We start from the raw sequence: 56,432 nt of genomic DNA, 5'->3' as shown, positions 1-56,432 counted from the left end.
TATCAGGGGTGGCAGTGGGCGGTCGTCGTGGCCGCGCACCCCGGCGCCGACCACGCCACGATCAGCGAGGTAGTCCTGGTGCCAGGGCCCACCGCACTCCTTGCGCCGCAATGGGTTCCGTGGCAGGACCGCGTGCAGCCCGGCGATCTGAGCCCGGGTGACCTGCTCGCCACCCCGGCCGACGACCCGCGGCTGGTGCCGGGATACCTGTCCACCGGTGACGACGATCTGGACGAACTCGCCGCCGAGGTGGGGTTCGGCAAACGGCAGGTGCTGAGCCAGTGGGGTCGCATCGAAGCGGCCGAACGGTGGTACGACGGCGACTACGGGCCCGGCGCGGCGATGGCGAGGGCCACCCGCAAGGTGTGCCGCGATTGCGCCTACTACCTGGAGTTGGCCGGTTCGCTGGGCACGCTGTTCGGCGTCTGCGCCAACGAGATGTCCGCCGACGGGCACGTCGTCGCCGGAGAGTACGGCTGCGGCGCGCACTCGGACACCCCGCAGCCCGCCACCATCGGATCCCCGCAGTTCGATCCGTTCGACGACGGCGTCCTCGACCTGACCGAGATGCCCCGGGAGCCCGAGGGTGAGGCGGTGGAGGCTGCGGGCGAGCCTGCTGAACCTGCGGCCGAGGCTGAGGAGCCTGGGGCCGAAGCTGCTGAGCCTGCCGCCGAGACTGCTGAACCTGCGGCTGAGACTGCTGAACCTGCGGCTGAGACTGCTGAACCTGCGGCTGAGACTGCTGAACCTGCCGCTGAGACTGCTGAACCTGCGGCCGAGGCCGACCCGGAGCCCGCCGCCGAGGCCGACCCAGAGCCCACGGCCGAGGCCGTCGAACCCGCCGCCGAGGCCGACCCGGAACCCGTCGTCGAGACCTAGGCTCGCGCGGCCCCCATGCGGTCGCGAGCCGTCACTGCAGCCCCCGTTGCGCTCCTCGCGCACCCCGGCGGACGGCACTGCGCTGCCACAGGAAGATCGACGTGCCGACCACTCCGACGCCGAGTCCGGCCACCGACACCGGTCGCCAATCGTGCAGCGCCGGCACCGCGAAGGCCAACACCGCGGCGACGAGCCAACCCGACGCGATGACGTAGATGACGGGCCACGGCCGCAGGAGGACTTCCGGCAGCGGCGGGGCGACCGGTGGATCGGCAGACGGTGTCGGTGTCGTCGGGTCCATTGCCGACCAACCTAGTGGATTCGCTTCCCGGTGTCGGTACTGTTTGCGTCGTGACGGACCCGGAGGCGCGGCTGGCGAGCGATCTTTCCCTGGCCGTGTTGCGGTTGGCGCGGCAGCTGCGGTTCCGGCGGCCGGACTCGCCGGTGTCGTTGTCTCAGCTGTCGGCACTCTCGACGTTGGACAAGGACGGCCCGATGACGCCGGGCGCGTTGGCAATCCGCGAACGCGTGCGGCCGCCGTCGATGACCCGGGTCATCGCTTCCCTCGCGGAGTTGGGCTTCGTCGACCGCTGTGCGCATCCCGACGACGGACGTCAGGTGCTGGTGTCGGTGTCACCCCAGGGGCACGAGTTGATGGAGGTCGAGCGCCGCGCCAGCCAGGAATGGTTGCAGCAGCGGCTGGCCCAACTCGCCCCGGCCGAACGCAAGACACTGCTCGCGGCCGCCGACCTGATGTTCGCCATCGTGGACGAAGGAACGTGAGCTGAGCCAGGTCATCGACGTCGACGATCCCGGTGACCCTCGGCTCGACGACTTTCGCGATCTCAACAGCATCGACCGCAGGCCGGATCTGCCCAGCGGCAAGGGTCTGGTCATCGCCGAGGGCGTGCTGGTGGTGCAGCGGATGCTGGCGTCGCGGTTCGAGCCGAGGGCGTTCCTCGGCACGGATCGCCGGCTCGGCGAGCTGGGCGCCGATCTCGACGGGTCCGACGCGCCCTTCTATCGGGCGAGTGCGGAGGTGATGGCGGACGTGATCGGCTTTCACCTCAACCGCGGAGTGCTGGCAGCGGCGCCCCGGCCGCCGGAGCTGTCGCTGCCGCAGGTCCTCGACGGTGCACGCACGGTTGCGGTGCTCGAAGGCGTGAACGATCACGAGAACCTCGGCTCGGTGTTCCGCAATGCAGCGGGCCTGGGTGTCGACGGCGTGGTGTTCGGGGTCGGCTGCGCCGATCCGCTCTATCGGCGCGCCGTGCGGGTGTCGATGGGGCACGCATTGCTGGTGCCCTACGCCTGGTCGGCAGACTGGCCGGTAGATCTCGACGTGTTGCGGGACAACGGTTTTCGAGTCCTGGCGATGACGCCGAACCCGGCGGCGCAGACGCTCGCCGCGGCGATGAAAGCCCTCGTCGACGAGCGGGTGGCCATCCTGGTCGGTGCCGAGGGGCCGGGTCTGACGGAGCGGACGATGCGGGCCAGCGACGCGCGGGTGAGGATCCCGATGTCGCGCGGTACGGATTCGCTGAACGTCGCCACCGCCGCGGCGATGGCGTTCTATGAGCGGGTTAGGGTGGCGACGTGAGCGACGAGGAGCCCCTGCGGACGCGAGGTGCAGACGACGTCCTGCGGCCGCGAGGAGAGACGCCCTGGGGGACGGGGCTGACGGTCGCGGCGTTCGTCGCGGCGGTGACGGCCGGCGCGATCGTGGTGCTCAGCTTGGGGTTGACCCGCGTGAACCCGTTGCTCGCCGTCGGGCTGAACCTGGTGGCGGTCGGCGGGCTGGCTCCGACGGTGTGGAGTTGGCGCACTCGGCCGGTGTGGCGGTGGTTCGTCCTCGGCGCCGGCGTCGGAGTGGTGATCGGCTGGCTGGCGCTGGTGGGGATGGTTCTGGAAAGCCTTGCGCGATAACCGATTCGAGATCGGCCGGCACGTCCACACGCCTGGGGTAGCGCCCTAGGGCTGGGTGGCTGAGCGCACTCCGAGCAGGACGTCTTCCCAACCGGGCACCTCGGCCCGCTTCTTCCGCGAGCGGGGCTTGGGCGCTGGTTCCGGGGTCGGCTCGGGTTCGGGAGCCGCCACCGGCGGTTCGGGAATCGCCAGGTCCAATGTCGGCACGGGAGCAACCGAGCGCAGTGGCGGGCGGTCGAAGTTGGGATCGATCAGCTCGGCCGCCGCGTCGTCGAATGCCGTCGCGGTGCCACCGTGCGCACCCGGGGTGAAGCGGAAGTGGGCGACGTTGTCCGAGCGGCCGGCCTTCCACGCCAGCTGCACGGTCCAGCGACCGTCCTCGTTGCGCCAGGCGTCCCACGCCGTCGCGTCGGGGTCGAGACCGCGTGCCACCAGCGCCGTCGTCACCGTCTCGAGCAGCGTGAAGACCGCGGGTCCGTCGGCCAGCATGGGGTGCGCCGCCGTGGCGAGTTCAGCCGCCCGCGAGCGCTCCAGCAGCACGGGATGAGCGAAGCGTTCGACGCGGGCCGCGTCGACGCCCGCCGCGCTCGCCACCTGTTCGACGGATGCGCCCGCGCGGATCCGGGATTGAATCTCCTTGGGCGTCAGCACGTTCGGGACCTCGACATCGACGGGAATGGGGGCGGCTGGGGCGCGTTCACCGCTGAGCGCGGCGCGCAGGCGTTCGCTGGGGAAGAGGATGAACTTGTCGCCTGAATCGGCCGCCTCGCAAATGATGCGTGTGCCGTCGACGTCGAGTCCGACGACCTTCAACTCCCGCATGTGCGACCTCCTAGGGCGGCTCAACGGCCCACCCTACTTCGTCATCACCTCGTGACCGCGCTGACACGCGGGCGATATCCCGCAGACTTCAGAGGCGTTCGACGACCCAGTCCACGCAGGCCGTCAGCGCACTGACGTCGTCGGGTTCCACGGCCGGGAACATCGCCACGCGCAGCTGGTTGCGGCCGAGCTTGCGGTAGGGCTCGGTGTCCACGATGCCGTTCGCTCGAAGAACCTTGGCGACCGCCGCGGCGTCGACCTGCTCGTCGAAGTCGATGGTGCCCACCACCTGCGACCGCAACGCCGCGTCGGCGACGAACGGCGTCGTGTAGCTGGTGGCCTCGGCCCAGGAGTACAGCCGCTGCGAGGAGTCCGCCGTGCGCTTGACCGCCCAGTCGAGGCCGCCGTTGCCGTTGAGCCAGTCCAGCTGAGCGGCCATGAGGACCAGCGTGCCGATCGCCGGGGTGTTGTACGTCTGGTTCTTCAGGCTGTTGTCGATGGCGATGGGCAGCGACAGGAAGTCGGGCACCCAGCGGCCCGCCGTCGCGATCTGCTCGACCCTGGCCAGCGCGGCCGGGCTCATGATCGCCAGCCAGAGCCCGCCGTCGGAGGCGAAGTTCTTCTGCGGCGCGAAGTAGTAGGCGTCGGTGTCGGCGATGTCGACGGGCAGCCCGCCCGCCGCCGACGTGGCGTCGATGACCACCAGCGCATCGCCCGCCGGTCGCTCGACGGGGACGGCGACGCCGGTCGACGTCTCGTTGTGCGCCCACGCCACCACGTCCACCGAGGGATCGGACTGCGGTTGCGGGGCGCTGCCGGGGTCGGCATTGACGATGATGGGGTCCCCGACGAACGGGTTCGCGGCGACGGCCGAGGCGAACTTCGCGCTGAATTCGCCGAAGGTCAGGTGCAGCGAGCGCTGATCGATCAGGCCGAACGCCGCCGCGTCCCAGAACGCCGTCGAGCCACCATTGCCGAGGATGACCTCGTAGCCGTCGGGCACCGAGAACAGCTGCCGCACGCCATCGCGGACGCGACCGACCAGATTCTTCACCGGCGCCTGGCGGTGCGAGGTGCCGAACAGATGCCCCCCGTCGGCCAGAGCCTGCAATTGCTCGGGGCGTACCTTCGACGGGCCGGATCCGAAGCGTCCGTCGGCGGGCTTGAGTTCGGCGGGAATCACGAGGTCGGACATGGTTACTTACCCTAATCCCCGTCGCTCCGCTCGCCTCAGGCCCTCATTCGAGCAGCCAGGAAGCCGCCCGCGCAGACCCTTCACGTGAGCTGAGTCACATGTGACGTAGGCAACCCGGTCAGCCCACATCCAGGAAGAAGTCCTGTTCAATTCGTGGGACCTCCGGTACCGTAGTGGACAGCAAGCCCAGGAATGTAAACCCCACGGGAGGCATCACATGGCTGTCAAGGCACCACGGACGCGCATCATCCGCCGCTGGCGGAAGAACATGGACGTCCTCGACGACACCACCTACGTGAACACGCTGACCACGCTGTCCGAGGGGTCGGTGCGGCGCAACTTCAACCCGTACACCGACATCGACTGGAACTCGCCGGAGTTCGCCGTCGTGCCGAACGACGAGCGGTGGATCCTGCCGGCGACCGACCCGATCGGCCAGCACCCCTGGTACCAGTCGCAGTCGAAGGAACGGCAGATCGAGATCGGCATGTGGCGTCAGGCAAACGTCGCGAAGGTCGGTCTGCACTTCGAGTCCATCCTGATCCGCGGGCTGATGGAGTACGCGTTTTGGACGCCCAACGGCTCACCGGAGTACCGGTACTGCCTGCACGAGGCCGTCGAGGAGTGCAACCACACCCTGATGTTCCAGGAGATGGTCAACCACATCGGCGCCGACGTGCCGGGCATGCCGCGACTGCTGAAGTGGGTCCAGCCGTTCATCCCGCTGGTCGCCGGACCGCTGCCGATTCCGTTCTGGTTCGGCATCCTCGCCGGCGAGGAGCCGATCGACCACACCCAGAAGAACGTGCTGCGCGAGGGCAAGACCCTGCACCCAATCATGGAGCGGGTCATGGCGATTCACGTCGCCGAGGAGGCCAGGCACATCTCGTTCGCGCACGAATACCTACGCAAGCGCGTGCCGAACCTGCCCCGCCGCAAGCGATTCTGGCTGTCGCTCTACGTGCCGGTGGTGATGCGCGTGCTGTGCTCGGCGATCATCGTGCCGCCGCGGGCGTTCTGGAAGGAATTCGACATCCCACGCTCGGTGCGCAAGGAGATCTTCTTCAAGTCTCCGCAGTCGCGCCAGATGCTGCGTGACATGTTCGGAGACGTCCGAATGCTGTGCAAGGACACCGGTTTGATGAACCCGATCGCGAAGCTGATCTGGCGGATCTGCCGCATCGACGGCGAACCCAGCCGCTACCGCAGCGAGCCGCAGCGGCAGCATCTGGTCACGGTCGCGTAAGACCCGATGCCCCATGTGATCACCCAGTCGTGTTGCAGCGACGGGTCCTGTGTCTACGCGTGCCCGGTCAACTGCATCCATCCCTCACCGGATGAGCCGGGCTTCGCGACGGCGGAAATGCTGCACATCGATCCGGTAGCGTGCGTGGATTGCGGCGCGTGCGTGTCGGCGTGTCCGGTCGGGGCGATCGCTCCCGATACGCGACTGGAGCCCAAGCAGTTGCCGTTCGTCGAGCTGAACGCGTCGTTCTATCCCAAGCGCGAGGGCAAGCTGCCGCCGACCTCGAAGCTGGCCCCCGTCCTGGAGGCGCCGAAGGTGAACCCGCGGCCCGGTGGTCCGCTCACCGTGGCGATCGTCGGGTCGGGGCCCGCGGCGATGTACGCGGCCGACGAGCTGTTGACGCAGCGGGGCGTGCGGGTCAACGTCTTCGAAAGACTGCCCACGCCATACGGTTTGGTGCGCGCGGGGGTCGCTCCCGATCACCAGACGACCAAGCGCGTGACGACGCTGTTCGACCGGGTGTCGCGGCAACGGGGTTTCACGTTCTTCCTCAACGTCGAAGTGGGCAAGCACCTCTCGCACGCCGAGCTGGCGCGGCATCACCACGCCGTGCTGTATGCCGTTGGTGCGCCCACGGACAAGCGGCTCGACGTCGAGGGCATGGGCCTCCCGGGCAGCGGTACCGCCACCGAGATGGTGGCGTGGATCAACGGGCATCCCGAATTCACCGATCTCGCCGTCGATCTCGGCTCCGAACGCATCGTCGTCGTCGGCAACGGCAACGTAGCGCTGGACGTCGCGCGGATCCTGACCACCGATCCCGACGTGCTGGCGCGGACCGACGTGTCCGATCACGCGCTCGCGGCGCTGCGCGAGTCCCGCGTCCGGGAGGTCGTGGTCGCCGCCCGGCGGGGACCCGCGGCGTCGGCGTTCACCCTGCCCGAGCTGATCGGGCTGACGGCGACCCACGAGGTGGTGCTGTCCGCCGTGGACCGCGAGCTGGTGCTGCACGACCTCGAACGAGAGTCGGATCCGTTGACCCGCAACAAACTCGAGGTGCTCGCCACGCTGGGTGATGCGGCCGCGCCCGCCACGGCGCCCCGGATCCGGCTCGCCTACCGACTGACTCCGCACCGCCTGCTGGGCACCGATCGCGTTTCCGGCGTCGAGTTCACCGTCACCGGGACCGACGAGGTCGTGCAGATCGATGCGGGGATGGTGCTCACGTCGATCGGCTACCGCGGCAAGCCCATTCGCGATCTGCCGTTCGACGAGGAGAGGGCCGTCGTGCCCAACGAGAACGGACGGGTCGTCGACACGCCGGGCACCTACGTCGCCGGCTGGATCAAGCGCGGTCCCACCGGTTTCATCGGTACCAACAAGTCGTGTGCGGCACAGACCGTGCACCAGCTCGTCGCCGACTACAACGACGGCGTGCTGGCTGATCCGGTCGCCCGCCCGGGCGCACTGGAGAAGTTGGTCAGGGCCCGCCAGCCCGCCCTTGTCGACGCGGCGGGGTGGCGGGCCATCGACCGGGCGGAGATCGAGCGCGGCGGGGACGACCGCCCGCGCGACAAGTTCACCGCGATTCCCGACATGCTCGCGGCCGCGGCGACGGCGCCCGCCCCGTCACTCGGGCAGCGGCTGCTCGCGGGACTGCGCCTCTAGGGCCTGCGTCGAGCGAGCGCTGACAGTCGAATTCGTGGCCCCAAGCGACTGTGGGCGCTATCTGAACGTGTGGGTCAGACGACGGAGAAGGACGGCGGCAGCTGGGTGCGACCGGTGAGCGCCATCAGGACCGTCTCGGCCGTGCCGAGGGCCACGCTGATGCGGGCGGCGAGCACCGTCGCCTCGGCGAGCACTTCGTCGGGGATGGCGACGTCGACGCCGGTGGCGGCAATGAGGTCCAGGCCGTGCACCGCGAGTTCGAAGACCCTGGTGGGCAGGTAGCTGCTCAGCTTGATGCCCAGTCCGCCGATGACCTCGATCAGCGGATCGTCGACGTCGGCGAGTTCGCCGAGCACCCGCTGCACCAGCGCGTCGACGGCGGCTGCGGGATCGGCGCCGAGGTCGCGGCCGGCCTGCCGCCCGCGCTCGGCGACCGCGTCACCACCCATGCCCGCGGCGTAGTCGCGCATCCTGACGTAGTAGTCGACCGCGTCGGGAACGTCCTCGTGGTCGGCGTGGGTCTGCAGGTAGGTGCTGACGGTCGTCAGCGACCGCGACGTGTGCCCGACGAGCGACCGGACGTCCCACACCCCGAGAGCTGGCTGCTCCCAAGCGCTTTCGGGAATTGCGCGCACCAGTTCGGCGAACGCTCCGGCCGCCGACGCGTAGGTCTGGAAGCTCGTCACGATGCGCGGAGCTCGTCCCACCCCTCGACGGACTCCGGACCGCGGGGCCCGGGCCCGACGTAGATGGCGGCGGGGCGGACCAGCTTGCCGAGGCGCTTCTGCTCGAGGATGTGCGCACACCAGCCCGCGGTGCGCCCGCAGGTGAACATCGCCGGCATCATCGTCGGTGGGACGCCGGCGAAGTCGAGGATGACGGCGGCCCAGAACTCGACGTTGGTCTCGATCGCGCGGTCGGGTCGCCGTTCGCGCAATTCGGCCAGCGCGGCCTGCTCGAGGGCGGCGGCCACCTCGTACCGCGGTGCCCCCAACCGCTGGGCGGTCGCCCGCAGGACGCGGGCCCGCGGGTCCTCGGCGCGGTAGACCCGGTGCCCGAAGCCCATGAGTTTGTCCTTGCGGTCGAGGATTCCCTTGACCACGGCGGCGGCGTCCCCGGTGCTCTCGACCTCGTCGATCATCGGCAGCACGCGGGCGGGCGCGCCGCCGTGCAGTGGGCCGCTCATCGCGCCGACCGCACCGGACAGCGACGCGGCGACGTCGGCACCCGTCGAGGCGATCACCCGTGCGGTGAACGTCGAGGCGTTCATGCCGTGCTCGGCGGCGGTCACCCAGTAGGCGTCGATGGCCTCGACGTGCCGCGGATCGGGCTCGCCCTTCCACCGCGTCATGAAACGTTCTGTGACGGTGGCACATTCGTCGATGGTGCGCTGCGAGACCGCGGGCTGGTGGATGCCGCGGGCGGACTGCGCGACGTAGGACAGCGCCATCACCGAGGCGCGGGCGAGCTGATCGCGCGCGGTGTCGTCGTCGATGTCGAGCAACGGTTGGTAACCCCAGATGGGCGCGAGCATGGCCAGGCCGGCCTGCACGTCGACGCGGACGTCACCGGTATGGATGGGCAGCGGAAAGGGTTCCGCGGGTACTAGACCCCGGCCGAACCGACCGTCGACCAGCAGCGCCCACACGTCGCCGAAGGTGACGTGCTGAGCAACCAGATCCTCGATGTCCACGCCGCGGTAGCGCAGCGCGCCGCCATCCTTGTCCGGTTCGGCGATCTGCGTAGTGAAGGCGACCACGCCTTCGAGGCCCTCGACGAATCCCTCGGGAACGGCGGACACGCTAGTCATGGGCCGATTCTCGCACCCGAACCGGCTCGCACCGCTACCGGTCGGCAGGCGGGGCCGGGCCCGGTGGGCGTAGCGTTTCCCGACGTGGTTCGGAACGACGTCGACGATGATCGGGAACACCTGGCGCGCATGCGCGTCGAGTACGGCTCCCCGGAGAAGGACGGCAGTCCCGACCTCGACGTGGACTGGCTCGCCGACGGATGGATCACCCTGTTGCGCAAGTGGTTAGCCGATGCCGAGGACGCCGGAATCGCCGAGGCCAACGCCATCGTCGTCGGCACGGTCGACGCCGAGGGCAGGCCGGCCACCCGCACCGTGCTGTGCAAGGGCGTGGACGAGACCGGCATCACGTTCTATACCAACTACGACTCCGCCAAGGGTGGGCAGCTCGGTGCGACGCCGTACGCGTCGGCCACGTTCCCGTGGTACGCGCTGGGCCGCCAGGTCCACGTCCGCGGGCCGGTGCGCAAGGTCGCGCCGGAGGTGACGGCGGCCTACTGGGCCAAGCGGCCGCGCGGCTCGCAGCTCGGGGCGTGGGCATCGGACCAGTCCCGCCCCATCGGGTCCCGCGCCGATCTGCGCCGCAAACTCGCCGAGGTGACCGAGCGCTTTGCCGACGCCGACCCCGTTCCGGTGCCGGACCACTGGGGCGGCTACGTCATCGCACCCGAGGAGGTCGAGTTCTGGCAGGGCCGGGAGAACCGCCTGCACAACCGGATTCGGGTGACCGGGGCCGTCGTCGAACGACTGCAGCCCTAGGGGTGGCGGGGCTCTTCGCCGACACCACACCGCTGCGGACACCGGACTTCCGCAGGCTGTGGCTCTCGGGCATCGTCACGGTCATCGGCGCAAATCTCACGATCTTCGCCGTTCCCGTTCAGCTGTACGCGCTGACGCAGAATTCGGCCTACGTCGGGCTGTCGGGCATCTTCGCGCTGGTGCCGCTGGTGGTGTTCGGCCTGTGGGGCGGCGCGTGGGCCGATGCGATGGACCGCAGGCTGTTGCTGGTCATCGCGTCGATCGGGTTGGCCGTGTCGTCGGTGCTGCTGTGGCTGCAGGCGGCGCTGGGGCTCGACGACGTGTGGGTGGTGCTGGGTCTGCTGTCGGTGCAGCAGGCGTTCTTCGCGATCAACCAGCCGACGCGGTCGGCCTCCATCCCGCGCATGCTGCCGCTCGACCAGCTACCCGCGGCGAACTCGCTGAACATGACCGTCATGCAGTTCGGCGCCATCGTCGGACCGCTGCTGGCCGGTGTGCTGCTGCACTTCGTCGACCTCTCCACGCTGTACGCCATCGACGCGCTGACGTGCCTCGCCCCGATCTGGGCGACGCTGCGGCTGGCCAAGATGCCGCCGACCGAGATCGTCGAGGGGGCGTCGCGCTGGGGCTTCGGGGCGGTGTTCGACGGCTTTCGCTATCTGGCGGGCAACCGCGTCGTGCTGATGTCGTTCGTCGTGGACCTCATCGCGATGATCTTCGGCATGCCGCGGGCGCTCTTCCCGCAGATGGCCCACCAGAGTTTCGGCGGGCCGGTCGAGGGCGGTACCACCATGGCGTTGCTGTCGTCGGCCATCGCGGTGGGCGCCGTCGCGGGCGGGGTGTTCTCTGGTTGGTTGCCCCGGATTCATCGGCAGGGGCTCGTCGTCGTCGTCTCCATCGTCGTGTGGGGTGCGGCGATGTGTGGTTTCGGTCTCGCCGCCGGGCTGGCCGGCGGGCGGGTCAACGCGTTGCTGTGGGCCGCGCTGGCGTTCTTGGCGATCGGGGGAGCGGCCGACATGGTGTCGTCGGCCTTCCGCAACACGATCCTGCAGCAGGCGGCCTCCGACGAGTTGCGGGGTCGACTGCAGGGCGTGTTCACCGTGGTCGTCGCGGGTGGGCCGCGTCTCGCCGACGCCGTGCACGGCGCGTCGGCGGCAATCGTCGGGACGACGGTGACCGCGGCGGGCGGAGGTGCCCTCGTCGTCGTCGGCGTCGTGCTCGCTGCGTTGCTGGTGCCCGCCTTCGTCCGCTACCGGGTGTAGACCTGCGTTCCCCGTTTCGCATGTAGAAGCGGGTTAACATCGTCTCGTGGCCGAGGGAGCGAACGCATCGGGACTTCGCGACCGCGAGGAGATTCCGACGCGAACCGTTCTGGCGTCCCACCCGAAGTGTCCACCGTCGGGGGCCGACTACGAGCGGGTGTATGGCTGACGCACCATTTGGCCTGAGGGAACGCAAGAAGCTCCGGACCCGCGCCACGCTGATCGAGGCGGCGGCCGAGCTGTGTCTCAAGCAGGGCTACGACAACACCACCGTCGAGCAGATCGCTGCGGCGGCCGACGTCTCACCGCGGACCTTCAGCCGGTACTTCCCTACGAAGGAGTCCGTCGTCGCGGCGATGACCGGTGACATGGACGAGTACCTCGCCGCCGCCCTGGACCGGCAGCCCACCGACATCACCGAGTACGAGGCGCTGCTGCGCTCGCATCTGGAGGTGTTCGCTCCCGAGCGGGGGCACCACACCCCGGGCTTCAAGCGGATGGCCGTCCTCATCCAGATCATCAACAACGCCGAGTCGCTGCGATCGTCGGCCTTCCTGCATCAGCGGTCGGTAGAGGTGCGCACCGCCTTCGTCGTCATGGGCCGGCGGCTCGGCGTGCCCGCCACCGATCCCGCCGTGCGGATGATCGGCGACGCGTGGACGGTGCTGTTCGCCAACGCCTTCGCCGGCTTGGGTCTGCCCGGGCACGACCCACTCGAACCGCAGGTGCTGTGCGACCGCCTCCGGGCCCAGTACGAGCTGTTTCGGCGGACCTGGACGCCGATGGCGAGCGGGGGAACGTGCGAGGGCCAACCCCCCGCAAGCGCACCAAACCGATAGCGACTACCTTCCACTAGTGACGGACAGCTTCGTTCCGGTCGACGACACCGTAGAAGGGGTTAACGTGCCCGAAGACTCCAGTCCCCGCTCTGATTCGGACGAGGTGGCCACCCTCCACTACCCGGGGGGCGAGATCGACCTGGAGATCGTGAAGGCGACCGAGGGAGCCGACGGGATCGCACTGGGCTCGCTGTTGGCCAAGACCGGATACACCACGTTCGACGGCGGCTTCGTCAACACGTCCTCGACGAAGAGCTCGATTTGCTACATCGACGGCGACGCCGGCATCCTGCGCTACCGCGGCTACCCCATCGAGCAGCTGGCGGAGAAGTCCACGTTCATCGAGGTCAGCTACCTCCTCATCTACGGTGAACTGCCGACGGCCGACGAGTTGGAGAAGTTCACCACCCAGATTCAGCGGCACACCCTGCTGCACGAGGACCTCAAGCGCTTCTTCGACGGGTTCCCGCGCAACGCGCACCCGATGCCCGTGCTGTCCAGCGCGGTAAACGCCCTCTCGGCCTACTACCCGGACTCGGTGGACCCGCTGGACAAGGAGCAGGTCGAGCTGTCGACGATCCGGCTGCTCGCGAAGCTCCCGACGATTGCGGCGTATGCCTACAAGAAGTCGGTCGGGCAGCCGTTCCTGTACCCGGACAATTCGTTGACGCTGGTCGAGAACTTCCTGCGGATGACGTTCGGCTTCCCCGCCGAGCCCTACGAGGTCGACCCCGAGATCGTCCGCGCGCTGGACCTGCTGCTGATCCTGCACGCCGACCACGAGCAGAACTGCTCGACGTCGACGGTGCGTCTAGTCGGGTCGTCGCAAGCCAACCTGTTCACGTCGATCTCCGGCGGCATCAACGCGCTGTGGGGTCCGCTGCACGGCGGCGCCAACCAGGCCGTGCTGGAGATGCTCGAGAAGATCCGCTCCGGTGACGACGACGTGGCGACCTTCGTCAAGAAGGTGAAGAACCGCGAAGAGGGCGTGAAGCTGATGGGCTTCGGGCACCGCGTCTACAAGAACTACGATCCGCGGGCCCGCATCGTCAAGGAGCAGGCGGACAAGATCCTCGGCAAGCTCGGCGTCAACGACGAGTTGCTCGACATCGCCAAGCAACTGGAGGAGTTCGCGCTGACCGACGACTTCTTCGTCGAGCGCAAGCTCTACCCCAACGTCGACTTCTACACCGGGGTGATCTACCGCGCGATGGGCTTCCCGACGCGGATGTTCACGGTGCTCTTCGCCCTCGGCCGGCTGCCCGGCTGGATCGCGCACTGGCGTGAGATGCACGAGTCGCCGAGCAAGATCGGGCGCCCGCGCCAGATCTACACCGGCTACACCGAGCGGGACTACTCCGACATGGGCAGCCGCTAACCCTTTCTCCGCGAGCGGACGTAAACGGCCCTCGATCGGGCGGATTCAGGGCCGTTTGTGTCTGCTGGGCCACAGGTGGTTGTGCCGCGGATACTTGTAAGTCGACAATAGTTGTGTGAATACAAGCATCGACACGCTGACGCCTCGGCGTAAGGCCATCATCCTGGTGTCCTGCTGTCTGAGTCTGCTGATCGTGTCGATGGACGCCACGATCGTCAACGTCGCGATTCCCAGCATCCGCACCGATCTGCATGCATCGCCGTCGCAACTGCAGTGGGTGGTCGACGTCTACACGCTGGTGTTGGCGTCGCTGCTCATGCTGTCGGGCGCGACGGGGGACCGGTTCGGGAGACGGCGGGTGTTCCAGATCGGCCTCGTCGTGTTCGCCGTCGGCTCGCTGATGTGCAGCCTGGCGCCCAACATCGAGACGCTGATCATGGCACGGCTCTTGCAGGCCATCGGCGGTTCGATGCTGAATCCCGTTGCACTGTCGATCATTTCGCAGGTCTTCACCGAACGCGTCGAGCGCGCCCGGGCCCTCGGATTCTGGGGCGCGGTGGTGGGCATCTCGATGGCGCTCGGACCCGTCGTCGGGGGTTTCCACATCGAGCTGATCAGCTGGCGCGCGGTGTTCTGGATCAACCTGCCAATCTGTGCGGCCGCGGTCGTCCTCACCGCGATCTTCGTGCCCGAGACGAAGTCGGCGACGATGCGCAACATCGACCCGATCGGCCAGGGCCTGGCGGTGCTCTTCCTCTTCGGCGTCGTCTTCACCCTCATCGAGGGCCCCGGCTACGGCTGGAGCAACCCGCGCGTCGTCGCGGTGGCGGTGGTCGCGCTGATCTCCTTCGCCGCCTTCCTGCGGTACGAGGCCAGGCGCCACGACCCGTTCATCGATCTGCGCTTCTTCCGCAGCATCCCGTTCGCCGGCGCCACCGTCACCGCGATCTGCGCGTTCTCGGCGTGGGGTGCGTTCCTGTTCATGATGTCGCTGTACCTGCAGTCCGAGCGCGGGTACTCGGCCATGCACACCGGCCTCATCTACGCGCCGATAGCCGTTGGCGCCCTGGTGTTCTCGCCCATCTCCGGCCGGATGGTCGGGCGGTTCGGCGCCCGTCCCTCGCTGCTGACGGCCGGCGTCCTGATCACCACCGCATCGGTCCTGCTGACCTTCCTGACCAAGGACACCCCGGTGTGGGGCCTCCTGGTGATCTTCGCCGTGTTCGGCAGCGGGTTCTCCATGGTGAACGCCCCGATCACCAACGCGGCGGTCAGCGGGATGCCGCTGGACCGCGCCGGTGCGGCCTCGGCGGTGACGTCGACCAGCCGCCAGATCGGCGTGAGCATCGGTGTGGCGCTGTGCGGTTCTATCGCGGGGTCGGCGATCGCGCACACGGGGGCCGACTTCGCGGCGTCCGCGCGGCCGCTGTGGTTCGTCTTCGTCGCGATCGGCGTCGTCATCACCGTGCTCGGGTTCCTCTCGACGACGCCGCGGGCGTTCCAATCGGCGGAACGCCTCGCGCCGTTGATCTCCGGCACGGCCGCCCCCAAGGTCGGCGTCCATGCCGGCTGACACCACCGCCGATCATCGGCTCGCCGACGAGGTCTGGCGGACGATGGCCGCGGTGGTCTTCGACAACCGCGACGCGTGGAAGCGCGACGTCATCGACACCACCGGGCTGCCGTTCAGCAGGGTCAGGGTGTTGCGCCGGCTCGCCAAGCGCGCGATGACGGCCACCGAGATCGCGGAGGCCGCAACGATGGATGCGCCGGCCACCAGCGTGGCGGTCAACGATCTCGAGGACCGCGGCCTCGTCGTGCGGACGGCGCATCCGACGAACCGACGGTGCAAGGTGATCTCGCTGACCGACGCTGGTCGTCGCGTCGTGGCCACGATCGAGGGGATCGACGACCCGGCGCCCGAGCCGTTCACCGCGCTGAGCGCCTCCGAACTGGAGACGCTTCGAACGATCCTGGCGAAACTGACTGGGAACTAACCGCTTTCGAGTACCGCCATGGCGGCATTGTGGCCGCCGACGCCCGACACCGCGCCGCCGCGTCGAGACCCGGAACCGCAGAGCAGGATGCGGTCGTGCTCGGTGGCCACCCCCCAGCGCCGGGCCGGCGTGTCCAGCGGATCGTCGTCCTCGGCGAACGGCCAGTGCAGCCCACCGTGGAAGATGTGCCCCGCGGTCATGTTCAGCGTGGCCTCCAGGTCCGCGGTGGTCTTGGTCTCGATACAGGGCCGCCCGTGCGCGTCGGTAAGCAGGACGTCCTGAATGGGTTCGGCCAGAACGGAATTCAGTGATGCGAGGATGGCATCGGTGAGTGCGGTCCTGGCAGCTTCCGGATCGGCGGCGGCGATGCCGTGCGGGGTGTGCAGGCCGAACACCGTGAGCGTCTGCGCGCCCGCGCGACGCAACTCCTCGGACAGGATGGAGGGGTCGCTGAGGGAGTGGCAATAGATCTCGCACGGCAGCGGAGCGGCAATCTCACCGGCGAGCGCCGTGTCGTACGCCGAATCCAGTTGCGGCAGAGACTCGTTGACGTGGAATGTGCCGCCGAACGCCTGTTCCGGGGTGACGGCGTCGTCGCGCAGCCGGGGCAGTCGTCTCAGCATCAGGTTCACCTTGACCTGCGACCCCGGTGCACTCTGCGGCGGGGACTCGTCGAGCAACCCGGCCAGCACCGTGGGCGTGACGTTGGACAGCACGAACCGCCCGTGGGCGACGCGCTGCTCGCCGTCGCATCGGTAGTGGACCGACCCACCGGGATCGACCGCGTATACCTCTGCGCCAGTGCATATCTCGGCCCCCTGGGCACGGGCCGCGTCCGCGAGCGCACCGCTGACCGCGCCCATGCCGCCGATGGGCACGTCCCATTCGCCGGTGCCCTGGCCGAGCAGGTGGTAGAGGAAGCAGACGTTCTGCACCAGGGAGTCGGCGTCGGTGCGGGCGAAGGTGCCGATCAGCGCGTCGGTTGCCATCACCCCGCGCACCACGTCGTCGGTGACGGCGTCGGCGATCGCCTTGCCGATCGGTTGCTGCAGCATCGACTGCCAGCCGGCGTCGGCGTCGGGATCACCGCCGGCCAGCACGTGCGCGCGGGCCTGTGACCGCGTCCGAAGGGGTTCCAGCAGAGTCGGCCACAGCGGCTGGGTGACGGCGCGGCAGCGTCGGTAGAACGCGTCGAAACCGGCCGCGTCGGCGCCCGCGCCGATGGCGTCGAAGTCACCGCCGGGCCCGACCAGCAGGCCGGTGCGACCGCCGTCCGCCGGGTGGGGCGTGTAGGACGAGTACCGGCGCCGGGCGAGCCGGACGTGGGCGCCCAGATCGTTGGTGATGCGCGGTGGCAGCAGACTGACCAGATACGAGTAGCGCGAGAGCCGGGCAGCCACCCCGGGGAAGGCCTGCGCCGAGACGGCAGCGCCGCCGACGTGGTCGAGCCGTTCGAGCACGACGACCCGCAGACCGGCCCGCGCCAGGTAACCCGCCGCCACCAGACCGTTGTGACCGCCACCGACGATGACGGCGTCGAACCGGTCGTCCGCCACGGCCCGGCTCAGTTCAGGTAACCCTCGACCTCGTCCTCGGGCCGGACGCTGGCCTGGTCGGGATCCTGGCCCGATTCGCGCAGGGCCCGCCGCTGGCGAAGCAGATCCCAGGCCTGGTCGAGCTGCACCTCGAGCGCCTTCAAGCGCCGATGTTCCTCGGTCTCGTCGATCTCGCGGTGTTGCAGCTTCGCGCGCAGTTCCTTCTCCTCGGCGACGAGTTCGTGCACGCGGGCGAGAATGTTCGAGTCGGTGTTCGGGTCCGTAGCCACCCGACCAGTCTGCCCGACTACGGTGTCAGGCGTGGCCACTAAACCCGAGATCGATTTTCCCGACGGTCCGGCGCCCGCCGAACTCGTCATCGAGGACGTCGTCGTCGGCGACGGCGCCGAGGCAGTGCCCGGCGGCACCGTGACGGTGCACTACGTCGGCGTCGAGTACGACACGGGCGAGGAGTTCGACAGCTCGTGGAACCGCAACGAATCCATCGAGTTCCCGCTGCGCGGCCTCATCGCGGGGTGGCAGGACGGCATCCCCGGAATGCGGGTCGGCGGTCGGCGGAAGCTGACCATTCCGCCCGAGAAGGCCTACGGTCCGGCCGGGTCGGGACACCGCCTGTCGGGCAAGACGTTGATCTTCGTGATCGACCTGCTCGCCGTCCGCTGACGGTCCCCGTGTCGAAACGCCTGCTGGGCGCGCTCGCCCTGGCCCTGCTGCTGCCTCTCGCCGGGTGCGGCGGGTCCTCGGGCAACGCCCCGTCGGCGGCGCCGTCATCGACGACCACGACGTCGGCCGCGGCGGCCGCACCCTACGGCGCCATGACGATCGCGCGGACCGGCAACGGGTTCACGCTGACCGGCGAGGTGCCCGACGAGGCCCTGCTGAAGGGTCTGCCCGATGGGATCAGGCAGGCCATGCCCGGCGCGGTCATCGTCGATCACCTCACCGTCAAGCCCGGTGTAAAACCGCCGGAGTTCGGCGGGCTGGGGGCGCTCTTCGGCACGGCGGTGGAGACCAAGGGCTTCAACGCGACCCTCGCCAACGGCACCGTCACCCTGACCGGTCAGACCGACACCGCGGAAACCCGGGCGGCCGTTGAGGATTCGGCCAAGACGACGTGGCCGAACGCGCCCGTGGTCAACCACATCGAGGTCACCTCGGTGACGCCGGGTCCCGCGCCGGCCGGGTCGTGTGCCGATCTTCGAGCCACCGTGCAGACGCTGTCCGCGACGCCGATCACGTTCGCCACCAACTCCTCCGGTCTGAACGCCGCCGCCAGGGGCGCCGTCGGGCGGATCGCCGACGCGGTCAAGCCGTGCCCGACCGCCAAGCTCGTCGTCACCGGGTACACCGACTCCACCGGTACCGACGCGATCAACGTTCCCCTCAGTGCGGGCCGCGCGTCGGCGGTCGCGAACGCCCTCGTCGCCGATGGCATTCCGAGTGCCAACCTGACGTCCAGCGGTGCCGGGGCGTCGAAACCGTTGGGAGACAACGGCACGCCTGCCGGAAGGGCGCAGAACCGACGCGTCGAGATCACCGTCGGCTGAGACGCCGCTCAATTACCGGCCAGCGCGCGTTCGACCAGGGCGCCCATGGCGGGGGCCAGAAGCTCGGAGTACTCGTGCGTCAGATGACCCGAGTCGAAGTAGACCATCGTGTTCCCGACGATGACCGGGCAGCGTTCCGAGGCGCAGAACAATGCGGTGAGGTCGGCGTACTGCCCGCCGCCGGCCCCGGTGGCGGTCGACTCGGCCGCCATCCCGGACGCGTCCTTCCCGCTCGCGCGCCGCGTCGGCGCGCAGGCCAGGGCGTCGTCGAGGTGTGCCGAGAGGCACTGCGGTACCGGGGCGGGCGGATCCGGGGTCGGCCCGAGAACCAGGACCCTGGCGCCGGTGGCCCGCAGCGCGCGAACCAGGCGGGTCAGGCTGTCGAGCCACGCGTGGTCGTACATGTGCAGGCCGGGCACCATCGTGTGCGCGCCGTTGGCGTCGTAGGCGCGGGCCGAGCTCACCACGATCAGGTCGGGCGGCGCCGCGGCCAGCCGGGCCATGACCTGACTGCGCCACTGCGGACAGCGGTCGAATAGTTCGGCCACGCCGTTGAACTCGCTGGCGACGGGAAGATCGGTGATCGAGCAGCCCGCCTTGGCCATCATCTGCAGACGCCAGTGCCGCTGCGTGGCGATCCGTTGGAACGCCGGGTCGAGCATCGCCGCCCGCGAGTCGCCGACGAGCGCGATCGACGTCGACGAGGTGAGATCACCGACCGTGCAATCGGGTTGCACGTCATCGAACGGCAACACCACGAGGCACCCGTGGCCGGCGATCGCCAACTGTTGCGCGAACTGGTCGGTCAGAGGCGGATTCAGATTCGATGGGACGGCGGTCGTGCGCAGTGACGCCGCGACGGCGGCCTGGACCTGACCGAACACGTCGCGCACCGCGGCATCGAAGGCCGCTACGTCGGATCCCGGCGGGATCGGCGTGTCGGTGACGACCATGGATGCGGTGGCCGGTCCGCGGCCCACCGGATCGGGAGTCTGGACGAGCACCGCGGCGCAGACGCAGACCGCCACCGCGCTCGACGCGCCGCCGAGCGTCAGGCTCGCCCACGGTGAGCGGCGGATCCGGGGAGCGAAGCGCAGGGGGTTCTCGACGAGGCGCAGTGTCAGTGCCGCGAGCCCGGCAGACAGCAGGACCGCCGCCAGCCGCGCGGTGAGCCCGAGCGGGTGCCCGATTACGACCGGGGCCAGCACCAGCACCGGCCAGTGCCAGAGGTACCAGGAGTACGACAGGTCGCCGATCCTCCGCAGACGAGGTGATCCCAGGACGAGGCCGACCCCGCGGGTCGGAGCGGCACCACCGGCCCCGATGATCAGGGCCGCGCCGAGTGCGGGCATCGCTGCGGCGACGCCGGGGTAGTGCGTCGCAGCGTCAAATCGGGTTGCGGCCCAACCGATCATGAGCAGACCAGTCACGCCAGTGAGCACGGCCCACGGGAAAGGCAGGCGGCGCCATCGTGACGCCGTAAGCGCCACCATGCCGCCGAGGGCCAACTGCCACGCCCTGGTGGGCAGCGAATAGAACGCGACGGGTGGGATCACATAGGTCAGGACGACCGAAGACCCGAACGAGAGGACGGCGACCACCGCGAGGACGATCGCGAACGGCCGCACCGAAACCGTGGCGTCGGCCTTGGCGCCCACCCGGCGCACGCGTCGAACGACCCAGGCGATCCCGACGATCAGGAGGGGCCAGACGAGATAGAACTGCTCCTCGACGCCGAGTGACCAGCAATGCTGAAAGGGACTGGGCGACACTAGATCGTGCTTGCCGAAGTAGTTCACCCCCGCCCCGATGAGCACGTAGTTGTTGAGGTACAGCGCGCTGGCGATCCCGTCCATGCCGACCGATCGGACCTGCAGCGGGGACAGCAGGATTGCCGAGGCGATCATCGTGACGACCGCGACGACCGCCGCCGTCGGGAGCAGGCGACGTGCCCTCGCCCCGTAGAACCTGCGCAGTCCGATGGTGCCGGTGGCGCTGGCCTCGCGCCACAGGAGGCCGGTGATGACGAAACCCGAGATGACGAAGAACACGTCCACACCGACGAAACCCCCGCCGACGCCGGGCACGCCGGCGTGGAAGAGGACGACGGCCAGCACCGCGACGGCGCGCAGGCCGTGGACGTCGCGGCGAAAGACGTTGTGGTGCTGAACCTTCCCGCCGGTCTCGTTTCCGCGCGAACGCGTGCTCACCATCCCGAGCCGTCGACGGAACACAGCATGGATGACCTCTCAGACGGGCGACCGACCCTGAGGCACCCCGATCACCAAGTGAAGCAGTGACTTTCGGGGAATTGGCTCCAGGTGTCAACCGACCCCGAGAGGACCAGTTGCACGCAGGCGTCCGTCGGGGCGGGCGAGCCTACGACGGTCCGGGCAGCGTCAACAGCAGCCGCACTCCGCCCAGCGGACTCTGCTCCAAAGACGCACTGCCACCGTGCAATTCGGCCTGCTGGGCCACCAGTGCCAGACCGAGGCCGGAGCCGGAGTGGGAGGCCGTCGAACCGCGGGAGAACCGTTCGAAGACGACCTTGCGCTCCTCCTCGGGAATGCCGACACCGTCGTCGTCGATCGCGATCTCCACACCGGCCCGGGAACTGACCGCCGACAACTGGATTCGATGCGCGCCGCCGTGCTTCACGGCGTTGGCGATGGCGTTGTCCACCGACAGCCGCAGCCCCGCGGGCAGGCCCACCAGGATGACGGTGGGCGCCGGCACCAGCGACACGTCGAGGTCGGGATACACGCGCATCGCGTCATGGGCGGCGCGGTCGAGGAGTTCGGTGATGTCGACGGGCACGTGGTCATCGGAGGTCGAGAGTTCGCCCTGCGCCAGCCTTTCGATGGCCCACAGCGTCGACTCGATGCGCGTCTGCGTGCGGATGACGTCGTTGAGCACTTCCTTGCGCTGATCCTCGGCGAGGTCCAGGGTGGCGAGCACCTCGAGGTTGGTCCGCATCGCCGTCAGCGGGGTGCGCAGTTCGTGCGACGTCACGGCCGCGAAGTCACGCGAGGAGACCAGCGCGGCCTTGGTGCGGTCCTGCTCCTGCCAGATGCGCTGCACCATGCCGTTGACCGCGTCGGCGATCTCGACCGCCTCGGTCGCGCCACGGACGTCGATGTCGGGCGCCTCGCCGCCCACGTCGATCGCGCGGGTCTGCTGCGCGAGCCGCTTCAGCGGCCGCACTGCGAAGGCCGCCAGCAGCCAACCCGCCACCGCCGCAGCGCCGATCGCGCCCGAGCAGATCATGATCACCCGGCGGTGCAGGTTGTTGGTGTCGGCGATCGTCGCGTCGTACGTGGCGCCGACCGCCGCCGTCATCGGACCCTGCGGGCCGACCAGTTGCACGGTCCGCACCCGGTAGCGCACGCCGTCGATCGTGGTGTCGGCGTAGCCGGCGGGCAGCTCCGGCAACGTCACGTCCGAGTTCGACGTGACCTGTCCGCCCGCGCGTCGCACCGTGATGACGGCGTCCTGGTCATTGGGGGACTTGGGAATCTGGTCGAGGCCGCGGGGCAGGAAGGGGATCGCGAAGCCCGCGGCCTCGTCGAGCCGACGGTCCAGGCGTTCCTTGCGGTCGTTGGTGATGCCGATCCACACGATCGCGCCGACGATGCCCACCACGATCGCGGCCGCGATGGCGGTGGCGAAGGCCACGCGCGTCCGCAGCGACGGTGTCCGCCGGAACACGTGTGACAGGAAGTCCATGTGCTCAACCCCGCCGGTTCCTCGCGCAAGCGCTCGTCACTGGCCGCCGGTTCCTCGCGCAAGCGCTCGTCACTGCTGCCTCAGCACGAATCCCACGCCCCGCACCGTGTGCAGCAGCCGCGGGGCGCCGCCCGCTTCGAGCTTGCGGCGGAGGTACCCGATGAACACGTCGACGACGTTGGTGTCCGCGGCGAAGTCGTAGCCCCACACCAGCTCCAGCAGCTGGGCCCGCGACAGCACGGCGGTCTTGTGCTCGGCGAGGACGGCCAGGAGGTCGAATTCGCGCTTCGTCAGGTCGACGTCGGCGCCGTTGACGCGCGCGCGCCTGCCGGGAATGTCGACCTCTAGGGGGCCGACGGAGATCGTCTCCGAGGAGAACGTCGCGGTGGCGCCGCGGCGGCGCAGCAGGGCCTTGACCCTGGCCACCAGCTCGGCCAAGACGAACGGCTTGACGAGGTAGTCGTCGGCGCCGGCCTCCAGGCCCGCGACCCGGTCGTCGACGGAGCTGCGGGCCGACAGCACGCAGACGGGGACGTCGTTGTCCATGGCGCGCAGCGCGGTCACCACGGAGACGCCGTCCAGGATGGGCATGTTGATGTCGAGCACGATGGCGTCGGGCCGGGTCTCGGTGGCGCTGCGCAACGCCTCGGCGCCGTCGACCGCGGTCGTGACGTCGAAGCCGGACAGCCGCAGCCCGCGTTCGAGTGAGGCGAGCACGTCGGGGTCGTCGTCCACCACGAGCACTCGGGGCGACGCGGTACCGCTGGCTCCCATCTCCATGGGGTCATCTTGCCTGATGCCCTCGGCGCGGTGCGGTAGGCGCGTGCTGGCCGGGGGAGACACGGGCCTCGCAAATTTACGCATTGGCAAAGCGAATGGGTCCTGCTGAGTGCTAGCTTCAACTCTCGTGCAGCCGAGTGGCCCCCGTCTGATCGTCGAACCGGACGACGGTGTCGGTCCGGTCGTCGACTTCATCGCCTCGGCCCGGACGTCGCTGTTGATCAAGCAGTTCACGTTCACCGACGAGACCCTCATCGACGCGGTGCTGGAACGCCGGCGGGCCGGCGTGGACGTGCGCGTCATGCTGAACGCGGCGCGGTCCGGGGGCGACCGCGCGAACGACGAGACCTACGAACGGTTTTGCGCCGCGGGCATCGACGTGCGGTGGGCCAACCCGAAGTTCTACGTCACGCACGAGAAGTCGATGGTGGTCGACGAGAAGGTCGCGCTCGTCGCGACGTTCAACATGTGCCTCAAGTACTTCACGGCGACGCGGGACTACGGCGTGATCATCACCGACCCCGCACACGTCGCGCAGATCGTCGAGGTCTTCGACGCCGACTGGAACCACGAGGACTGGGTCCCCACGGCGTATCGGGGTCTGCTGTGGAGCAACTCCAATTCGCGCTTTCACATGGCCCGCTTCATCGACACCGCGGTGCACCGCATCGACGTTCAGCACCCCAAGTTCGTCGACGCCGTCATCACCGACCACCTGGCGGCCGCGATCGAGCGCGGCGTGAAGGTGCACGTGCTGTGTGGCGGCAAGCACGGCATCAGCGAGTGGGACGTCCTCGACACGTTCGCCTCGCTGCGCACGCTGCGGCGCTTCGGCGCCAAGGTGCACAAGCAGAAGAACCTCAGGGTGCACGCGAAACTGCTCATCGTCGACGGCCAGCGCGCGCTGGTGGGTTCCATGAACATCGACCGCAGCGCCTTCGACCTGCGTCGCGAGCTGGGCATCACGATCGACGACCCGGCCGTCGTCGCGCGGCTCGGGGCGACGTTCGAGGAGGACTGGGCGCAGTCGCACGCCTACGCGCCGCCCGATCCGCTGGACTCCATCGGCCACGAGGAGGACGACTTCCCGCACGATCCCGAACTCGTCCACGAGTGACGGAGCCGGAGCGGGTCTCCCTCGTCGAGCTGGCCGTCACGTTCAACCACATCGCGCTGGCGTCGTTCGGCGGCGGGCTCTCGGCGTGGTCGCGCGAGGTCCTCGTCGTCGAGAAGCAGTGGCTCGGTGAGGCGGAGTTCCTGTCGGCGATGACGATGTGCCGAATCCTGCCCGGCGCCAACCAGGTGAACATGGCCGTGTTCGCCGGCACGAAGATGCGGGCCGTGCCGGGCGCGATCGCCGCACTCATCGGTCTTTGCCTGGTGCCGTTGGTGATCGTGCTGGCGCTGGCGTGGCTGTACTTCACGTTCAAGGAGGTCCCCGCCGTCAAGGGCGTGCTGCACGGGGCGTCGGCGGCCGCCGTGGCGATGACGCTGACGATGGTGATCCAGACCGGCAGGAAGTGCCTGACCGGGGTGGTGCCGATCGCGCTGTTCGCCACGGCGTTCGTGCTCAACGGCGTGCTGCGGTGGCCGCTGCTCCTGACGCTGGCCATCGTGGCGCCGCTCGGCCTGATCTGGGCGTGGCCGCGCCGACGTACCGAGCAGGCCGAACAGTGAGCACGTATCTGCAGCTGGTCGTGCTGTTCGGTTCGCTGTCGCTGATGTCCTTCGGCGGGGGCAATGCGGTGTTGCCGGAGATGCACCTGCGCGCGGTCCACCAGCATCGGTGGCTGACCGACGGCCAGTTCGCCGACCTGTTCTCCATCTCGCAGACCACGCCGGGGCCGAGCATCCTGATCGTCGGGATGGTCGGCTACGCGGCGGGGCTGCCCGTCGGCGGCGTGCTCGGCGGGATCCTCGGCGGCGTGATCGCCACGGTCGCGATGGTGGTGCCCGCCGCGTCGCTGGTGTACGCCATCACGCTGTTCTGGCAGCGGGCCGAGCAAAGCCGGTGGCGGCTCGCCGTCGAGAAGGGGCTCGCGCCGCTGACCGTGGGGCTGATCCTGGCGTCGGCACTGGTGATGAGCAGGGCCGCCGACCACGACTGGCGGACGTATCTGCTGACGGCGGTCTGCACGGTGATCTTCGTCCGCACGTCGATCAATCCACTCGTCGTCGTGGCCATCGCCGGCGTGATTGGCTACTTCGGCATCGTTTAGATCGCCCGGGTTGTGTGCATTCAGGAGCGCTAAGCGCAACGCAGCAACCTGCGAATCGCAGGGTATCGCAGGGTAATGAATTGACCTCATCAATTGTTGAGGTTCTACGGTGATGACATGAGCATGGAATACGCGGCGAGCCGGGCGCTGTACCGGCAGCGGAACGCGCGCGGGGGTGACCTCCGCGCGCTGGCAAACCGTGCCCTGCTCCAGCGCATCTGGACGTTCTCGGCCAGACACCACCGGCGCATCGGGGCGTTCGTCGCGGTGAGCGTGGTGGGCGCCGTGCTCGCGGTGTCGACGCCGGTCCTGGCGGGCCGGGTGGTCGACGCGATCGTGCACGGCGGGACGCCGACCACGGTGGTCCTGCTGGCCGCCGTCATCGCCGCGGTCGCCCTGGCCGAGGCCGCGACCGGGCTGCTGACCCGGTGGCAGTCCTCGCAGATCGGCGAGGGCATGATCCTCGACCTGCGCACCGCGGTGTTCGACCACGTGCAGCGGATGCCGGTGGCGTTCTTCACCAGGACCAGGACCGGCGCACTCGTCAGCAGGTTGGGCAACGACGTGATGGGTGCGCAGCGCGCGTTCTCCGACACGCTGTCCGGCGTCGTGTCCAATCTCGTCACGCTGGGGCTCACGCTCGGCGTCATGCTCGGCATCTCGTGGCAGATCACCGTGCTGTCACTGGTGTTGACGCCGCTGTTCCTGCTGCCCGCCCGGCGCATCGGCCGCAGCATGGCCGAGCTGAGCCGCGAGAGCGCGATCTACAACGCGACGATGAATACCCAGATGACGGAACGGTTCTCGGCTCCCGGCGCGACCCTGATCAAGCTGTTCGGCCATCCCGCGCGCGAATCGAGTGAGTTCGCGGCCCGAGCGGGCCGGGTTCGCGACATCGGCGTGCGCACCTCGATGCTGCAGGCCACCTTCATGAACTCGCTGACGCTGATGTCGTCGTTGGCGCTCGCGCTGGTGTACGGCCTCGGCGGCGTCCTCGCGATCGGGGGGCACCTGCAGGCGGGCGCGATCGTCTCGCTGGCACTGCTGCTCACCCGGCTGTATGCGCCGCTGACCGCGCTGGCCAACGCGCACGTCGAAATCGCCAGCGCGCTGGTCAGTTTCGAGCGGGTGTTCGAGGTGCTCGACCTGGTGCCGCTCATTCTGGAGGACGACGACGCGGTCGCGGTGCCCACGGGTCCGGTGAGCGTCGAGTTCGACGACGTGCGCTTCTCCTACCCCGCGGCGGACAAGGTGTCGCTGGCCTCGCTGGAGGAGGTCGCGGTGCTCGACGACCGCGGCGGTGACGAAGTGCTGCATGGCATTTCGTTCACGGCTCAGCCGGGTCAGATGGTCGCGCTGGTGGGGTCCTCCGGTGCGGGCAAGTCGACCATCGCCTCCCTGGTAGCGCGGCTCTACGACGTCGACTCCGGTTCGGTCCGGTTGTCCGGCACCGACGTTCGCGACGTCACGTTCGCCTCGCTGAAGGAGACCGTCGGCGTGGTGACCCAGGACGGTCACCTCTTCCACGAGTCGATCCGGGCCAACCTGACCCTGGCCGCGCCCGGCGCGTCGGACGACGAACTGTGGGACGCCCTGCGCCGGTCGCGGCTCGCCGACGTCGTCGCCGACATGCCCGACGGTCTCGACACCGTCGTCGGCGAGCGCGGATATCGCCTGTCGGGCGGTCAGCGCCAGCGGCTGACCATCGCGCGTCTGCTGCTCGGCTCCTCGCGCGTCGTCGTGCTCGACGAGGCGACGGCGTCGCTGGACTCCGAATCCGAGGCGGCCGTGCAGCAGGCCCTCACCGAGGCGCTGGCCGGTCGCACGTCGATCGTGATCGCGCACCGGTTGTCGACCATCCGCGCGGCCGACGTCATCCTCGTCGTCGAGGACGGCCGCATCGTGGAGCGCGGCACCCACGCCCAACTGCTCGCCAGGGGCGGGCGGTACACGACGCTGTACGAGACCCAGTTCCGCGACGACGAGGCGGCGGCATGACGGCTCCCGGTCTGCGGTCCGAGCCGTCGCTCGCGCCGCCGCCGCGTCGCGTCCGGTCGTCGTCGGACCTCCTGCGGCTGCTGCCCTACCTCAAGCCCTACCGGGTCCGGTGGACGGCCATGCTCGTCGCCGCGCTGCTCAGTCTGGTGGCGACGGTGGCCATTCCGCTGATGACCAGAGCCGTCATCGACGGGCCCGTACGCCACCAGGACCAGCGGCACCTGTGGCTGCTCGGCTCGGCCGCGATGGCGGTGCTGGTGTCGGAGGCCGTGCTGTGGTTCGTGCGCCGCTGGCTGGTGGCCCGCGCCACGATGGGCGTCGAGGCCGACATTCGCAAGGATCTCTATGCGCGGCTGCAGATCTTGCCGATGTCGTTCCACGGCCGCTGGCAGTCCGGGCAGCTGCTGTCGCGGGTGATGAACGACCTGAGCACCATTCGCATGTTCCTCTCGTTCGGCCTGTTGTTCTTGTTGCTCAACATCATTCAGATCATCGCGGTGACCGGGATCCTGCTGGCGATGTACTGGCCGCTCGGTGTCGTGGTGGTGGTGTCGATCGTGCCGATCACCGCGACCGTGCTGCACTTCCAACGGCAGTTCACCAAGCTCTCGCGCGCCGCGCAGGACCAGTCCGGCAACGTCGCCACCCACGTCGAGGAGCAGGCGCTCGGACTGCGCGTGGTCAAGGCGTTCGGCCGCGAGGGGTATGCCTACGAACGTTTCGACGAGCGCGCCACCGCACTGTTCGACACCGAGGTGGGCAAGGTCGGCGTGCAGGCGAAGTTCTGGACGCTGCTGGAGGCCATCCCCAGCGGCAGCCTCATCATCGTGCTGGGCCTCGGCGCCTACGCCGCGGGCCACGGCCTGGTGACGATGGGCACGCTCGTCGCGTTCATCACGATGATGCTGTCGCTGGTGTGGCCCATCGCCTCACTCGGCTTCCTCCTGTCGATGACCCAGGAGGCGATGACGGCCGCCAACCGCGTCGTCGAGATCTTCGACGCGCCACGGGAGATCGGCGACGGACCCGAGCGCGTGACGCCGCGCGGCGGCCGGCTCGAACTCCGCGACGTCGGGTTCCGGTTCCCCGACAGCGAGAAGTGGGTGCTGAGGCATCTGAATCTCACCGTCGAAGCCGGGGAGACGCTGGCGTTGGTCGGTGCGACGGGGTCGGGCAAGTCGGCGCTCGTCGCGCTGCTGTCGCGGCTCTACGACGTCACCGAGGGCTCGATCTTGGTCGACGGCAGGGACATTCGCGACCTGAGCTTGCCCGCGCTGCGCAAGGCGGTGGCGACCGCGTTCGAGGACCCGACGCTGTTCTCGATGTCGGTGGCCGAGAACCTGCGCCTGGGCCGCGGGCCCGAGGACCCCGCCACCGATGCCGAGCTGGCCGAGGCCGTCGACGTCGCGGCCGCCGACTTCGTCTACGACCTGCCGTTCGGTCTCGACACGCGGATCGGCGAGCAGGGGATGAGCCTGTCGGGCGGTCAGCGCCAACGACTTTCGCTGGCGCGGGCGCTGCTCGCGGCGCCGTCGATCCTGGTGCTCGACGACACGCTGTCCGCACTGGACGTGCACACCGAGGCCGCCGTGACCGAGGCGCTGAGCCGGGTGCTGGGCAGGCGGGAGGCGGGCACGCAGCGCAGGAGGGTGACCGGCGTGATCGTCGCCAACCGCGCGTCGACGGTGCTGCTGGCCGACCGCGTGGCGCTGCTGCAGGACGGCACCATCACGCGCGTGGGCACGCACGCCGAGCTGCTCGACGACGCTCCCGCCTACCGCTACCTGCTCGCCGCCGACGACGAACTCGACGACGGCGCGGAGCGCGATCCCGAATGGGAAGAGGACGACGAGCGCGACCGTCTCGACCATCTGTATCTGGAGAGCCGGTGAGCACCACGGACTGGCGCGGGCGCGCGGTCACCAACGACGACGACGACCTGCCGATCGACGAGTCGATCTCCCGCCGCCGGGAGGCGCGCGTGCTGCTGGGCGGGTTGTTGCGCCCGTACGCCGGGCTGGTGGCGCTGCTGACGATCGTGATCGTCGTGGAGAACGCGGCCCGCCTCTCGGTGCCGCTGCTGGTGCAGCGCGGCATCGACCACGGCATTCCGCCGATCGTCGACGGCGGCTCGGCCCGCGAGCTGCTGCTGATCGTCGCCGCGCTGTGCGGCGTGGTCGTCGTGCAGGCGACGAGCCGGATGTTCTTCCTGCGGCGCTCGGGGCGGATCGGTCAAGAGGTGCTGCTGACGTTGCGCCGCAGGATCTTCCGGCACTTCCAGCGACTCGACGTGGCGTTCCACGACCGTTACACGTCGGGCCGTGTGGTGGCGCGCTCGACGAACGACGTCGAAGCCATTCAGGACATGCTGGAGACGGGTTTCGACGGTCTCATCACGGCGATCCTGACCCTCGTCGGCACCGCCGTCCTGCTCGTCGTCCTCGACCTGCGACTGGGGTTGCTGTGCCTCTGTGCGTTCCCCATCCTGGTGCTGCTGGTGTGGTGGTTCCGGACCCAGTCGGCGCGCACGTACAAGAAGGTGCGCGAGAGCGCGGCCCTCGTGATCGTGCAGTTCGTGGAGACCATGACCGGCATCAAGGCCGTGCAGGCCTACCGTCGCGAACTGCGCAACCAGCAGATCTTCACCGACGTCGCCGACGACTACAAGAACATCAACGAGCGGGCGTTCAAACTGCTGGCGGTCTTCATGCCGTCGGTCCGACTGGTCGGCAACGTCGCGACCGGAGGGGTCGTGCTCTACGGCGGTTACCGCGTGCTGCATGGTGAGATGACGCTGGGCACGCTCACCGCGTTCCTGCTGTACCTGCGGATCTTCTTCGAACCCATGCAGGAGATCTCGCAGTTCTTCAACACGTTCCAGTCGGCGGCCGCCGCGCTGGAGAAGATCGCGGGCGTGCTGGCCGAGGCGCCCGGCATCCAGGATCCGCGACACCCCGTCGAGCTACCGAAGGTCAACGGCGACATCGCCTTTCGCCACGTCGAGTTCGGCTACGTGCCCGACCGGCCGGTGCTGCCGGGGTTGGACCTGCACATTCCGGCGGGGCAGACCGTCGCCCTGGTCGGCACGACCGGTGCGGGCAAGACCACGATCGCCAAGCTGATCGCGCGGTTCTACGACCCCACTTCCGGGTCGGTCACACTCGACGGCGTCGACCTGCGCGAGCTGTCGCAGGCCGACCTGCGCAAGCACGTGGTGATGGTGACCCAGGAGAACTTCATGTTCGTCGGCAGCATCGCCGACAACATCCGGTTCGGCCGCCCCGACGCGACGGACGCCGAGGTGCGGGCGGCGGCCGAAGCCGTTGGCGCAGACCGGTTCATCGGCGCGCTCGTCGACGGGTACGACACCGACGTCGCCAAGCGAGGCGGCCGGCTGTCGGCGGGGCAGCGGCAGCTGATCGCGTTCGCGCGGGCGTTCCTCGCCGATCCGGCGGTGCTGATCCTCGACGAGGCGACCTCGTCACTCGACATCCCCAGCGAGCGGCTGGTGCAGCGGGCACTGGCCACCGTTCTCGCCGATCGCACCGCGGTGGTGATCGCGCACCGCCTCTCGACGGTCGAGATCGCCGACCGAGTCCTGGTGCTCGAGCACGGGCGCGTCGTGGAGGACGGGCGCCCCGACGAGTTGATCCTCGGCGGTGGCAGATACGCCGCGCTGCACCGCGCCTGGGTCGACTCGCTGGCCTGACGCGTCAGGCGCCGAGCAACGCGTCGATCTTCTCGTTGACCGCGGACAGGCGCTCCGAGAGCGGGATCATGTCCGCCGGCGTCGGCGTGCGGCTGCTGAGGTGGCTGACGACGTTCAGCCGGGCGCCGCTGAGCCACGCCATCATCTCGGCATCGGCGAACCAGTGCAGCTGATTGGCGTGGAACGTCCTTGTCATGGTCAGCCAGTCGAGGGGGACCGTCGGGTGGGGCACCGGTCGGCAGTAGGCGTTGCGCTCGGCGTCGTCGGTCTTGGTGACCTCGACGTGCCCGATGACCGCGGCACTGAACGCGGGCTGACAGGTCCGCACGGGCTGCAGCACGAGGTGGCCCGCCTGGAAGACGTCGACGGGCGGGCGCTTGCCGAGCCCGTCGCCGGTGCAGTCGACGTAGAGCGCGTCGGGCCTGGTCTCGACGCTGCCCTGCTCCAGGACGATGCGACCCGGTTCGATGGCCTCGACGTGGCCCATCCTGACGACGTCCTCGATCCGCCGCAGCTGGGCCAGTTCGAGTTCGGAGACGATGGCGCAGCGGTACATCGTGGGCTCCACCGACTCGTCGATGCGCAGCAGGCACCCGGCGCCGGCGAGCCGGGCGAAGAGGTCGTCGGTCGAGGTGGCCTTGAGCACCGCCCTCATCTGCGCGGCGAAGTCGGAGATGACGCGTTCGGCGAACACCATGCCGGGTTGGATCGCGGCGCGGTCGAGCAGCCAGCTGTCGCGCGGTCGGATCCACGTCACCCGGTCGGGCGAGATGCCGTGGCGCAGCAGCCATAGGCAGCTGTCGAACGCGGTCTTGCCCGCGCCGACGATGACGTACTGATCGCGAAAGGGCTTCTTGGGCAAGCCATTTGGGGGGATGCAGTCGACGCCAGGCGCGACGTCGTAGGCGGGCGGGCGCATCGAGGGGACGACGACCCCGAGATAGGTGGCATCGACCGTACGCTTGCGCACGTTCACCACGACCTCGTCGCCGTTCAGTGTGCGGATCCGGCCGTCGCCGAGGTATTCGCTCATCGGGTAGAAGGTGACCCGCCCCGACGGCAGGAACTGCTGGCGCATGACGGCGTCGAAGTACGCGCAGATCTCCCCGGCGCCGGCCAGTTCGTAGAACCCGGCGTTCCAACCGTTCGCGTCGATGGTGTCGGCACCGAGCGGGCGCGAGTTCACCCCGTAGTAGGCCGACGGCTGGTGCAGCCGCACGAAGGGGTAGGCGGTGAGCCAGTGGCCGCCGGGCTGATCGTTGCGGTCGACGATGACGATGGTCGCGTCGGACTCGGTGAGCACGGTGTCGACGAACGCCATGCCCATGGCGCCGGCCCCCACCACCAGGTAGTCGGCCTCGACGGTCTGCATCGGCATTGCTAGCCCTTCGGTGGGATGACCTGGCGCAGCCGCGCCCTGCCCATGCCCCCATGGTTCCCGCTTCAGCGGTAGACCAACCCCGACAGCCGTGCCGCCAAAGCCCGCGTCAGCGCTGGCATGCGACCGACCAAGCCCAGCAAGGCATTTCGCAGCGGACGCAGGCTGCGGGGAATGGTGGCGAGCCTGGTCAGCCGGTCGGTCAGGGCGACGACCTGCTCGGCGATGGGGCGTCGGGTGGCCGCGTAGTCGTCGAGCCGGGTGTCGGGGGCGCCGTCGAGTACCGCGGCCAGCGCATCGGCCAGGGCGATCGCGTCCTGAATGCCGAGGTTCATGCCCTGCCCGCCCGCGGGGCTGTGGACGTGCGCGGCGTCGCCCGCCAGCAGGACGCGCCCCGCCCGGTAGTCATCGGCGACGCGGTGATGGATGCGGAACCGGGATGACCACACGACGTCGGTGACCACGAGGCCGCCGGGCCCCCTGTCGTCGAGGAGCCGCTGCACGAGGTCCGCCGAGGGGTGCTCGGGCGCGCCGTCCATCGGGGCGACGATGCGGAACGCTCCGTCGGGCAGGGGGGCGACGACGGTCAGCCCTTCGCTGGCCCAGAACAGGCGAACTTCGTCGGTGGGCGCGTCCCCGCGCAGCCGCGCGTCGGCGAGGACGAACTCGTGCTCGTAGGCCCCGCCGGTGAAGCCGATGCCCGCCTGCGTGCGGACGGTGCTGTGCATGCCGTCGGCGCCGACGAGGTAGCGCGCGGAGACGGTGTCGCCGTCGTCGAACGTCGCGGTGACCCGCGCGGCGTCCTGGGCGACGGTCACGAGGGTCTTGGGCCGGATCACGTCGCCCCCGAGTTCACGCACGCGCTCGAGCAACAGCCGCTCGGTCGTCGACTGGGGCACGAGCAGGGTGAACGGATAATCGGTCGCCAGCCCGCTGAAGTCGACCGTCAGCAGGGTCGCGGCGCGGTCGCGGATCGTGAACCGCGGCGCTTCGACACCCTCCTTGACCAGCCGACGCGTCACGTCGATGCGGTCGAGGACCTCCAGGCTTCGCGCGTTCACACCCGCCGCGCGGGAGGTGTTGGCCCCCTCGGCCTGACGGTCCACGAGCGTCACCGAGACGCCCTGCAGCAGCAACGCCGCGGCCAACGTCAGGCCGGTGGGCCCGGCGCCCACGATGAGTACGTCGGTGTCGGTCACGGGATTCTCCTTCGCATTGATGCCAACGCGTGTTGACTTTTGTAGCCTGCGCGCGCCTGGCGGAAAAGTCAACAGACGTTGGCATAAGGTGGTTGGCATGGGCACCAAGGCCGATCGGACGCGGGCGGTCATCCTCACCGCGGCGCGCGAACGGTTCGCGGAGTCCGGCTACGCCGGCGCGACGATCCGGGCCATTGCCGCCGACGCGAACATCGACCCGTCGATGGTCATGCGCTACTTCGGCAGCAAGGATCAGCTGTTCGCCGCTGCCGCCGAATTCGACCTGCGCTTCCCCGACCTCTCCGACGTCGAGCCGTCACACCTCGGCCGCGCGATCGTCGAGCACTTCCTCGACCGCTGGGAGGAGGACGACGCGCTCGTCGTCCTGTTGCGCTCGGCCACCACCAATGCCGAAGCGGCGCAACGCATGACGGACATCTTCGCGGGCCAGCTGCTGCCCGCCATCGCGAAGATCGTGCCGGACGACGCAGCCCGACGCGCCGGCCTGATCGGCACCCAGGTGCTCGGAATGGCGCTCTGCCGGTTCGTGCTGCGGTTGCCACCGGTCGTCGCCATGACCCGCGCCGAGCTGATCGACTCGCTGGCGCCGACGCTGCAGCGCTATGCCCTCGCCCGAGACTGAATCCCGCGACGAAATACGCGCGATTGCGTCGCGAGGTTCAGTCTCGCGGGCCCGTCACGCCTCCAGCTCGCCCGCGATGCGGCGTTCGATCGACGCCCGGGTCACCGCGGGCAGCACGACGAGCCCGTCGAGCTCGTGCCGCGCCTTGGAGTACGCGCTGCGTCGCTCGTCGGGTGTCGCGGCGTCGTCCTCGGCCACCCGGAGCAGCCGCTGGGCGCGCTCCAAACGCTCCTGTGCCTCGGTCGAGAAGTCGCTGCGCCGGCGACGGATCGCCTCGGACTCGGCGATGTCGAAGGCCGTCACGTAGTCGTGCACGGCGTCGCGGTACTCCAGCTGCGCGTCGCGGTCACCGGCGATGTCGTCGGCATTGGCGGGACGCAGCAGGTCGGCGCGGCCGCGGGCCCGGTGGAACTCCGCGGTGAGCGGTTCGCGCATGTCGGTCATCAGCGGGAAGTCGAGCAACTTGGCGACGTCCACCTCGTAGTCGAGCCACCGCGCGTCGGTGCGGTCGTGCTGCTGGATCACCTTGCCGACGTCGCGTCGCGCGGCTGTCCGGTCGATCTTGCCGCGGCCCGAGGCCTCCGCCATCGCGATCTTGGTCTGCTGCTTGATGCGGTACCGCTCGAGCCGGCGCTCGGCGCGGCGCTCGTTCGCCGCGGTGATGGCCCTGACGCCGCCGCCGATCGCCCCGCCGAGCGGAAAGATCAGCCACCAGAGGTGCAGCACCGAGTCCACGGGTTCCAGAATGCCATCACCGCGGGTGGGCGGCGGGTTGCGCGAGGCTAGGGCAGGCCGATGCCGCGGTAGTGGGCCAACCGCGCCGCCAGCCGCTGCTCGTCGGATAGCGACCGCAACGACACCAGTTCGCCGGCGATGGTGGCCGACAGGCGGGCCGTGAAGTCCAGCGGGGTGTCCGACGCGTCGGCGGGCTCGGGCACGATCGCGTCGACGATCCCGTTGCGCAACAGGTCCGCCGAGCGAATGCCTTGCGCCGCAGCCAGTTCCGGGGCATGGTCGAGGTCGCGGAACACGATGGCGCTGGCGCCCTCCGGGGGCAGCGGCGCCAGCCAGCCGTGCAGCGCCGCCAGCACCCGGTCGGCGGGCACCATGGCCAGCGCAGGGCCGCCGCTGCCCTGGCCGAGTAGTACCGAGACCGTCGGGGTGTCGAGCGTGACGAGTTCGGCGAGACACCGGGCGATCTCCCCGGCCAGCCCACCCTCCTCGGCCTCGACGGACAGCGCGGGGCCCGGCGTGTCGATGACCAGGACCAGCGGCAGTCGCAGACCCGCCGCCAGCGCCATGCCCCGGCGCGCCTCGCGCAGGGCCTGCGGACCCGCGAGTCCGCCGCCCACGCCACGCTGCTGACCGACGACGACCGCGGGCTGGCCACCGAACCGCGCGAGCGCCAGTAGCGTCGTCGCCGCTTCGCCCTGCCCGCCGGTTCCCGACAGCAGCACCCGCTCCGTCGTGCCGTGCCGCAGCAGCGCACCCACCCCCGGCCGGTCGGGCCGACGCGAGATCTCGACGGAGTCCCAGGCGGGCACGTCCGGAACGGACCCCGCCGCCGGCGTCTCCGGCGCGGCGCCCGGCGGGTCGGCCACCACCTTCAGCGTGCGGTCGAGAGTCGAGCGCAGCAGATCGATCGGGACGACGCCGTCGATCACGCCGTGCCGGTGCAGGTTCTCCGCCGTCTGGATGCCCGTTGGGAACGGCTCGCCGTAGAGGTGTTCGTACACGCGGGGGCCGAGGAAGCCGATCAACGCGCCCGGCTCGGCGGCCGTGACGTGACCCAGCGAACCCCACGAGGCGAACACCCCGCCCGTCGTGGGATGCCGCAGATACACCAGGTAGGGGAGGTGGGCGCGCTTGTGCAGTTCGACGGCCGCGGAGATCTTGACCATCTGCAGGAAGGCCACGGTGCCCTCCTGCATGCGGGTGCCCCCCGAGCTCGGCGACGCCACCAGGGGCAGCCGCTGCGCCGTCGCCCGCTCGACCGCCGCGGTGATCCGTTCGGCGGCGGCGACGCCGATCGAGCCGGCCAGGAAGCCGAATTCGCTGGCCACGACGGCGACACGGCGGCCGAACACGGTGCCCTCGCCGGTCAGCACGGACTCGTCGAGACCAGTGGCCGCCCGTGCGTCCGCCAGCTCGCGGCGATACGTGGCGTCCGCGCCGACGTCCAGCGGGGCACTGTCCCAACTGACGAACGAGCCGTCGTCGAGTACGGCGTCACGCAGCGCGACGGCGCTGATTCGGCTCACGCGGCAAGGCTAACGGTCGGGTCGTTAGGCTGGCCCCATGATCGGATCCACCCGCGAGGGCAATGTCCTGACGCTGGAGATGCAGCGCCCCGAACGCCGCAACGCGCTCAACGCCGAACTGGTCGACGGGCTGCGCGAGGCCATCGAGAAGGCCGCCGCAGACGACGTCAGGGCCATCGTGCTCACCGGCCAGGGCCACGTCTTCAGCTCCGGTGCGGATTTGTCCGGCGGGCAGGGCGTCGCCGACGAACTGCCCGACAAGGCCAGGGCACTGAACATCGCGATCGACCAGGCGCCGCTGCCCGTCATCGGTGCCATCAACGGACCGGCCATCGGCGCCGGGGTCATCCTGTCGATGATCTGCGATCTGCGCGTCGTCGCCCCCGAGGCCTACTTCCAGTTCCCCGTCGCGAAATACGGCATCGCGCTTGACAATTGGAGCATTCGCCGGTTGACCTCGCTCGTCGGGGCCGGCCGGGCGCGCGGCATGCTGCTGGCCGCCGAGCGGCTGAGCTCCGACGACGCGCTGCAGACGGGCATGGCCAACCGCATCGGCACGCTGTCCGACGCGCAGGCGTGGGCGCAGGAGATCGCGGGCTTCGCGCCGCTGGCGCTGCAGCACGCCAAGCGCGTCCTCAACGACGACGGCGCCTACGAGGACGCCTGGCCGTCGCACAAGGAATTGTTCGACCGGGCGTGGGCGAGCAACGACATCATCGAAGCGCAGGTGGCCCGCATCGAGAAGCGGCCCGCCAAGTTCACGGGCGCCTAGGTGCTCTGGCGCGCCGCCCGCCTCGTCGGGGGCACCGCAGCGGTCGTCGCCGGCGGCTGGGCGCTGCGGGCCCTGTCGGGGGCACCGGAGGCGCTGGGCGCGTCACCCGTCGAGATCGACCCCGTCGCGAAGCGCTCGCCGCACTACCGCCAGGGGGCGTTCGTCAACGCCGAGCCCGCCTCCGACGTCAGCATGACCAGGCAGGAGCAGTTCACGCTGGCCCGCGAGGTCATCGGCGGCAACCCCAACCAGCATCCGGCGCGACCCGTTCCCGTGGTCACCCCCGACCCGAGCGTGATCGCGGGCGACCTCGCCGTCACCTGGTACGGCCACTCGTCGGCGGTCATCGAGGTCGACGGCTACCGCATCCTCGCCGACCCGGTGTGGAGCGAACGGTGTTCCCCGTCGCGGGCGGTCGGCCCCCAGCGACTGCATCCCGTGCCCGCCGAGCTCGAGGCGATGCCCGCGATCGACGCGGTGATCATCAGCCACGACCACTACGACCACCTGGACGTCGACACCGTCAAGCAACTCGCCTCGACGCAGCGCGCCACGTTCTTCGTACCGCTCGGCATCGGCGCGCACCTGCGCACGTGGCACATCCCCGACGAGCGCATCGTCGAACTCGACTGGAACGAGAGCGCCCAGCTCGGCGAACTCGAGCTGGTCTGCACGCCGGCGCGGCACTTCTCCGGACGGTTCCTGACCCGCAACGTCACGCTGTGGTCGTCGTGGGCGATCATCGGGCCGCGGCACCGGGCGTTCTTCGGCGGTGACACCGGATACACGAAGGGCTTCGTCGAGATCGGCGCCGACCATGGACCATTCGACCTGACGCTCATGCCCGTCGGGGCGTACCACCCGGGCTGGCCCGACATCCACATGAATCCCGAGGAAGCGGTCCGGGCCCACCGCGACGTCACCGATGGCGGCCTGCTGGTGCCGATCCACTGGGCTACGTTCCGGCTGGCGCCGCATCCGTGGTCCGAGCCCGTCGAACGGTTGCTGGTCGCCGCCGAGAAGGACCGGGTCCGGCTGGCGACGCCGCGACCGGGCGAACGCGTCGAACCGTCGGCGGCGCGGTTGGACCCATGGTGGCGGCCCTGACCGGCTAGCGTGCTGGTGTGCAGCGTTCCGCAATGTGTCGTGTGGTGGCCGTGGTGACCGTCGTCGGCGTGCTGGGCGGCTGCGCCAAGCCCGCTCCCCAGGCCGCCACCCCGTCGAGTACGTCGTCGGCGGCGGCGGCCCCCGCACCGACGACGGCGACCCAGCCGCCACCGCTGGTTCCGGCAATGCCGTTGCCGGACAACGCCGTCGACGCCGCGGTGGCCAAACTCGATGGCATCGCCGACGAGCTGATGAAGTCCTCCGGCATCCCCGGGATGTCGGTCGCCGTCGTGCACGGCGGAAAGACGGTCTACGCCAAGGGTTTCGGCGTCAAGGACGTGCGCAACGGGGCCGCTCCGGCCAACCGCGTCGACCCCGACACCGTGTTTCAATTGGCGTCGCTGTCCAAGCCGCTCGGTGCGACGGTGATCGCCCATCAGGTCGGCACGGGAGCGATCGGCTGGGACACCCCGGTGGTCGACGGGCTGCCGTGGTTCGGGCTGGCCGACCCCGCCGTCACCAAGATGGTGACGATCGGCGACATGTACTCGCACCGATCGGGGTTGCCCGACCACGCAGGCGACCTGCTCGAGGATCTCGGCTACGACCAGCGCTACGTCCTCGACCACCTTCGACTACTGCCGCTGGCTCCCTTCCGAATCTCCTACGCCTACACCAACTTCGGGCTGACGGCGGGCGCGGAGGCCGCGGCGGCCAAGGCGGGCACCTCGTGGGAGGACCTCAACCAGCGGGTCCTCTACGGGCCGCTCGGCATGACGTCGACCAGCTCGCAGTTCACCGACTACCAGGCCCGCCCCGACCGGGCCGTCGGGCACATCCACGTCGACGGCGCCTACAAGCCGCTGTACGTCCGCGACGCCCAGGCCCAGTCCCCGGCCGGCGGCGTCAGCTCCACGGCCAACGACATGGCCAAGTGGTTGGCGATGGTGCTCGCCGACGGGAGCGCCAACGGCCAGCAGATCGTCGACCCCAAGGCGCTGCTGCCCGCGCTGACCCCGCAGATCGTGTCGAGCCCGCCCGCCGAGCCGGCGGCCAGGCCCGGCTACTACGGCTACGGCTTCGACGTCGGGACGACGCCGGCCGGACGCCAGCAGTTCAGTCACTCGGGCGCCTTCGAACTGGGTGCGGGCACCAACTTCGTGGTGCTCCCGTCGGCCGACGTGGCAATCGTGGCGCTGACCAACGCCACGCCGTCCGGCGTGCCCGAGACGCTCACCGCGGAATTCGCCGACCTGGTGCAATTCGGTCAGGTGAGGGAGGACTGGCGCGGGCTCTACGCCAAGGCGTTCGCGGCCATGGAGCAGCCGGTGGGCTCGCTGGCGGGGCAGCCGCGGCCGGCGAATCCGGCGCCCGCACCGCCCACGCCGTCGCTGGTCGGCACTTACGACAACGCCTACTGGGGGCCGGCGACCGTCACCGAATCCGACGGCGCACTGACCCTGGCGCTGGGCCCGCGCCAGAAGTTCGCGCTGACCCACTGGGACGGCAACGTCTTCACGTTCGTCCCGCAGGGCGAGAACGCCACCCCCGGGACGATCTCGAAGGCCACGTTCTTCGGCGACGAGCTGAATCTCGAGTACTACGACGAGGAGAAGTTGGGCACCTTCACCAGGGCCGCCGGGCGCTGAGGACGTAGCTACTAGGGTGGGGGCATGGGATTTCTCGACAAGATCAAGGACCTGGCGTCCAAGAACGCCGACAAGGTCGACGCCGCCATCGACAAGGCCGGCGACCTCGTCGACGAGAAGACGCAGGGTAAGTACGCCGGGCAGGTAGACAAGGTGCAGGAGGCTGCCAAGAAGGCGGCCCGCGAGAACGCCGGTGGCACCCAGCCGAACCCGTCCCCGGAGCCGCCCGCCACCCCGGCCGGACCCCCGCCCGTCTCGTAGCCATGGCGAAGCTGTCGGTATCGGTCGACGTCCCGCTCCCGCCGGAGAAGGCCTGGGAGGCGGCGTCGGACCTGTCGCGGTACAAGGAGTGGCTCAGCATCCACCGGGTCTGGCGCAGCAAGCTGCCGGAGACCCTGGGCAAGGGCGTCAAACTGTCCTCGATCGTCGAGGTCAAGGGCATGCCCAACCACGTCGACTGGACGATCGTCAACTGGAAGCCACCGGAGAGCATGACGCTGAACGGTGACGGTAGGGGCGGGGTCAAGGTCAAGCTGATCGGCAAGATCAAGCCGGCGTCCGACACCAGCTCGACGGTGACCTTCGACGTCCACCTGGGCGGTCCGGCGCTGTTCGGTCCGATCGGGATGGTCGTCGCCAGCGCGCTCAAGGGCGACATCCGCCAGTCCCTCGACACGTTCAAGTCCGTCTTCGCATGACTTCCTCTCGCGAGCAGACGCAAACGGCCCTCGTTTCGGGCATTTCAGGGCCCTTTGCGTCTGCTCGCGCAGGGAGCGGGGCGGCGTGACGGTCGCTCGCCGGCTCGCGGATCTGGTGCGCGACACCGCCGGGGTCGAACTACCGGTGCGCATCCGGGCGTGGGACGGCACCGAGGCGGGCCCGGCCGACGGGCCGGTGCTCGTCATCCGCCATCGCCGGGCGCTGCGCCGACTGCTGTGGGCGCCCGGCGAGATGGGTCTGGCCCGGGCGTACGTCACCGGCGACCTCGACGTGGAGGGCGACATCGCCGAGGGGTTTCGGCGGGCCTGGGCTTCGGCGGGGCGGCGTCGCACGTCGATGTCGTTGCGGGACAAGGCGATTGCCGCCGGGGCCGCCACCCGACTGGGGGCCGTCGGGCTGCCGCCCACACCGCCCGCGGCCGAAGCGCGGCTGGCGGGTCGGCTGCACACCCGTGGCCGCGACCGCGCCGCGATCGCCCACCACTACGACCTGTCGAACCAGTTCTATCAGCTGCTCCTCGACGACCACATGGCCTACTCGTCGGCGTACTACACCCATGACGGGCAGTCGCTGCACGATGCGCAGACCGCCAAGCTCGACCTGGTGTGCCGCAAGCTGGAGCTCAAGGAGGGCCAGCGGCTGCTCGACGTCGGCTGCGGCTGGGGGTCGATGATCCTCTACGCCGCACGCACTTACGGCGTCCACGCCACCGGCATCACGCTGTCGGCCGAGCAGCGCGACTTCGTCGCCGAGCGCGTGACCGCCGAGGGGCTGGGCAAGCTCGTCGAGGTGCGACTGCAGGACTATCGCGAATTGTCCGACCCGCCAGCGACATTCGACGCCGTCAGCTCGATCGAGATGGGCGAGCACGTCGGCGAGGGCAACTATCCCACCTACCTGTCGACGATGTTCGGTGCGTTGAAGTCCGGCGGACGCCTACTGCTGCAACAGATGTCGCGCCGCGAGGGCACCGCTCCCGGCGGCGGGCCGTTCATCGAGTCCTACATCGCCCCCGACATGCACATGCGGCCGCTGTGGCAGACCATCCGTCATCTGCAGAACGCTGGGTTCGAGATCCGCGGCGTCGAAGCGATGCGCGAGCACTACGTGCGCACCGTCGAGCACTGGCTGGAGACCTTCGAGCGGCACTACGAGGAATTCGTCGCACTGCAGGGCGAAGAGGTCGCCAGAGTGTGGCGGCTGTACCTCGTCGGCGGCGGGCTGGCCTTCGAACAGGGCCGCATGGGCGTCGACCAGATCGCCGCGCGCAAGCCCTGACCCCCGCCGACCGCACGCTCGTCTCTACCGAGCGTGCGCTCGGCGTCAGACGGTGACGCGCTGGCCCTTGTGCAGGGTGTCCAGCAGCTCGCGGTAGGGCCCGACGAGGTAGGCCGTGTCGCCGGCCGTCAGTCGGGTGTCGCGGCGGGGATGCAACCGGGCGGGCTGACCGGGTGACGCGATCGCGATGACCCGGGTCTGGGTCGACATGTCGGCCATCCGCAGCCCGTCGAGCTCGCTGCCGGGGGCGACCTCCACACCGCCGATCATGAAGGATTGCTGACCCACCGAGAACGTGCCGAAGACCTCCAGCCCCATGGCCGTTCCGATGAACCACGGCGTCGCGAGGTCGACCGTCGAGCGCACGTTCTCGAACCCGAACCGCTGGGCCACCGCGGTGCCGAGCGTGCGGTCGTAGACCCGGAGCACCACGGGCACGCCGGGGGTGTCGGCCGAGCGTGTCCACCGTGCGCCCAGCCGTTCGCGCAGCACGATGCCCGTCTCGATGTTCACCATGTCGGACTGCGTCAACACCGCGACGGCCACCGCGTCGTCGACGCGCGCCGAGTCCAGCGTGGCGGGCAGCGTGGCGTCGCCGAAGATGACCGGCACGTCGAGTTCGGCGGCCGAGGACAGGTACCGGTTGTCGGGGCTGCGCTCGACGACCACGACGTCGTGCCCGGCGGCCTTGAGGTCGGCCACCACGCGAATGCCGAACGACCCGAGGCCGACGACGATCACGTGGTCCTGCAGTTCGCGGACCTTGCGCAGACCCGCGTTCTGCGCGATGCGCCGCGACAGCAGCAGGTCGGCGACGAACGCCATCAGGACCGCGGTCGACGTGACGCCGGCGAACATCAGCAGGATGCCGAACAGCCGCAGCCAGGTGGGTTGGTCGACGAAGCTGAAGTCGCCGTACCCCACGGTGGCGATCGTCTCGGAGGAGAAGTACAGCGCGTCGACGAAGCTCATGCCCGGCCGGTGGTAGCTGAAGCGCAGCAGGACCGTCGCGCCGAGCAGCAGCGTCATGGACGCGGCGAACGCCTTGAAGAAGTTGGGGTTGACGTCGTCGCGGACCGCGCGGAGGGCGTCGACGGCGCGCTTGAGCGGTTTGCGGCGATGGGGGTTGTAGCCGCGCGAACCGCGGTGGCCGACCTCGGTGGGCGCCTTCATCGGCGGCGCGACCGCGATGCCCTGTGCCCGCAGCTCGTCGGCGGTGCCGATCATCGCCGTCCAGTCACCCTCGTGCACCAGGACGTCGCGGCCGGGGCAGGCCACCACCTCGCCGGGGTGCTCGGAGTGCTCCCCGCGCAGTACTGCCACCGGCGCCAGGTCGCCGAACAGCTCGCGAAGCGTCGCCGTGCGAGGTGCGTCGGTGCCCGAGACGACGAACTCGGTGCCCGCCGCGGAGATGGCGTGCGTGGTGCGCGACAGGCAGGCCTCCACCACCGATGGCGCGGCCAGATCGGCCACGTCCAGGATGGCGCCCGGCCCGTTGCCGAGCGCGACGGCCTCGCGGAGCACACCGTTGCCAAGCCGCGCGACGACCCGCACGGTCGGGTTGAGTTGGCGTGCCAGCAGGGCGATTTCGAGGTTGAGGGCATCGTCGTCGTCGGCGCAGATCAGGGCGGACGCGCTGGCGATGCCCGCGCCCTGTAGTTCGCCGGAGGAGAAGACGACGACGATCTCGCGACCCGCCGCGCGCAGTTGCTCGATGATGCGCATCCCCAGCGGATCATCGCCGCAGACGATGATGTGCCGCTCCATGTGAGCAACCTACTTCGGAACGCCGCGCGGCGACGGGTGAAGATAGACGGATGCCACGTCCCACGATCTACGTCAAGGCCTGCATCAACGGCGCCCGTACCCCCGACCAACACCCCCACCTGCCCGTCACCCCCGACGAGTTGGCGGCCGCGGCGCTGGCCGCCCACCAGGCCGGAGCCAAGGCGGTCCACATGCACCCCAAGACCCCGGACGGCAAGGACTCGCTGGAGCCCGACGTCGTCGCCGCCGCGGTGACCGCCGTGCGGGAGGCGGTGCCGGGGTTGCCGCTCGGGGTGACGACGGGGTTCTGGGCGCTGCCCGACGCCGACGCGCGGCGCCGGGCGGTCGAGGGCTGGACGGTGCTGCCCGACTTCGCGTCGCTCAACTGGCACGAGCCGGGTTCGCCCGAACTCGCCGAGGTCCTGCTCGGCAAGGGCCTTGGCGTCGAGATCGGTCTGTTCCACCTCGAGGCGGCCGCGTCGTGGGCCGAGTCCCCGATGGCCGAGCACTGCATGCGGGTGATGATCGAACTGCAGGGCCACGAGGACGTCGCCGTGGCCGACGCCATGCTCGCGCGGATCGCCGAGGTGGGCTCGCCCGCGCCGGTCCTGCTGCACGGCCTCGACGAAAGTTGTTGGCCGCTGCTGGAACAAGCGGGTGCGTGCGGGGTGCAGACGCGCATCGGCATGGAGGACACCCTGAAGCTGCCGGACGGGTCGATCGCCCCCGACAACGCCGCGCTGGTTTCCGCGGCGGTCGAGTTGCTCAGTCGGTAGGCGCGCCGAGCGCGAAGTCGGCGAAGTCGAAACCCGGGACGACGACGCAGCTCACCAGGGTGGGTTCGGCGTCGCGCGGCGTCGCCCGCTGCCAGTGCCCGGGAGGGACGACGAACTGCGGTTGCTCGCCGGCGGCGACGTCGCTGCCGAGCAGATGGGTTGTCGCACCGGCCTGTTCGACCCCCACCTCGAGGAGCAGCGGGCTGCCGCGGTGGTGCAGCCAGAGTTCGGCGCTGCGCACGGTGTGCCACGCCGACTGCTGACCGGGCATCAGCAGGAACAGGATCGCGGTGCCCGCGCTACGGGGGCCCGTGTAATCGGGCGGGAGTGACGGCTGGCCGAGGGTCAATCCGCTGCGCCAGGTCTCCCGGTACCAACCCCCTTCGGGGTGTGGGGAGAGATCGAGTGCCCTCGCCCAGTCGGGGAGTTCGGTCATGGGTCAAGCCTACGTCCGGGTGGACGTCTGACCCGATACCCTCGTCGCATGGCCCGCCTGCGCCCCGGATGGTTCGTCGTGCTGTGCTCGACGGTGCTTCTGGTCAGCTCCTGGCTGCCCTGGCTGGTCACCAGCGCCGACGGGGGTGGCAGGGCCACGGCGATCGGCGGACGGCTGGGCCACATCGGGGTGCCGCCGAACGGGTTCGGGGTCGGGCAGCTCATCGTGGTGCTGGGGTCGACGTTGATCGTCGCCGCGGCGATGGCGGCGCGCAGTCTGTACTCGAAGCTGAGTTCGACTGCCGCGCTGGCCAATTCGGTCGTGCTCGCGGTGCTCGTCCTGTGGTACTACCGGCTGTACGTCGCCGAACCGGTGGCGGCGGGGTACGGCCTCTACGTCGGAGGGGGTGCGGTGGTGGTCGCCGCGGTGCTGTCGGTGTTCGCGATGGTTGCGGCGTGGTCGGACACGGGCCGCCGCCGATGACGGGGTTCGTCGCGCCCGTCGAACTGACGGGTGAGCGCTGGGTCTCGTTGGAACCGCTGACGCGGGCGCACCTTCCGGAGATCGTCGCGGCCAGCGAGGACGTCCGCGAACTGTGGTTCACCAGTGCGCCGACGCCCGCGACGGCGGAAGAGTGGGTCGACGGCCGACTCGCCATTCAGCACCCCGACACGGGGCTGACGTTCGTCGTGCGGGGGCGCGACGGAGCCCTGATCGGGTCCTCCAGCTTCTGCCACGTCGACGCGCCCAACCGGCGGCTCGAGATCGGCTACACCTGGTACCGACAGTCCGTGCGACGCACCGGCGTCAACACCGAATGCAAGCTAGTGATGCTGGGCCATGCCTTCGACCAATTGGGTTGCGTCGCGGTCGAATTCCGCACGCACTTCTTCAACTCGACCAGTCGCGCGGCGATCGAGCGGCTGGGGGCCAAGCGCGACGGCATCCTGCGCAGCCACCAGATCCTGCCCGACGGGTCCCGCCGCGACACCGTCGTCTACTCGATTCTCGACGTGGAGTGGCCGTCGGTGCGCAACAACCTACGGTTTCGGCTGGATCGCTAGTCGTCTCGGCCGTGCTCGTGCACGTCGGCCCCGCGCAGCGGTCCGGTGCACTGGTCGCAGGTGAGCACGGCTTTGAAGTCGTTGCCGCACAGCGTGTGTCGCAGCAGTACGGCGGGACCCTCGGGATTCGGGTACCAGCGCTGGGCCCACTGCAGCGCGGTGATGAGCACCGGGAAGAAGGCGCGGCCCTTCTCGGTCAGGTGATAGCGTCCGCCGCGCATCTCGAGCACCCCGCCCGCGGTGAAGATCTGTAGCCGGTCGGTCAGCGAGCCGGGCGGCGCCCCGAGCTGTTCGGCGAAGTCGTTGAATCGGGTGGCTCCGACGAACGCCGTGACGAGAAGGGCGAAGCTCCAACGGTTTCCGAGGATGCTCATCGTCTGCGGGAACAGACCGGCCCGCCCGCGGGTGGACTCGGCGCCGGATCTGCGCCGCGTCGACTCGACCGGCATGGACCGCGGCCAGGACCCGCTGGGGCCCCACGACGCCGCCAGCTCCTTCTCGGTCACGACCTGGGTGCAGGCGCCGCAGGTGAGCAGCGGTGCGAAGTCGACCGCACAACGGGTGTGGCGCATGGCCGGCAGCTGCCCGGCGTGGTCGGGCACCCAGCGGCGCTCCCACTCCCAGATCGAGGCCAGCACCGGCCAGAGCGCCCGGCCCTGCGGGGTGAGGACGTACTCGTAGCGGGCGGGCCCGACGTGGTACAGAGTGCGCTCGAGCAATCCTTCGGCGGTCATCGCGGCCAGCCGCCCGGTCAGCACCGCATTCGAGATGCCAAGGCGCGCAATGAAGTCGCCGTACCTGGTCACAGCCAGGAGCGCCTGCTGCGCGATCAGCAGGGTCCACTCGTCGCCGAGCACGCCCAGCATGCGCCCGACGGCGTTGACCGGCTGACTCACCTACAGACCGATCGCCTCGGCCGCGGTGTCGGTCTGCTGCCAGCGACGCAACTCCGAGCCCGCCGCCCACGTCGAATGGGTTCCGCTGCAGACCCGTTCGGGCAGGGCCAGTGTGCACACCGGGCCGTCGCCGACCCGGGCCGCGTCGAACACCAGGCAGTAGGAGGCGTCGGCGTTCATGTCGGTGGTGATGGTGACCAGATACCCGTCGTCCTCACCCGTGCTGCCGACCCTGGGCGCCATCGCGGTCTCGCTGCCGTAGACGCCGTCCGCGAACGCGAACCGGTCCTCGGCGCCGGTCGCGAGATCGTGTTTGACCAACCCGTCGAACAGGAACCAGCCGGGCCTGCCGGTCGCGGCGTAGGCGTAGCGGTAGTCGACGCCGGCGTGGCCCGGATTGATCATGCCGAACTCGGTGATGCTGTCCGACAGCTGCTCTTCGCGCACCCCGCCGGTCACCAGGTTGAAGCGCCAGCGGTGCAGCCGGGCCTGCATGCGGTCGAGTGCCAGGAAGCGAAAGGCGCGCTGCCACTTGTCACCAAGGCCGTTGTCGGCCGGTTCGGGGTCGCCCTGGTAGAAGCCGTCGAGGACGATCTCGTCGCCGTCCTCGTAGGCGTTGGTGAAGTGCAGGACGTAGGTCGGGTCGGCCTCGAACCACTGGATCTGCGACGTCTGGCCGCGGCGCGGGACGACGGCGAACCGGGAGGGCAGGTCGCGATGGAACCGTGCGACGTGGGCGTTGCGTTCGAGGTATTCGGGCTCCCAGAACAGCGGCAGGTCGTTGAGGATCGCGTAGTTCTCGGTGAACGCCATGTCGTGCGGCAGCCGCGGACCCGGCAGCGGCACGTCGACGTAGTGCACCAGGGTGTTGGTGGCGTCCACGACGCCGTAGTGCATGTACGGGTCCTGCTTGGAGTAGTTGAAGAACAGCAGTTCCCCGGTTCGGTCGTCGACCTTCGGGTGGGCCGACACGCCCCAGTCGGACGGGAACGCGCCGTTCCAGTCCTGCTTGCCGAGGGTGGCGCCGGTGAACGGGTCGACCCGGTACAGGTCACCGCACTGGTAGAAGCTGGTCAGCGCGACACCGCGGTGCACGGTGACGTCGGTGCTCGACGCGTCCTTCATCAACGTCCTTGCGCCCCAACCGTAGTCGCGCTGAGCCAGGCCGACCGGTTCGGCCAGACCCGGCCACAGCGCCCGCCCGGCCGCGTTCTCCTGCACGAAGCCGTCGGTCTGGACGAACCTGTTGCGGTAGAACGCCTTTCCGTCGCGGAAGCCAACGAGGTGCACCATGGCGTCGCCGTCGAACGGGTGGTAGGCCTTCATCGCCGGATGCAGCGGGTTCTCGGTGTTGCGCAGGTAGACCCCGTCGAGATCGCGCGGCAGTTCGCCCGCGACGACGGTGAGGTCGTCGGCGTCCCACTCCGACGTCTGCGGGCGCCAGGGCCCCGTGCGGTAGGGATGGTCGTCGTCCTCGGGCAGGGTGGACAGGTACTTGCCGACGACGTCGACGTTCATGCGGTGCTCCTCGTGACGACGAAACTGACGGTGGTGGCCGTGCTGCCACCGAAGTTGAGCGTGGCGAAGGTGCGCGCACCGTCGACCTGGTAGTCGCCCGCGGTCCCGCTGACCTGTTTGGCGGCGTCGAGCAGCATGCGAACCCCCGAGGCTCCGACGGGGTGGCCGCCGCCGATGAGCCCGCCGCTGGGGTTGATCGGCAGCCGTCCGCCGATCTCGATCTCGCCGTTCTCGATGGCCTTCCAGGACTCCCCGGGACCCGTGAGCCCGATGTGGTCGATCGCCAGGTACTCGCTGGGGGTGAAGCAGTCGTGGACCTCGACGCCGTCGAGGTCGTCGAGCGTGACGTGGGCGCGGTCGAAGGCGTCGAGGACGGCGCCGCGCACGTGTGGCATGACGTAGGGCCCGGCGGCGGAGCGGTCCAGTTTCTGCCGCATGCCCAAGCCCACGGTGCGGTGTCCCCAGCCCCCGATGCGCCCGATGGGCCTGGCGTCGGGATGCTCGCGCAGGTACCGGTCGCCGACGAGCACCACCCCCGCACCGCCGTCGGTCATCTGACTGCAGTCGAACCGGCGGATGCGACCCTCGACGACCGGGTTCTGCACGTCGTCGTCGGTGAGCGGGGTGGGCACCGTCCAGTCGCGGGTTTGCGCGTTCGGATTGCGGCGCGCGTTGGCGAAGTTCAGCGACGCGATGGCCCGCAGGTGGCTCTCGTCGATGCCGAACCGGCGGTCGTATTCGTCGGCCACCTCGGAGAACATGTACGGCCACATGAACCGGGCGTCGCGGCCCTCGTGACCGGTCCACGCCGCCGCTCCGAGATACTGCGCGGCCGTGTCGCCGGGGACGGTCTTCTCCAGTTCGACGCCGAGGACCAGGGCGCAGTCGTATGCGCCGGAACGCACGTCGGCGATGGCGGCGAGCGCCGCGACGCTGCCGGAGGCGCAGGCCGCCTCGTGGCGCGACGACGGGGTGTCCCACAGCCCGTCGACGACCGTCGCGGGCATCGCGCCGAGGTGGCCCTGCGCGGCGAACATCTCGCCGAACGCGTTGCCGACGTGAACGACCCCGACGTCGGCCGCATCGATGCGTGCGGAGTGGAGGGTCGACGTGACGACCTCGCAGGTCAGCGCGGCGAAGTCGACGCCCTCGCGGGCGAGGTTGCGCGCGAAGTCGCTCTGGTGACCGCCGAGGATCCAGACGCCGATGTCGTCCATCAGCCGAAGCTACTACAACTAGCAGAGTGACTGCAGGCGCATGGCATTCTTTGATCAGGACGGCCCCGCCGGCTCCGGTCTGAACCGGCGAGGCCTCGGTGCGCGCAGTTGTCGACCACTGCGCGTACCTGTGTGCGAGCATTGCCCGCAATTAGGGCGCACAAACGTTCGGGGTACGCAGGGAAGGAGGCAGGATGCAGCCATGAACGTGCAGAACCACGACCTTGCCCTGCGGATGGCGGACCTGGCCCGCACCGTGGCGCTGCGCAAGGTCGACGACGTCCTCGCCGACGTCACGTCGGCCGCCATGGAACTCATTCCCGGAGTCGACGTCGCCGGGGTACTGCTCATCGGCAGGGCGGGCAGCTTCGAGACGCTCGCGCCGACCAACGACCTCATGTTCAAGCTCGACCAGTTGCAGATGCGCTGTGGGGAGGGGCCGTGCCTGGAAGCGGCGCTCGACGAGATCGTCGTGCGCACCGACGACTTCCGCAACGAGCCCCGCTTCCCGACGTACGCCCCGGAGGTCGTCGAGCTCGGAGTGCTGAGCGCGCTGTCGTTCAAGCTGTACACCGCCGACCGCACCGCGGGCGCGCTCAACCTGTTCGGCTTTCAGCCCAAGCTGTGGGACGCCGAGGCCGAGACGGTCGGCACCGTGCTCGCCGCGCACGCGGCGGCGGCGATCCTGGCCAGCCGCGAGGGCGATCAGCTGCAGTCGGCGCTCACGACGCGGGATCGCATCGGGCAGGCCAAGGGAATCATCATGGAGCGCTTCAAGATTGACGACGTGCGGGCGTTCGCGATGCTGCGTCAGCTCTCGCAGGACACCAACACCAAGCTGATCGACGTGGCCCAGCGGGTCATCGACACGAGGGGTGAGTAGGCGGGGGGCATGGGCGATTTACTCCCGTGGGTCGTCATGCGTTGACGCCATCGGTGTCATCGACTGAGATCCATGTCGGCCCGCCCGAATAACCTCCGTGCCGTGACCGGGGTACGAGACAGGCCAGTGGGCCCGGAGTTCGCCTACGTCGACGAGACCGGTGACATCGGCGCTGTCGCCAACGGGGGATCGGCTACGTACACCCTGGGGTGCGCTCTGGTGCCCATGGAGAGATGGACCGACTCTCGCGACTGTTTCATCGACCTGAGGCGAAACCTCAAGGGCGCCTACGGCTTGAAGATGTCACAAGATGTGAAGGCGCACCATCTTGTGGGCGTCAAGAGCGTCTACCGCAATCTGGGGCTCGGCGACGGACAGGTGAGAGACATCTATCGTCGTCACATCGATGCCAGCGTTCAGACCTGCAGCGGTGTCGCGGCGATAGTGGTACACAAGTCCGAAATCGTGAGATCAGACATCGAGGTATTCGAGACGGCCTGGGAGTATCTGTTGACGCGACTTCGGGAGCGAAGCGAGCAGCGCGACCAACCCATCCTCATCGTGCACGACGACGGCGAGGCGGACCGAGTGCGCAAGCACCTCAGACGGTTCCGCCGTACGAACTGGCAGGGTGCCGGCTACGGATCAGCGCGACTGCTTGTCGAGGATCCCGTGTCTCGGAACTCTCAGCACTCCTACACCATCGATGCGCCCGCTTCGTACAACGCCGCCAACTCGCGTTGCTCGTCCGGCGTGAGTTTGCGGTTCATACGATACGGGCGAGTTTCCGCATGGATCTTGCCAAAAAGTTTGAATGTCACCGAAATACTGTCCTTCGGCACCTGGATGCTGCCGGCGTCACGATCCGTCCGCAGAAACTCATGACACCCCAGCTGGTGGAGCGAGCGACCGCCCTTTACGCCAGGAATCACTCTCTGGCGGAAGTGGGTCAACTTCTCGGGGGACTTGAAGCCAGCACGATTGGGAAGGCACTGAAGCGGGCGGGAGTGCAGTTGCGGCCGCCTGTCGCGGACCGTCGGCGACCGAACGGCGAGCGATGATCAGGCTGCACGGTCATCACGGCCCTTGATGTCATCGAGGGCCATACGCAGCAAAACTTTGGCAAGCATCTTGATGTCTGGTTCCGGTTTCATAACCGGCCGAACTGAAACTCGGCGTCCGTTCGGCATCTCGGCGTAGTGGGCTGGTGCTCGTTCGCCGCGCAGCAGCTTGGCGTACGCCCGGCCGGCGCGGTGGGGGAGTGATGGATCGAGGGCGTCAAGGTTGCGTCGATGGTCGAGCAGTTCGGCTTCGGTCTTGTCCGATGCGAACTGGAAGTACTTGTGCAAGTCGAGCTGGTCTGTCGGGTTCAGGTACGAGAACACGCTTTGGTCGATAACCCAAAAATCTCTGAGTTGATGATGGTGGTGCAGGTAGGTTGATGTACTGAGTCTAGGCATATATCCATCGTGACCGAATGCCAGCTAATGAGTCGTTAGTAGTATGAGGGGAATGAACCGCCGAATAGCAGATCCCACTTTTCGAATGCTTCCTCGATCTTGCCTTGCTTCTGGTAGTAAACGGCCCAGTCTGCTCGATTATTTGCCGTGTCAAGTTTAGAAATGGCTTCCTCGCGTTTTGCTTGTGACGAGCACGGTTCAATACGTCCGGTGTTGCCCGTAGGGTCATTCATCGCGGCTAACTGTGAATCCTTCAGGGAACCGAGCAATCGCTTCAAATCCTGAGGGTAGTCAATATATTGTTCGTTCCGCATGTACGATGCGGCACGCATCTCAAGATAAAATGACGAAATTGGAACATTCATATGGTACTTCCAAGCCTTCGCCAGCCGTGCGAGAGATTTTGCGCCTCCGCTGACTCCAGTCACGTTGTTCGACTCGTTCACGTACTTTGCATGAGCTTCTGGCGTTGATTCGAGCCATTCATCTACGACACCAGGGATGTTGAACTTCATGTCATCGCTCGTAAGCTTTGTTTTGGCGTACGCCGGGATCACTTCGACTGCCTCTCTGCCTTCATTGAAGTCGAGCACCACCGCTGGTCGCGAGACGTGGATGTACGTGTAGGGAAATCGTTCTTTTAGAGTGTCGCGGACACTTGTCAGGATCGACGATGATAGTTGTGGCTTGGTGGACTTTAGCGAGGCAAAATAGTCGACATCACTGTAGCTTGACACTCCAGTTCCGTGCTTGAACGATCCGGTTTCGAACATGCGGTGTAAGCCGTATGTATCGTTAAGCTTGGTGTATATCGCCTGGCGATGGCCCGCGGCGGCGGTACGCTCCGCCTCGCTCGGCGTTTGCCATCCGAGATAGAGTCGAAATGCTTCATCGATATTCTTTGTCATCTAGAGATCCCCCTTATTTCTTCGTGCCAGCTGATCTGCAGCTGATTTCATTGCTAGTTCATTTTTCTTCCGTGATAACCAATAGATAGCGTTCGGGACCTGCGGGGTGTTGCGTCGGAGGTCAAAGAGCCGTCCCTGCCAGACGAGCATGTCTTGTGGATCGAGCCCGCCTGAGTCGCCATCGATACGCTCCTCGATCGTCGTGACCAAGTCACGTCTGTCTCTTGCTGCCCGGCGGAGCGATCTCCAGTACTCCCAGACGTCGAGAAAGGCGGGCAAGAGAGGGAGAGCGATGCCCAGGAGTAGCTGCGAGGAGTCGAGCTTGAAGCAGATGCCTGCCGCGCTGAGGATCACAACCCACGCCGCCATGCCCACTACCCACACTGTGGCGGTCGTCTTCAGGAGTCGATCGGCATAAGAGACGTTGGCGCGCTGACAGATTGCCACAGTAAGGGCGCCGGCTTGTGATGCATTGATGGGATACCAATCAATCAGTTTCTCATCTTCGGCAGCCTTTCGAATGCCGTCATCTGGACCAGCAAGAAGAGCGATCTCCTCGAGCGAAGGCAGGGATGTTCGGTCGCCGCTCGACGGCATACCGTAGACGAGTTGATCAAAAATCTCCTGAACTGCGGCAGCCTGCTCGACTTTTCGCTGTTCCAATCGGTAGAGGGCTGTGCGGCCTAGAAAGATCCACGCACCAGAGACAGCGCCGGACACAACAGCCATCTCTGGTTTGACAACGGCGAGGATCGGGGCGACCAGGGCAATAACCAGCATCCCAAGCCAGCGAAGGCCAAGCCATCGCTTCGACTGGCTGTATAAACGGCGCTGAGCAAGGAGTAGTCGCAATGCATCTGTCGAGTTTTGGTTCTCGGAAATCTTCGACGCAGATGGTGGTTCGTATTCTGTTGGCGTTTGCGACATTGTTGGCCCCCTATTTATTACTTTAATTCATTATATGAATTTATCGGCGACTTGATTAGAGCATATAAGTGTGGGATAGCCATAAGAAATTTCAGTTTCAGTAAGATGGATGTCGAAATGGCAATTCGAGCCTACGATCAGGTGCGGCTTGCTGTTTATCGGTACGTCCAAACGGGGGTCAGGATGTTCTGTAGAAAGCTACGGAAAGTTGTACCGATTGGTCAGGGGCCCTAACGAGATTCAAACTCCTTTACAGAGGTCAGCGCGTGCGAGGCGAGTCTAGGCAGGTCCACCGACATGTACCGATAGACACGCAAAAGGCCAGCACAAATGGTGCTGGCCTCTGGCGATCGAGCTCATTGCTCGAACACATGTTCTATCGTGGTGCCCCCGGCATGATTCGAACATGCGACACCGGCTTTAGGAGAGCCGTGCTCTATCCCCTGAGCTACGGGGGCGGGGACCGGATGGCAGCATACCCAAGTCGGCGACGACCTGGTGTCTTCGGAGGTCGCACGGGGTACCCACCCGCATGAGTACCTCGAAGAAGGCCAAGCACACCGTCGACCGCCTCGCGCGGGGCGCGTCAAGGAGAATCTCGGCGAGATCACCGGCAACGACCGCCTCCGCAGCGAGGGCAAGGTCGACCAGGTGAAGGCCCGGGTCAAGATGTCGGGCGAGCGCGTCAAGGACGCCCTGCGCGGACGGTAGTCACCGCAGCTGCGCGATCACCTCCGCGAACGCCTCGGCATGCGGTTGCTGGACGATGATGTAGCTGACCCCGTAGACGTCGCGGTAGCGGCGGATCTCGTCGGCGATGTCGCTCGTCGAACCGGACAGCACGCCGGGGGTGCGCAGCAGTTGCTCGTCGGTCAGCTCGGGCAGGAACCTGCGGGTGATCGAGAGGTCGGGGATTCCGGAGTCGTCGATCGGCATCGCCGTGATGGCGATGTTGAGTTCCAGGTCGTCGAACTGATCGCCAGCGGCGTTGCGCACGAACGAGATTCGCTCCGCGAGAGGGTCGCCGCCCTCGCTGGCGGGGTCACCTCCGGTGAGACCGATGATCTGAGCGCGCTGCGCGGCGACCGTCAGCAGCCGGTTGCCGTTGCCGGCGATCAGGATTGGCACGTCGTGTACGTGCTCAGCGAGGTACTCCGTCACGTGGCGCAGGTGGTCCACGCGCTCGCGGGCCGTCGGGAAGGGGAGCTCAGCGGCCACGAATTCCGCCTCGACGTAGCCGGCCCCGAGACCGAGCTCGAGTCGGCCGCCGGTGAGGTCGCGCATCGCGGCCACGTCGCGGGCCAGCAGGGCCGGCTTGTAGAAACCCGCGTTCAACACGAACGTCCCGACGTGCAGCGTCTCGGTCGCCGCCGCGGCGGTCATCAGCGTGGGGAACGGAGCGGGCGCCCCCAGATGGTCCGGCACGTGCAGGACGTCGTAACCCATCTCCTCGGCGCGGTGCGCCCACTCCTGCACCGACGACTGCCGCGCCGCGGCATGCAGACCGAACCCGAACCGGAAATCCTTGGCCATGGGTCGAGGGTAGGCGTCGTTTCGGCGACGAAGGTTTGGCCCCGTCGCACCGGGGGCATTGACTTCGTCGAGCTGTGCGAACCCCTCGCGTCAGCAGGAGGAGTGACACCCTGATCCGGCCCGTCGTGAACCATCCGATGGGCCGGATCGACACTCCGGACCTTCCCACGTTCGGCGTCGAGGAGGAATTCCTCCTCGTCGATCCCGCGACCGGTGAACCCGTTCCACTCAACGCCGAGGTCGCCGCCCAGGCCGCGGACCGCGACGTCGAGCTGCAACTCGAGCTGACGAGCTGTCAGGTCGAGACGACGTCGGAGGTGGCGTCGTCGCGCGCCGACGTGCATCGTGACCTGTCCCGGTTGCGCCGGGTGGCCGCCGAGGCCGCCACCGCCGCAGGCGCCCGGCTACTGGCCGTGGGTTTGCCGCCCGTACTGCCCCACCACTTCCCGGTGACGGACAAACCCCGCTACCGCAACATCGCCGAGCGGTTCGGCATGATCGCCCACGAGCAGGGCATCTCCGGGTGCCACGTGCACGTCGCGGTGGACGACCGCGAGATGGCGGTCGCGGTGAGCAATCGGCTGCGGCCCTGGCTGCCCCTGCTGTTGGCGATCACGGCGAATTCGGCGATCTACCGCAACGCCGACACCGGGCATGCGAGCTGGCGCAGCGTGCTGTGGGCGCGATGGCCCACGGCAGGCCCGCCACCGCACTTCGCGACCGC

The 56,432-nt window shown here is 68.7% G+C and carries 57 protein-coding genes and 1 tRNA gene (2 of these 58 only partly in view); 34 read left to right on the top strand and 24 right to left on the bottom strand.

The genetic code is table 11. The annotated features are described in order from the left end of the window. A protein-coding gene (locus G6N60_RS22915) for a DUF3027 domain-containing protein (RefSeq protein ID WP_372510978.1) crosses the window boundary here: on the top strand, nt 1-879 show its 3' portion. 225 nt of this gene lie to the left of the window's left edge; 879 of the gene's 1,104 nt are visible here — the last part of the coding sequence; the start codon falls outside the window, past its left edge; its stop codon occupies nt 877-879. A gap of 31 nt (nt 880-910) precedes the next feature. Here G6N60_RS22915 and G6N60_RS22910 read toward each other — a convergent pair whose 3' ends face one another. After that, complete coding sequence (locus G6N60_RS22910; protein WP_163741551.1) at nt 911-1,180, bottom strand: DUF2530 domain-containing protein; 270 nt, start codon at nt 1,178-1,180, stop codon at nt 911-913. A 50-nt stretch (nt 1,181-1,230) separates the two neighbouring features. Between G6N60_RS22910 and G6N60_RS22905 the strand changes: the two genes are divergently transcribed. From G6N60_RS22905 to G6N60_RS22895, 3 genes are read left to right on the top strand one after another with little or no spacing between them, the layout of a single operon-like run. Beyond that, nucleotides 1,231-1,662 (top strand): Rv0880 family HTH-type transcriptional regulator, encoded by a 432-nt coding sequence (locus G6N60_RS22905; RefSeq protein WP_163741549.1) that lies wholly within the window; start codon nt 1,231-1,233, stop codon nt 1,660-1,662. A 1-nt stretch (nt 1,663) separates the two neighbouring features. Next, complete coding sequence (locus G6N60_RS22900) at nt 1,664-2,479, top strand: TrmH family RNA methyltransferase (protein ID WP_163744411.1); 816 nt, start codon at nt 1,664-1,666, stop codon at nt 2,477-2,479. A gap of 41 nt (nt 2,480-2,520) precedes the next feature. Continuing rightward, nucleotides 2,521-2,805, top strand: a complete 285-nt coding sequence (locus G6N60_RS22895) for a DUF2537 domain-containing protein (RefSeq protein WP_163744409.1) — start codon at nt 2,521-2,523, stop codon at nt 2,803-2,805. Nucleotides 2,806-2,850: 45 nt separating this feature from the next. Here G6N60_RS22895 and sepH read toward each other — a convergent pair whose 3' ends face one another. Further along, nucleotides 2,851-3,627, bottom strand: a complete 777-nt coding sequence (gene sepH / locus G6N60_RS22890) for a septation protein SepH (protein ID WP_163741546.1) — start codon at nt 3,625-3,627, stop codon at nt 2,851-2,853. Nucleotides 3,628-3,715: 88 nt separating this feature from the next. Beyond that, complete coding sequence (serC, locus tag G6N60_RS22885) at nt 3,716-4,822, bottom strand: phosphoserine transaminase (protein WP_163741544.1); 1,107 nt, start codon at nt 4,820-4,822, stop codon at nt 3,716-3,718. A 217-nt stretch (nt 4,823-5,039) separates the two neighbouring features. On the opposite strand from serC, the gene G6N60_RS22880 reads away from it, so the two are divergent. Further along, nucleotides 5,040-6,068, top strand: a complete 1,029-nt coding sequence (locus tag G6N60_RS22880; protein WP_163741542.1) for an AurF N-oxygenase family protein — start codon at nt 5,040-5,042, stop codon at nt 6,066-6,068. Between the two features lie 6 nt (nt 6,069-6,074). Next, nucleotides 6,075-7,736, top strand: a complete 1,662-nt coding sequence (locus tag G6N60_RS22875; protein ID WP_163741540.1) for an FAD-dependent oxidoreductase — start codon at nt 6,075-6,077, stop codon at nt 7,734-7,736. A gap of 74 nt (nt 7,737-7,810) precedes the next feature. On the opposite strand, the gene G6N60_RS22870 is transcribed toward G6N60_RS22875, so the two are convergent. Beyond that, nucleotides 7,811-8,422 carry a maleylpyruvate isomerase N-terminal domain-containing protein gene (locus G6N60_RS22870; RefSeq protein ID WP_163741538.1) on the bottom strand — a complete coding sequence of 204 codons (612 nt, stop codon included), beginning with the start codon at nt 8,420-8,422 and terminating at the stop codon, nt 7,811-7,813. Beyond that, the gene (locus G6N60_RS22865; RefSeq protein ID WP_163741536.1) at nt 8,419-9,546 is read right to left on the bottom strand and encodes a citrate synthase 2; all 1,128 of its coding nucleotides are present in this window, start codon (nt 9,544-9,546) and stop codon (nt 8,419-8,421) included. The genes G6N60_RS22870 and G6N60_RS22865 overlap by 4 nt, the downstream gene beginning before the upstream one ends. A gap of 129 nt (nt 9,547-9,675) precedes the next feature. On the opposite strand from G6N60_RS22865, the gene pdxH reads away from it, so the two are divergent. The 6 genes from pdxH (at nt 9,676) to G6N60_RS22835 (ending at nt 15,781) form a co-directional block, all read left to right on the top strand. Then, the gene (pdxH, locus tag G6N60_RS22860) at nt 9,676-10,305 is read left to right on the top strand and encodes a pyridoxamine 5'-phosphate oxidase (protein WP_163744406.1); all 630 of its coding nucleotides are present in this window, start codon (nt 9,676-9,678) and stop codon (nt 10,303-10,305) included. A 2-nt stretch (nt 10,306-10,307) separates the two neighbouring features. Beyond that, nucleotides 10,308-11,567 carry an MFS transporter gene (locus tag G6N60_RS22855; protein WP_163741534.1) on the top strand — a complete coding sequence of 420 codons (1,260 nt, stop codon included), beginning with the start codon at nt 10,308-10,310 and terminating at the stop codon, nt 11,565-11,567. A 161-nt stretch (nt 11,568-11,728) separates the two neighbouring features. Continuing rightward, nucleotides 11,729-12,406, top strand: coding sequence for a TetR family transcriptional regulator (locus tag G6N60_RS22850; RefSeq protein WP_163741532.1), 678 nt, complete (start codon nt 11,729-11,731; stop codon nt 12,404-12,406). Nucleotides 12,407-12,470: 64 nt separating this feature from the next. Then, nucleotides 12,471-13,784, top strand: coding sequence for a citrate synthase (locus tag G6N60_RS22845; RefSeq protein WP_163741530.1), 1,314 nt, complete (start codon nt 12,471-12,473; stop codon nt 13,782-13,784). Nucleotides 13,785-13,920: 136 nt separating this feature from the next. Continuing rightward, nucleotides 13,921-15,357 (top strand): MFS transporter, encoded by a 1,437-nt coding sequence (locus G6N60_RS22840; protein WP_163744404.1) that lies wholly within the window; start codon nt 13,921-13,923, stop codon nt 15,355-15,357. Then, complete coding sequence (locus G6N60_RS22835) at nt 15,347-15,781, top strand: MarR family winged helix-turn-helix transcriptional regulator (RefSeq protein ID WP_163741528.1); 435 nt, start codon at nt 15,347-15,349, stop codon at nt 15,779-15,781. Before G6N60_RS22840 ends, G6N60_RS22835 begins: the two co-directional genes overlap by 11 nt. Here the strand turns inward: G6N60_RS22835 and G6N60_RS22830 are convergent. Then, a complete protein-coding gene (locus G6N60_RS22830) occupies nt 15,778-17,337 on the bottom strand; it encodes a phytoene desaturase family protein (RefSeq protein ID WP_163741525.1) in 1,560 nt (519 codons plus the stop codon). The two genes, G6N60_RS22835 and G6N60_RS22830, sit on opposite strands and share 4 nt — an antisense overlap. Before the next feature lie 8 nt (nt 17,338-17,345). Further along, nucleotides 17,346-17,606, bottom strand: a complete 261-nt coding sequence (locus tag G6N60_RS22825; protein WP_246240957.1) for a DUF2630 family protein — start codon at nt 17,604-17,606, stop codon at nt 17,346-17,348. Nucleotides 17,607-17,637: 31 nt separating this feature from the next. Here G6N60_RS22825 and G6N60_RS22820 point away from each other — a divergent pair, with 31 nt between their 5' ends. Together G6N60_RS22820 and arfA are read left to right on the top strand one after the other, a co-directional pair. Next, entirely contained in the window at nt 17,638-18,000 is a 363-nt protein-coding gene (locus G6N60_RS22820) for an FKBP-type peptidyl-prolyl cis-trans isomerase (RefSeq protein ID WP_163741521.1), read from the top strand. Between the two features lie 8 nt (nt 18,001-18,008). Then, a complete protein-coding gene (gene arfA / locus G6N60_RS22815) occupies nt 18,009-18,884 on the top strand; it encodes a channel-forming protein ArfA/OmpATb (protein WP_163741519.1) in 876 nt (291 codons plus the stop codon). 8 nt (nt 18,885-18,892) lie between these two features. Here arfA and G6N60_RS22810 read toward each other — a convergent pair whose 3' ends face one another. The 3 genes from G6N60_RS22810 to G6N60_RS22800 all read right to left on the bottom strand — a co-directional run bounded on the left by G6N60_RS22810 (nt 18,893) and on the right by G6N60_RS22800 (nt 23,390). Continuing rightward, nucleotides 18,893-21,094 (bottom strand): acyltransferase family protein, encoded by a 2,202-nt coding sequence (locus G6N60_RS22810; RefSeq protein WP_246240955.1) that lies wholly within the window; start codon nt 21,092-21,094, stop codon nt 18,893-18,895. A 169-nt stretch (nt 21,095-21,263) separates the two neighbouring features. Beyond that, entirely contained in the window at nt 21,264-22,610 is a 1,347-nt protein-coding gene (locus G6N60_RS22805) for a HAMP domain-containing sensor histidine kinase (protein ID WP_163741515.1), read from the bottom strand. A gap of 69 nt (nt 22,611-22,679) precedes the next feature. Continuing rightward, nucleotides 22,680-23,390, bottom strand: a complete 711-nt coding sequence (locus tag G6N60_RS22800) for a response regulator transcription factor (RefSeq protein WP_163741512.1) — start codon at nt 23,388-23,390, stop codon at nt 22,680-22,682. 127 nt (nt 23,391-23,517) lie between these two features. Between G6N60_RS22800 and G6N60_RS22795 the strand changes: the two genes are divergently transcribed. From G6N60_RS22795 to G6N60_RS22770, 6 genes are all read left to right on the top strand, one after another. Next, nucleotides 23,518-24,507: a phospholipase D-like domain-containing protein gene (locus G6N60_RS22795; protein ID WP_163741510.1), complete on the top strand. Its 990-nt coding sequence runs from the start codon at nt 23,518-23,520 to the stop codon at nt 24,505-24,507. Next, on the top strand, nt 24,504-25,067 hold the full coding sequence (locus G6N60_RS22790) for a chromate transporter (protein ID WP_163741507.1): 564 nt from the start codon (nt 24,504-24,506) through the stop codon (nt 25,065-25,067). The genes G6N60_RS22795 and G6N60_RS22790 overlap by 4 nt, the downstream gene beginning before the upstream one ends. After that, entirely contained in the window at nt 25,064-25,609 is a 546-nt protein-coding gene (locus G6N60_RS22785) for a chromate transporter (RefSeq protein ID WP_163741505.1), read from the top strand. The genes G6N60_RS22790 and G6N60_RS22785 overlap by 4 nt, the downstream gene beginning before the upstream one ends. Nucleotides 25,610-25,726: 117 nt before the next feature. After that, nucleotides 25,727-27,607 (top strand): ABC transporter ATP-binding protein, encoded by a 1,881-nt coding sequence (locus tag G6N60_RS22780; RefSeq protein WP_163741503.1) that lies wholly within the window; start codon nt 25,727-25,729, stop codon nt 27,605-27,607. Next, entirely contained in the window at nt 27,604-29,499 is a 1,896-nt protein-coding gene (locus G6N60_RS22775; protein ID WP_163741501.1) for an ABC transporter ATP-binding protein, read from the top strand. Before G6N60_RS22780 ends, G6N60_RS22775 begins: the two co-directional genes overlap by 4 nt. Further along, nucleotides 29,496-31,316 (top strand): ABC transporter ATP-binding protein, encoded by a 1,821-nt coding sequence (locus tag G6N60_RS22770; RefSeq protein WP_163741499.1) that lies wholly within the window; start codon nt 29,496-29,498, stop codon nt 31,314-31,316. Before G6N60_RS22775 ends, G6N60_RS22770 begins: the two co-directional genes overlap by 4 nt. Nucleotides 31,317-31,320: 4 nt before the next feature. Here G6N60_RS22770 and G6N60_RS22765 read toward each other — a convergent pair whose 3' ends face one another. Then, complete coding sequence (locus G6N60_RS22765; protein WP_163744402.1) at nt 31,321-32,688, bottom strand: NAD(P)/FAD-dependent oxidoreductase; 1,368 nt, start codon at nt 32,686-32,688, stop codon at nt 31,321-31,323. Nucleotides 32,689-32,759: 71 nt separating this feature from the next. After that, nucleotides 32,760-33,893, bottom strand: a complete 1,134-nt coding sequence (locus G6N60_RS22760; RefSeq protein WP_197746960.1) for an FAD-dependent oxidoreductase — start codon at nt 33,891-33,893, stop codon at nt 32,760-32,762. A 97-nt stretch (nt 33,894-33,990) separates the two neighbouring features. Between G6N60_RS22760 and G6N60_RS22755 the strand changes: the two genes are divergently transcribed. Further along, nucleotides 33,991-34,536, top strand: coding sequence for a TetR/AcrR family transcriptional regulator (locus G6N60_RS22755; RefSeq protein ID WP_163741495.1), 546 nt, complete (start codon nt 33,991-33,993; stop codon nt 34,534-34,536). Between the two features lie 54 nt (nt 34,537-34,590). On the opposite strand, the gene G6N60_RS22750 is transcribed toward G6N60_RS22755, so the two are convergent. Together G6N60_RS22750 and G6N60_RS22745 are read right to left on the bottom strand one after the other, a co-directional pair. Next, nucleotides 34,591-35,271 (bottom strand): hypothetical protein, encoded by a 681-nt coding sequence (locus tag G6N60_RS22750; RefSeq protein ID WP_246240954.1) that lies wholly within the window; start codon nt 35,269-35,271, stop codon nt 34,591-34,593. Between the two features lie 47 nt (nt 35,272-35,318). Beyond that, on the bottom strand, nt 35,319-36,797 hold the full coding sequence (locus G6N60_RS22745; protein WP_163741493.1) for a carboxyl transferase domain-containing protein: 1,479 nt from the start codon (nt 36,795-36,797) through the stop codon (nt 35,319-35,321). A 37-nt stretch (nt 36,798-36,834) separates the two neighbouring features. Here G6N60_RS22745 and G6N60_RS22740 point away from each other — a divergent pair, with 37 nt between their 5' ends. The 6 genes from G6N60_RS22740 (at nt 36,835) to G6N60_RS22715 (ending at nt 42,323) form a co-directional block, all read left to right on the top strand. Next, nucleotides 36,835-37,569 carry an enoyl-CoA hydratase gene (locus tag G6N60_RS22740; RefSeq protein WP_163741490.1) on the top strand — a complete coding sequence of 245 codons (735 nt, stop codon included), beginning with the start codon at nt 36,835-36,837 and terminating at the stop codon, nt 37,567-37,569. Beyond that, nucleotides 37,570-38,676, top strand: a complete 1,107-nt coding sequence (locus tag G6N60_RS22735; protein ID WP_163741488.1) for an MBL fold metallo-hydrolase — start codon at nt 37,570-37,572, stop codon at nt 38,674-38,676. Nucleotides 38,677-38,708: 32 nt separating this feature from the next. After that, a complete protein-coding gene (locus tag G6N60_RS22730) occupies nt 38,709-40,325 on the top strand; it encodes a serine hydrolase (protein ID WP_163744398.1) in 1,617 nt (538 codons plus the stop codon). A 24-nt stretch (nt 40,326-40,349) separates the two neighbouring features. Continuing rightward, nucleotides 40,350-40,586, top strand: a complete 237-nt coding sequence (locus G6N60_RS22725; protein ID WP_163741487.1) for an antitoxin — start codon at nt 40,350-40,352, stop codon at nt 40,584-40,586. Between the two features lie 2 nt (nt 40,587-40,588). Next, the gene (locus G6N60_RS22720; RefSeq protein ID WP_163741484.1) at nt 40,589-41,023 is read left to right on the top strand and encodes a type II toxin-antitoxin system Rv0910 family toxin; all 435 of its coding nucleotides are present in this window, start codon (nt 40,589-40,591) and stop codon (nt 41,021-41,023) included. Between the two features lie 85 nt (nt 41,024-41,108). Then, complete coding sequence (locus tag G6N60_RS22715; RefSeq protein ID WP_163741482.1) at nt 41,109-42,323, top strand: SAM-dependent methyltransferase; 1,215 nt, start codon at nt 41,109-41,111, stop codon at nt 42,321-42,323. Nucleotides 42,324-42,368: 45 nt separating this feature from the next. Here the strand turns inward: G6N60_RS22715 and G6N60_RS22710 are convergent, their stop codons facing one another. Further along, a complete protein-coding gene (locus G6N60_RS22710; protein WP_163741480.1) occupies nt 42,369-44,090 on the bottom strand; it encodes an NAD-binding protein in 1,722 nt (573 codons plus the stop codon). Between the two features lie 50 nt (nt 44,091-44,140). Between G6N60_RS22710 and G6N60_RS22705 the strand changes: the two genes are divergently transcribed. After that, on the top strand, nt 44,141-44,866 hold the full coding sequence (locus G6N60_RS22705) for a 3-keto-5-aminohexanoate cleavage protein (RefSeq protein WP_163741478.1): 726 nt from the start codon (nt 44,141-44,143) through the stop codon (nt 44,864-44,866). On the opposite strand, the gene G6N60_RS22700 is transcribed toward G6N60_RS22705, so the two are convergent. Continuing rightward, on the bottom strand, nt 44,856-45,302 hold the full coding sequence (locus G6N60_RS22700; RefSeq protein ID WP_163741476.1) for a cupin domain-containing protein: 447 nt from the start codon (nt 45,300-45,302) through the stop codon (nt 44,856-44,858). The genes G6N60_RS22705 and G6N60_RS22700 overlap by 11 nt on opposite strands. A 48-nt stretch (nt 45,303-45,350) precedes the next feature. Between G6N60_RS22700 and G6N60_RS22695 the strand changes: the two genes are divergently transcribed. Both G6N60_RS22695 and G6N60_RS22690 read left to right on the top strand, forming a co-directional pair. Continuing rightward, nucleotides 45,351-45,785 (top strand): hypothetical protein, encoded by a 435-nt coding sequence (locus G6N60_RS22695; RefSeq protein WP_163741473.1) that lies wholly within the window; start codon nt 45,351-45,353, stop codon nt 45,783-45,785. Next, nucleotides 45,782-46,366 (top strand): GNAT family N-acetyltransferase, encoded by a 585-nt coding sequence (locus tag G6N60_RS22690; RefSeq protein WP_163744396.1) that lies wholly within the window; start codon nt 45,782-45,784, stop codon nt 46,364-46,366. Before G6N60_RS22695 ends, G6N60_RS22690 begins: the two co-directional genes overlap by 4 nt. Here G6N60_RS22690 and G6N60_RS22685 read toward each other — a convergent pair. From G6N60_RS22685 to G6N60_RS22675, 3 genes are read right to left on the bottom strand one after another with little or no spacing between them, the layout of a single operon-like run. Continuing rightward, entirely contained in the window at nt 46,363-47,262 is a 900-nt protein-coding gene (locus G6N60_RS22685; RefSeq protein WP_246240952.1) for a winged helix-turn-helix transcriptional regulator, read from the bottom strand. The genes G6N60_RS22690 and G6N60_RS22685 overlap by 4 nt on opposite strands. Then, on the bottom strand, nt 47,263-48,780 hold the full coding sequence (locus G6N60_RS22680) for a carotenoid oxygenase family protein (RefSeq protein WP_163741471.1): 1,518 nt from the start codon (nt 48,778-48,780) through the stop codon (nt 47,263-47,265). Further along, nucleotides 48,777-49,997, bottom strand: coding sequence for an acetyl-CoA acetyltransferase (locus tag G6N60_RS22675; protein ID WP_163741468.1), 1,221 nt, complete (start codon nt 49,995-49,997; stop codon nt 48,777-48,779). The genes G6N60_RS22680 and G6N60_RS22675 overlap by 4 nt, the downstream gene beginning before the upstream one ends. 202 nt (nt 49,998-50,199) lie before the next feature. Between G6N60_RS22675 and G6N60_RS22670 the strand changes: the two genes are divergently transcribed. Together G6N60_RS22670 and G6N60_RS22665 are read left to right on the top strand one after the other, a co-directional pair. After that, nucleotides 50,200-50,880 carry a GAF and ANTAR domain-containing protein gene (locus tag G6N60_RS22670; protein ID WP_246240949.1) on the top strand — a complete coding sequence of 227 codons (681 nt, stop codon included), beginning with the start codon at nt 50,200-50,202 and terminating at the stop codon, nt 50,878-50,880. 126 nt (nt 50,881-51,006) lie between these two features. Then, complete coding sequence (locus tag G6N60_RS22665) at nt 51,007-51,765, top strand: DUF3800 domain-containing protein (protein ID WP_179969728.1); 759 nt, start codon at nt 51,007-51,009, stop codon at nt 51,763-51,765. 176 nt (nt 51,766-51,941) lie between these two features. On the opposite strand, the gene G6N60_RS22660 is transcribed toward G6N60_RS22665, so the two are convergent. The 4 genes from G6N60_RS22660 to G6N60_RS22645 all read right to left on the bottom strand — a co-directional run bounded on the left by G6N60_RS22660 (nt 51,942) and on the right by G6N60_RS22645 (nt 54,633). Beyond that, nucleotides 51,942-52,265: a hypothetical protein gene (locus G6N60_RS22660; protein WP_163741466.1), complete on the bottom strand. Its 324-nt coding sequence runs from the start codon at nt 52,263-52,265 to the stop codon at nt 51,942-51,944. Nucleotides 52,266-52,375: 110 nt separating this feature from the next. Further along, nucleotides 52,376-53,248: a nucleotidyltransferase domain-containing protein gene (locus G6N60_RS22655; protein WP_163741464.1), complete on the bottom strand. Its 873-nt coding sequence runs from the start codon at nt 53,246-53,248 to the stop codon at nt 52,376-52,378. Beyond that, nucleotides 53,249-54,175, bottom strand: coding sequence for an S-4TM family putative pore-forming effector (locus tag G6N60_RS22650; protein WP_163741462.1), 927 nt, complete (start codon nt 54,173-54,175; stop codon nt 53,249-53,251). 382 nt (nt 54,176-54,557) lie between these two features. Next, nucleotides 54,558-54,633: transfer RNA gene (locus G6N60_RS22645), tRNA-Arg, on the bottom strand. Nucleotides 54,634-54,673: 40 nt separating this feature from the next. On the opposite strand from G6N60_RS22645, the gene G6N60_RS22640 reads away from it, so the two are divergent. Then, on the top strand, nt 54,674-54,886 hold the full coding sequence (locus G6N60_RS22640; RefSeq protein ID WP_163741459.1) for a CsbD family protein: 213 nt from the start codon (nt 54,674-54,676) through the stop codon (nt 54,884-54,886). On the opposite strand, the gene G6N60_RS22635 is transcribed toward G6N60_RS22640, so the two are convergent. After that, complete coding sequence (locus G6N60_RS22635) at nt 54,887-55,708, bottom strand: LLM class F420-dependent oxidoreductase (protein ID WP_163741457.1); 822 nt, start codon at nt 55,706-55,708, stop codon at nt 54,887-54,889. It lies immediately after the preceding gene. 137 nt (nt 55,709-55,845) lie between these two features. On the opposite strand from G6N60_RS22635, the gene G6N60_RS22630 reads away from it, so the two are divergent. Beyond that, nucleotides 55,846-56,432, top strand: the 5' portion of a protein-coding gene (locus G6N60_RS22630) for a glutamate--cysteine ligase 2 (protein WP_163744389.1). Its footprint extends 529 nt past the window's final position; 587 of the gene's 1,116 nt are visible here — the first part of the coding sequence; it begins with the start codon at nt 55,846-55,848; its stop codon lies off the right edge, out of view.

The organism is Mycolicibacterium madagascariense (genome assembly GCF_010729665.1).
In the GTDB taxonomy this organism is placed as follows: domain Bacteria; phylum Actinomycetota; class Actinomycetes; order Mycobacteriales; family Mycobacteriaceae; genus Mycobacterium; species Mycobacterium madagascariense.
This window is presented reverse-complemented; position numbering and strand designations above follow the sequence as displayed.

Bases quoted from the DNA above. Each gene is read 5' to 3' on its own strand.
- G6N60_RS22910 (WP_163741551.1), bottom strand. From the start codon at position 1,180: ATGGACCCGACGACACCGACACCGTCTGCCGATCCACCGGTCGCCCCG.
- sepH (WP_163741546.1), bottom strand. From the start codon at position 3,627: ATGCGGGAGTTGAAGGTCGTCGGACTCGACGTCGACGGCACACGCATC.
- serC (WP_163741544.1), bottom strand. From the start codon at position 4,822: ATGTCCGACCTCGTGATTCCCGCCGAACTCAAGCCCGCCGACGGACGC.
- G6N60_RS22880 (WP_163741542.1), top strand. From the start codon at position 5,040: ATGGCTGTCAAGGCACCACGGACGCGCATCATCCGCCGCTGGCGGAAG.
- G6N60_RS22875 (WP_163741540.1), top strand. From the start codon at position 6,075: ATGCCCCATGTGATCACCCAGTCGTGTTGCAGCGACGGGTCCTGTGTC.
- G6N60_RS22865 (WP_163741536.1), bottom strand. From the start codon at position 9,546: ATGACTAGCGTGTCCGCCGTTCCCGAGGGATTCGTCGAGGGCCTCGAA.
- pdxH (WP_163744406.1), top strand. From the start codon at position 9,676: ATGCGCGTCGAGTACGGCTCCCCGGAGAAGGACGGCAGTCCCGACCTC.
- G6N60_RS22850 (WP_163741532.1), top strand. From the start codon at position 11,729: ATGGCTGACGCACCATTTGGCCTGAGGGAACGCAAGAAGCTCCGGACC.
- G6N60_RS22835 (WP_163741528.1), top strand. From the start codon at position 15,347: ATGCCGGCTGACACCACCGCCGATCATCGGCTCGCCGACGAGGTCTGG.
- G6N60_RS22805 (WP_163741515.1), bottom strand. From the start codon at position 22,610: ATGGACTTCCTGTCACACGTGTTCCGGCGGACACCGTCGCTGCGGACG.
- G6N60_RS22800 (WP_163741512.1), bottom strand. From the start codon at position 23,390: ATGGAGATGGGAGCCAGCGGTACCGCGTCGCCCCGAGTGCTCGTGGTG.
- G6N60_RS22780 (WP_163741503.1), top strand. From the start codon at position 25,727: ATGAGCATGGAATACGCGGCGAGCCGGGCGCTGTACCGGCAGCGGAAC.
- G6N60_RS22775 (WP_163741501.1), top strand. From the start codon at position 27,604: ATGACGGCTCCCGGTCTGCGGTCCGAGCCGTCGCTCGCGCCGCCGCCG.
- G6N60_RS22765 (WP_163744402.1), bottom strand. From the start codon at position 32,688: ATGCAGACCGTCGAGGCCGACTACCTGGTGGTGGGGGCCGGCGCCATG.
- G6N60_RS22755 (WP_163741495.1), top strand. From the start codon at position 33,991: ATGGGCACCAAGGCCGATCGGACGCGGGCGGTCATCCTCACCGCGGCG.
- G6N60_RS22740 (WP_163741490.1), top strand. From the start codon at position 36,835: ATGATCGGATCCACCCGCGAGGGCAATGTCCTGACGCTGGAGATGCAG.
- G6N60_RS22730 (WP_163744398.1), top strand. From the start codon at position 38,709: ATGTGTCGTGTGGTGGCCGTGGTGACCGTCGTCGGCGTGCTGGGCGGC.
- G6N60_RS22725 (WP_163741487.1), top strand. From the start codon at position 40,350: ATGGGATTTCTCGACAAGATCAAGGACCTGGCGTCCAAGAACGCCGAC.
- G6N60_RS22720 (WP_163741484.1), top strand. From the start codon at position 40,589: ATGGCGAAGCTGTCGGTATCGGTCGACGTCCCGCTCCCGCCGGAGAAG.
- G6N60_RS22710 (WP_163741480.1), bottom strand. From the start codon at position 44,090: ATGGAGCGGCACATCATCGTCTGCGGCGATGATCCGCTGGGGATGCGC.
- G6N60_RS22705 (WP_163741478.1), top strand. From the start codon at position 44,141: ATGCCACGTCCCACGATCTACGTCAAGGCCTGCATCAACGGCGCCCGT.
- G6N60_RS22700 (WP_163741476.1), bottom strand. From the start codon at position 45,302: ATGACCGAACTCCCCGACTGGGCGAGGGCACTCGATCTCTCCCCACAC.
- G6N60_RS22695 (WP_163741473.1), top strand. From the start codon at position 45,351: ATGGCCCGCCTGCGCCCCGGATGGTTCGTCGTGCTGTGCTCGACGGTG.
- G6N60_RS22690 (WP_163744396.1), top strand. From the start codon at position 45,782: ATGACGGGGTTCGTCGCGCCCGTCGAACTGACGGGTGAGCGCTGGGTC.
- G6N60_RS22680 (WP_163741471.1), bottom strand. From the start codon at position 48,780: ATGAACGTCGACGTCGTCGGCAAGTACCTGTCCACCCTGCCCGAGGAC.
- G6N60_RS22675 (WP_163741468.1), bottom strand. From the start codon at position 49,997: ATGGACGACATCGGCGTCTGGATCCTCGGCGGTCACCAGAGCGACTTC.
- G6N60_RS22670 (WP_246240949.1), top strand. From the start codon at position 50,200: ATGAACGTGCAGAACCACGACCTTGCCCTGCGGATGGCGGACCTGGCC.
- G6N60_RS22655 (WP_163741464.1), bottom strand. From the start codon at position 53,248: ATGACAAAGAATATCGATGAAGCATTTCGACTCTATCTCGGATGGCAA.
- G6N60_RS22650 (WP_163741462.1), bottom strand. From the start codon at position 54,175: ATGTCGCAAACGCCAACAGAATACGAACCACCATCTGCGTCGAAGATT.
- G6N60_RS22635 (WP_163741457.1), bottom strand. From the start codon at position 55,708: ATGGCCAAGGATTTCCGGTTCGGGTTCGGTCTGCATGCCGCGGCGCGG.